Raw genomic sequence first — 57,671 nt, 5'->3', positions numbered from 1 at the left:
TTCTTCTGGATATGGGGAAAATTACACCAGTTGAAGCGGAGCGTGTACTGCGTTTACAGAAAGAGAGTGGTTTGCGTTTTGGTGATGCTGCACTTAAATTAGGTTTAATTACTGAAGCTGATATACAGCTAGTTCTTGCGCAACAATTTGATTACCCCTATTTGTTACCCGGTCAGGGAAATCATTCGCCTGAATTAGTTGTTGCCTATCAGCCTTTTGGTGCTCAGGTAGAAGTTTTCCGTGCAGTACGGAGTCAGTTAATGCTGCGTTGGTTTACTTCTGGTCATAAAGCGCTGGCGATAGTCAGTTATAACCAGGTGGATGGTGTGAGTCTTTTTGCCGCAAATCTCGCTGTAGTGTTTTCACAGCTTGGTGAGCGTACATTATTAATTGATGCAAACTTGCGTTGCCCTCAGCAGCATGAAATTTTTAATTTAAGAAATAGACAAGGTCTATCTGATGTACTGGCTGGCCGCGCGAGTGTTTCTGAAGTAATTGCAAAAATAGATTCATTTATTGATCTTTCCGTATTGCCGGCAGGAACACTTCCGCCAAATCCTTTAGAGCTTCTTAATCGAAACGTATTTGACGAGCTGAACGATCAACTTACTAATCAGTTTGATGTAATTCTTTATGATACTTTGGCTTTTTCAAGTGGTTCTGACGCGCTCGCTATTGCTGCACGTACAGATGGTGCATTGATAGTTGCTCATAAGAATAATACTCGCTTAAGCGATATTAATGAGATTAATGAGCAACTTAAATACAGCGGTACCGAAGTGGTGGGTTCTGTGTTAATTGACTTTTAGAAAAATAGATTATGTCCACTCTTGATTATCAAATGCATAGTTTAAAGTCGACTATTTCTGAATGGTGGCCAGTTCTGCTGGGATTGTTAATCTTATATGTGCCCACTTTCTATGATCTTGCCAATGGAATGTGGTCTCAAGAGGAGCAAGCACATGGACCGATTATCCTATTACTTTCTCTTTGGCTTATTTATCGTAAGTGGGCGGAAATGATAAGTAAGAGTGAAGGAAAATCGGTTTCAATTTTTGGATGGATAGTTTTTTTTGTAGCTCTGATTCTTTATATTATTGGACGTTCGCAACAGATATTAGTGTTTGAAATGGGTTCTTTCATATGGATACTTGCAGCTATTATCCTTATTAAACGAGGTTACGCAGCTTTGAAGGTTATGTGGTTTCCGCTATTCTTTTTGCTATTCATGATTCCATTACCTGGGCAAGTGGTTAGCTTACTTACTATGCCTATGAAGATGGCCGTTTCATTTGCGGCGGAGCATATTTTATTTTGGGCAAATTACCCAATTGCAAGAAATGGCGTTATCTTACAAATAGGTCAATATCAGCTTCTAGTTGCGGATGCCTGCGCTGGTCTTCAAACGTTGCTGACATTGGAGGCGCTTGGATTGTTTTATTTGAACCTTGTACATCATACCTCGGTATTACGCAATGTAACATTAGCTATTTTAATCATACCAATTTCTTTTACTGCTAACGTTATTCGCGTTATCGTGCTTACATTGATCACATATCACTATGGAGATGCGGCTGGACAAGGATTTTTACATGGTTTTGCTGGTATGGTTCTGTTTATTAGTGCATTAGTGCTTATCCTGGGTGTTGATGGAGCATTGCAATATTTTATCAAAGCACAACCTATTAAGATTTCACACTCTGCTATGAGTAACAGTTAATTATTTTGTATTAATCTCAATAAGTTGGTTTAATAAATAGAGAAAAGATAGAATGAAAAAGTCGCTAATTATCAGTATCTTTCTGTGCATATTGATGGTGTCGTCCGGTGCTTTAACTAAGGCATTAACTCCAACCAAAAAGATTGCAGATCAGCAAGAAAAAATTGATCTTGAAATCATGATTCCAATCGAGTTTGGAGATTGGCGCATCGATAGGTCTATTATTCCGCTGCAAGTGGATGCTGAAACTCAGGCTATGCTTGACAAGATATACAATCAAACATTGGCAAGGACTTACGTGAACTCTCGAGGTGAGCGTATTATGCTTTCTGTAGCTTACGGCGGTGATCAAAGTGATAATTTAGCAGTGCATAAACCAGAGGTATGTTATTACGCGCAAGGCTTTGAGATTATGAAGAATTTTACTGATGAACTACTTACGCAATATGGAACGCTTCCAATTAAGCGTTTGATAGCGGTGAAAGGAAATCGTAGTGAACCTATAACTTACTGGGTGACAATTGGTAACAAAGCGGTTTTGCCTGGTATTGAAGAAAAGCTTCAACAGTTGCGATATGGTTTGACTGGAAGCGTACCAGATGGCATGTTGGTTCGTGTATCTACTATTGATACCGATAAGGAAAAGGCCTACCAACTGCAAACTCACTTTATTCAGGATATGCTGTCAGCAATTGATATTAGAAGTCGTGCTAGATTAACAGGGGTTTTTGGTGAGATATGAATTTATAATTTCATCTTTCCGTGAATTTGAGTTGGTCAGAGTAATAAATCACAATTGACTTCTATTGACTTAGCACTATAAGTTCAAAGTCATTTATTTTAGATTCTATTTTTCTGCTATAGACTGAGTTTAATCATTCCTGGTTATATAGCTCGCCGCTCTTGGCGTCGAGCTAATGGATGAAGGCATTTCATCAGAGTCACAATGTTCGGACTTGGTATTTTCTGCAAGGTATAGATGGGTAATTTTTGATGAGCAGATTGATGCTATCTCAAGGAACTTTTCTTGAGGTGGCAAAACGCTATCAAATGAAGTTTCTAGAGATTGGTACCTAGTATAATTGCTAACTTGTAGTACGGATTAACTACATAACTTGCAAGAGAAATTCTCGGGCGACGCCATTGGTTAATAAGAAAGAAGCTCTGGGATGGGGAGTTTGGGGGTGATGGATAATTTGTAAGTACAGTTTGTAAGCATGGAGAAAAATAGATGATCGGCAAATATATACAAAATCAAGGTAAAGTATATTAAATGTTGTACTTGGTTTGTTAGTTTGCATTACTCTGAGAAAAAAATACCTCACTACTTATGGCCGTGCTATTTATTGCAAGTAAGATGTGGTTATGGTGGTTGATAATAGTACAGTGGAGCGGTAGTGATTTTTTGTAGTTAGCTTTGATCATGACAGTGTAATTAACATGTTAGCTTTTACTTTATTTTCATTTGCTGCATTTCTATTTGCAATTTTTTTAGTTGTTGCAATCGCTGTTGTTGCGGCGAGTGCAGTGCGATGGTCGGGTTGGTCATTTAGTTTTCTAATGTCTTTAATGGTAGTTGCAAGTGTAGTGACTATTGTTTTTTCTAGGCGAGTTCTGACTTCAGGAAGTGATGGGTTAACTGTCATATCTGAGGGGGGTATCGAAGGATATTTGCTAGCAAAAGTGCTACTTGCAATTATAGTTGGATGCTCTCTCTCTTTGAGTGTGACTTGGTTCTTTTTCTTGCGAGATAAGATCAAAGAAGCTTGTCGATTTAGAAATAAGCAATTTGAGCCACCCGCTGACATAGTTGTCGCATTCTTGGTATTTCTTTTCGCAGTTAACGTTTTTCCAATTTTTTGGGGGAAGCATTATTATTTTCATATAAATTTAATTTATACATTTTTTGTATATCTTGCATTATTTCTTTGGGCTAGATTGTCGAATATCGATCCTGTCGTGGTTGTTAAGCAATGTCTTGTTTTTATTGTTTTATCTAGCTTGGTTGCTGCTGTTGTTACACCCAATCTTGCCTTGCAGGTTGGCTATGGTGATGGGTTGATTCCGGGATTTAACATACGGCTTTGGGGAGTTACATCACATGCAAATACACTTGGAGCAGCTGCATGTGTTCTTTTTCTACTCGAGGCAGCTGAGCCATCAAAAAAGGTATGGTTCAGAAGGGGTATTTTGATTACCACCGGATTAGCATTGATTATGACCCAATCGAAGACTTCGATTTTAGCTGCACTCATAGGACTTCTGATCATTGTTATCGGACGTACATTAGCAAAAAGTCGTGATCAGTCGAGATATAGCAGTGAGATTATAGTCGGTTTGATCCTTGTTTCTTTTACTTTGCTTGCAGTATCTACAGTTTGGGTAATGTTTTATGACTGGGGAATTTTAACCACACTAAATCATAGCCTAAGTGCAAATGCAATTTATGGTCTGTCAAATGCAACTGGACGAACCGATATCTGGGAAGTTGCGATTGCAGCTGGCTTGGAGAATCCATTATTCGGTCAAGGTGGAGATTTCTGGAATCAACAAGTTCGGTTACGAGCTGGTTTTGGTGGAGCGACAAGTGCTCATAATTTGTTTCTTGAGGTCTTTAGCCGTTCAGGTTTTATGGGGCTAATAGCTCTGTTGATATTTCTATTTTTTCTTGTACGTTACTCGTTACGTGCATCTAAAAATACCCGAGGGGGAAGTATCGCTTTAATGGTGGCATTTTTTGTGCGAGCGATGTTCGAATCAACTATTGATACTGAAACTGTTCTTTCTGGTAGTTTTTTTGGAGTAATAGCCTACTTCATCTACGTGATGGATAGAGGAGCAAAACCGATTAGAAACATAAATAAGTACGAGTTCTCACCGCATGTGAATTTTAATCGGGTAGTGCATAGTAAGTGAGTAATCTATCGGCAGAGGTAAATGAGTGCTTGGTATCAAAAAATAGATCATTTTCATGAGTGTTTCATCACCGTATTCTAGCTTTGCATTTAAGCGAAGTACACTACACTTCCTTATTGGTAAGATTATTTCCGCTCTGCTAAGCCTGAGCATCCTCCTTTTATTGGTGCGTTTTTTACCGACGAAAGAGTACGGAGCTTATGTTGTATTAATAGCTGGAATGGAAATCACACTAGCCATTACAGTATTCGGTCTACCGTGGGTTTCAGCACGCTACTTGCCGGAATTTCGATTGTATGCCAGCGGGAAAATGCTGAGATATTTTGTGTGGCAAATTGTTGCTTGGATTACCCTATTCCTCATTGCAGGTGCATTATTGCTATTGGTGGTAATACCATGGTTACTGCCGTCTGTGCTTGCGCAATATACAGATATAGTTAAGTTATATCTACTGTTATTGATCTTTGAAGGTTTAGGGCGGTACATTCGAGAAAGCATTCTGGGGCCCTTAATGCTGCAAGGCCAGGCGCAAATTGGCCAGGTTTTTCGTAATCTAATCTTTCTGCTGTTGATTGGTATCATAGTGTCTCAAGAGGTGGTTCATCTATACCATATTGTGTTTGCCGAGCTGGTGGCATCTGTGCTCGGCACTATACTGGCATTGTATGGACTAACTCAATACTTGCAAATGTATCGCGACTTGGAAGGAAAAGATGATTGGCAACCACCGGAATGGTCTGAAATGTGGCGTATTGCGCGTTACATGTATCTCAGCAATCTCATCACTCAGACCTATAACCCACAAGTGTTTGTTTTTCTGATTCAACATTATCTTGGCTTGGAGGTCGCAGCTCTGTTTGGCTTTTTACGCAGCTTATATGTACAAATTACCAATTATTTGCCGGCTTTGTTGCTATCGAATTTAATTCGACCTAAGCTGGTGGCTTCTTTTGTTGGTGAGGGGGGGATGACGGAATTGACGCGTAATGCCAATCTCTTGGGTAAGTTAAGCATGTTCGTGCTCATGCCGATATTAATTTTTGTTTGGCTAGCCGGGAGCGAGCTGGCAAGCTTACTTAGTGGAGGCAAATTCAACGAGTCAAATTATTATCTGGCAGGCTTGCTGTTGGCACTAATACCATTGAGTCAGCGCCAGTTATTGGAAATTGTGGCAGTAACTAGCGAGAAAAGCCATCTATGCTCTTGGGGAGCAGCTGTGGGTGTGCTGGTTTTGCCAATGGCCTATTTGCTGCTAGAATTAGGTCAAGGTCTTTGGAGTGTCATTCTCTCTATTGTTTTGAGTCAGGCTTTATCTAGTGGTACACTTATTATTACTTTAACTTATACTACTAATTATATATTTGATATTACTGGATTCTCTAAGATTCTTGTGGCGGCCATGATTGGATTTGCTTTTGCACATCAACTCACATTTTCGCTACAAAACTGGCTGGATTTGTTTCTTATGGCGACTTTCTCTTGTGGCCTTTTCTTATTAATATCTTATTTTATCAAACCTTTCTACAGGGATGAACGGGAAAGGCTGAATCGGTTATTTAATCGTAGGATTTTTTTTTGGTGACAAATCAGAGCGAATAAAGCTATTTCGAGGTGAATTACAAATCCACGATAGCCATATTGTGTGCTCATCAGCACCTTTTTACTTCGGTATTTAAGCCAAAGTATTTGTCTTCTTAGAACCTGTTCAAATTCCCAGTCGGATATGAGAAATTCTGAAGATGAGAAAAAGTTACCCGAGCGATATCAGTCGCGAGCAATTCGAGATCATCAAGTCGTTGCTGGAAAACGCGCGCAAGAGAACCTGTCCTCAGGCGCATAGAACTTTGCGGGGTGCTTTACCTGCTCGGGAGCGGTTGCCAGTGGCACATGCTGCCCGAGGAGTTTTCCAAGTGGCGCACTGCGCACTCTTACTTTATGATCTGGAGCGAGCCGCATGAAGGTTGGCTCAACCCTTCGCGCAGGGCGTGTGCGGTTACGGTAAGCGCAGTGAACTGAACACGTTTAAAGTGATATCCAAACGTTGGATGGCCGAGGAGCGCAGCTTTGCCTGATTGGAGAAGAACCGGTGGCTGTGGAAGAAATGCGAGTGGTTGCTCAACACCAGCTTACAGTCCCTTCACTTGGTATTCTTGGTGTGCCGCTATTCAAAAGACTTTGTGAACAAGCTCTTAGATTATGTGTAAGTCATTGCTGCCAAATTATCGATTTAAATCCTTCTTAATCTGTGTAGTAGAAATTTCCGGCGTGCGAGGCAAGTAAACTACCTCGCAGCCTTCTTCTTTCAGAAAGTCAAATTTTCCTTTCCAGTCATCACCGATCGCGAACACATCGGCATGGTATTTATGTACGTCGCTGCGCTTCTGATCCCAGCTTTCCTCCCGAATAACTAGATCCACATAGCGGACAGCTTCGAGCAACTGTTTACGTTTTTCGTAATCGAAGTAGCACTTTTTATGCTTTTCATTCCAGTTGAATTCGTCAGTGGACAAGCCAACGATCAGATAATCACCTATAGCCTTTACTCGGCGCAGCAGATTGATGTGCCCGTAATGTAGAAGATCAAACGTTCCGTATGTAATCACTCGTTTCATAATTTCCGTAATCCCCTTAACATTTGTTCAGCTCCGTCCGCATTTTTGCAATAATATGTCGTACCGTGTTGCGTGCACTACCGTACGCTTCTTCACTCCAGGTGCCGTTGCGCCATATTTCTTCCTTTTTTGCACGTAACCCTTTCAGAGCTTTCATTGCTTCGGAGCGGTATGGATAGAAATACAATTCCGTAATGCGCTTCAATCCGCCTCTGTCATCATCATACCTGTCACGTTCCAGCAGATTATAACGTTCCTGCGGATCCCACTCCAGATCGTAAAGCTCTTCGCTACGATTACGCTTATTATAAATGTATTTATAGCGCTGCCCGATGACGGCTAGCTTTCGGTCTGGCTGGCAATAATACTGAGAATCTGTCAGCACATAATCATGTTCCGGGATTCTTCCATTCAGAATAATATCCATCAGATCAGTGTGAGAGGTAATCCTCTCCACCTTTTTTAATCCATTGACCCGAGGCGAGATCAGTGGCACACGACATGCTAAATCGTATACATGGAAGCCGTAGGCCATAATGTTCTTGTGTAGGTTCATATGGCCGTGATCCGCTGTGATGTAAATAGATTCATCACCGTATTTCCTTCGTACAAATCCGAGAATCTCATCGAAGACATCTATGTCGTCACCGTAGCTGCACCGACCGCGCAACACATGCGGCAAATGCATCCAGATAAACTGTTTCGAGGCAGGTTGAATGCTGTTTAATTCATCGTAGATCAACTGTTTCGTCTTTTTCATCAGAGCGTCGTCACGCTCCAACGTAAAATCGTGCGGGCGCTGAATGGCGCATGTTTGTTGCATCTCCAGTACATGAATACGAGTTCTGCTCTCGTCGCCAAAGCAGCGCACATATGGCCATGCGCCAATCATATAATCCGGCGACCAGAGAATATGGCAATCATAACCCTCAGCCTGCAGACGGCTGAAAATTGTTTCGAACTGCGTGGGCTGCACGTTCGTGTAAAACTTACGATCCGTAAATTCATGGGGATTTTTGCCGGTCAGCATTGCGCTAAATGCCATAGAGGTAGAGATGGCTGCCGTATAATGGCGGAGGAATTCGGTCCCTTTTTCAGCCATTTCATCAAAATTGGGGGTTTTCCAATAACGATTGCCATAGCGTGGAAAATTTTCTATGCTCATGGCGTCCTTCGAATAAAGCAAAATCATGTTCTGCATTGGCTAAGCAATCTTCTTTCCGAGACAATCAAAAAATTATTATTTCTTCAGCTCTTAGTGGAAAACGGATTCCGATAATCTTTTTCTACAGGATATAACCTGCTTTTCTCAGTGGAAAAACACTACCATAAAGGATAAAAAAGTCAGACAAGCAATCATATCACGTAAATGTTATATCACTAGAAATTAAGGAATGCAAATAGCGAAGTATAAAGGTATTACTAAGAGATTTTTCGGGAATACCGAAGAGTATGCCAATTTGATGCCCGCAAGCGCGATTGGTCTGCACCAATTTCAAACTATCTAAAGAGACTTTATAATATCATTAAAGCCAATATTATTTAGAGAAAATAGAATGAAACTCTCAATTTTAATTAAAGCATTCAATGAAGAAGCATTGATTGGAAACTGCCTTGATATTGCAGTGGCGGAAATACAAAAAATTGGTGGTGAAGTAATTCTGGTAGATTCTCTATCTACTGACAGAACGGTGGAAATCGCAAAACATTACCCTGTTCGAATTATTCAGTTTTCTCATAAAGCAGACTGCGGGTGTGCATCTGCAGTTCAACTTGGTTATCAATATGCTCAAGGCGAGTACATTTATGTGCTTGATGGAGATATGGTATTGCAGGCTGGATTTTTATCAATGGCATTAAATTACCTAGAATCAAATCCGAATGTGGCTGGTGTGGCAGGTAAGTTGCTAGATACAAATATCAGCACCTTGGCTGATAAACGGCGTGCTTCGGAAGCAGAAGCATTACAGCAAATAAAAGAAGTATCAGAACTTGGAGGTGGTGGTCTTTATCGTCGCCGGGCGATTGAGTCAGTCGGTTATCTTGCACATCGATGGTTTCCCGCATGCGAAGAGGCTGAATTGGGTGTTCGATTGCGGGCTAAAGGGTGGCGCCTTATCCGGCTTCCGGAAGTTGCAGTGTCGCATACCGGTCATTCTGAAAGTACTCCGCAGATGTTTCTCCGGTTGTGGCGGGGGCGCCGATTTCATGCATACGGTATGTATCTTAGGACAGCATTTGGGCATCCCTGGTGGTGGTTGAGTATGTGTCAGGTCTGGCAGGTTTTTGCTGCACCTGTATTCCATTTTGTGGCGGTGGTATTGGCACTGGGATTGGCGTATACGGAAACAATGGCGATTCTACCGGCATTGATCGTTGCCGAGTTATTGGTTTGGTCGGGAGCAATTGCAATCCAAGCTGTGAGAAAGGGAAGTATTTCTGATGGAATTCTTTCTGTTTGCGGGTGGAACTTTCTTGCTTTAGGCGCCATACTGGGTGCTATCCATTCGATCTCAGATCCTACAGTTTCAATCGAGGCAAAAGAGCTCACTAATCATCACATTTCGTCATGATGGTAGATGCGATAAGTTTCCTTAAGGAAACGCTGAACAAACACCCGAAGTGTTTGGGATAATAGCATTTCCTGATAACTCCTCTATAGATACGCCATGTCACGCCAATCGAGCTTTGCAGATCTTGACTACAATCACAAGAAACGCCGGACACGCCGGGAGGTTTTCTTAAGCGAGATGGAAGGGGTAATTCCCTGGGCAGCGTTGCTGCCGCAAATTGAACGGCATTATCCAAAGCCAGGGAGGCGTGGCCGCCAGCCGATGGCGCTGGGGAATATGTTTCGTATCTACTGCCTGCAGAATTGGTTCAACCTGTCAGACCGGCAGATGGAAGATACCCTGTACGAGATCGAGAGCATGCGGCGCTTTGCGGGATTCGGCTGGATTACCGATGCCCTGCCGGACGAGACCACGATACTGAATTTCCGTCATCTTTTGGAGAAGTACGAATTGACGGCGGTATTGCTGGAAGCGATCAATACTCACCTTAAGACCCAAGGGCTGTTAGTTTCCAAAGGCACGATGGTAGATGCCACACTTATTCAAGGATCTCTCGGGGAGTCAGAAGAAACGTAACCGGAAGCACTCCTCGATCCGGGCACAGGTGGAACATGTATTCCGGGTGATCAAGCGGCAGTTTGGATTCACCAAGACCCGCTATCGCGGGCTGATGAAGAATGCCGTTCAAGTGAACATGCTGATGGATTTTGCCAACTTGCACCCGCTGCGCAGGCGGCTGATGACGACTTGAGAGGGGAAGTCCGCCCGCCATACCCCCGGCGGCGGGCGATGAAGCAGAAACAGGGGAAAATCCGGCGGAAATGCCGCCAAAAAATAAGTTGCCGGGAATTCGTGTTCAAAAAACTGGCAGTAATACCGGGAAATCTGAAAGCCACTAATTGTTCAGCGCTTCCTTAAGATTTTGATGGATGGTACTGAGTTTTTTAGAATAATTTTGCTGTGATAAGTACTTGGGAAACTTGATGGAATTAGGCTGTGCCTTTATTCTTTGTTTAATTGAATACACAATTCAGCGCTGCGATCATTGCAGGGTGCGGAGTGTCTTCAGACGCAGTAAGTCGAGTTGTTCTCATTCAATTTTTTTCTGTTGCATGCTATATTTGAAGTGAAAAGTAAGGATGGCGTATCAAAGTGACTCTGCTCAGTCCATTCATTTTCTCTAAATTGATCCAGGAAATATCCGTACTTGCTGATTCTAAATGCCTCATATGAACCTGAAAGATGCCAGTGAATTTCTTTGATAAGCGCATTAAGAAAATAAAGAATTTCTAACCTGATTGGTAGATTAATATCTTGGTCTGATAATTTTTTTAAAGTATTGATAGTTCTGTGAACGCTATTCCCCGGGTAATAGAAGATAGGTGCATAGCAAGTTTTGTTGCGCTTCAAGATTTGCAAGCATTGGCTGAAACTATCGGATAGCTTTGTAACAATAAGGAATATTGATCGTATGCATGAAATAGAAGAGCGATTCGTAGTTGAATTGCGCGGTTACCGAATTGATAAGGAATCTCCAGTAGGTATACCCAATTTATAAACTGAGAATAACTTCCGCTTTAATTCGAAAAGGTGTTTTCATGTGCGGTATCGCCGGCTTTATCGGACCTTTCACAAATAATAATGTAATCGATGTTTTGCGCGGTATGTCTGCGGCTATTACCCATCGCGGGCCGGATGATGATGGGTTCTTTTCCGCGGCTACACGGGATGGCCGCTATCGGATTGGTTTGGCTCATCGCCGTCTCTCCATTATCGATCTCTCCACCGGCCATCAGCCCATGGGGAATGAGGATAGTTCGATTCAAGTGATATTCAATGGCGAGATTTATAATTTTCATTCGCTGCGTGATGAATTAATTACACTGGGTCACCATTTCGCAACCAACTCCGATACTGAAACCATTGTTCATGCCTATGAACAATGGGGGGAGCGCTGCGTTGAATATTTCCGTGGTATGTTTGCTTTTGCCATCTGGGATAGTCAAAAAGAACGCTTATTTTTGGCGCGTGATCGTTTCGGCAAGAAGCCGATGTTTTTGTGCGAAACCCGCGGTGTTCTGCTGTTTGCTTCCGAGATCAAATCCATTCTGACTTTTCCTGGAATCAAAGCCGAGGTGGATACATCGGCGGTATGGGATTATTTCGCCTACCGTTATGTTCCTGGCCCCGTTACATTGTTTCGCGGCATTCGCAAGCTCATGCCGGGTTGTTATGCGATTTGGGAAAAAGGGGTATTAAGCGAAAAGAACTATTACCGTACTCCCGATCGAGATGTATTTGCCGGTGCGCCGCTGCCGGTTGATCCCGTGGGCGCTTTTCTTGATAAATTGGATGAGGCGGTCAACATCCGCATGATTGCAGATGTGCCGTTCGGCGCATTTCTATCCGGTGGAATTGATTCTTCCGCTGTAGTCGGCCTAATGTCCCGTCATTCGGTGCAACCGGTAAAAACTTTCTCCGTAGGGTTTGCTGAGGCTCGCTACAGCGAGTTGGGTTATGCTAAGGCCATAGCGGAGCAATTCAAAACAGATCATCACGAACTGGTGGTTTCACAGGAGCATCTCATGCAGCATTTACCGGAATTGGTGCGTTTCCGTGATGCTCCCGTGGCGGAGCCATCGGATATTCCGATTTATCTGCTGGCGAAAGAAGCGCGCAAAACGGTGAAAATGGTACTGACGGGCGAAGGATCGGATGAGTTCCTGGGTGGTTATCCGAAGCATGTCTACGAACGTTACGCCGGGTGGTATCAGGCGTTACCGGGTTTTATCCGCCACGGTTTATTGGAACCCCTGGTTCAGGCGCTGCCGTATCGTTTCCGGCGCGTCAAGACAGCGATCGTTAACTTGGGATTAGAGCGGTTCGAAGAGCGCATGCCGCGTTGGTTTGGCGCTTTGTCGGATGCGGAGCGGATGCGATTAGTGGCAATATCCCCACCCGTAAATCGCGCCAGTGGTTTGCAATTTGACTCACCTTCCGCAAACAGCGCTTTGCGCCGCATTCTGTACTTTGATCAGACCAGCTGGTTACCCGACAATTTGCTGGAACGCGGAGACCGGATGACGATGGCTGCTTCCTTAGAAGCACGCATGCCTTTTATGGATCATGAATTGGCTGCGTTTGTATCCAAATTGCCGGATAAGTACCGGGTGCGCGGCCATACGACGAAGTGGATATTGCGTGAAGCGATGAAACGGTTACTCCCGCCGCCCATTCTACAGCGCCCTAAAGTGGGTTTCCGTGTACCGGTCAACGAGTGGTTCCAGGGTTCCATGCGAGAATATCTTTATGAACATCTGAAGAGCGCCTCATCGCTGACCGGAGAATATTACCAGCCTGCGATGCTTGATAAAATCTTAGCCGATCATGTGGCAGGCCGCCAAAATCACGAAAAACTGCTGTGGAGTATGCTTAATCTTGAGATCTGGCATCGTCAGTATCTGAAATAATTTTGTATTGCTACTTAAAACGTAACTGGACACTATGAAAGAAGTAACCGGTGGTTTTTATATCCCATCGCTGGATGGAATGCGTGCTGTTGCCGCGATGCTGGTTTTTGTGGCGCACGCTGGTTGGTCGCACATTATTCCAGGCGGATTTGGCGTCACGATTTTTTTCTTTCTAAGCGGTTATTTAATAACAACGCTGTTGCGAAGAGAATACGAAAATACGGGATCCATTAATTTCAAGAATTTTTATCTGCGGCGCGCTTACCGCATATTCCCACCGCTATATATTGTGCTATTTTTAATTGCGCTATTCGCTCTGGCAGGATTGATTGAACATCAAATGCATCTGTGGGGGGTCGTTTCGCAGATTTTTTACTGGACAAATTACTATATTATTTTTTATGGTAAGGAATATCTTGTGCCAAGTACTTCCGTTTATTGGTCTCTGGCTATCGAGGAACATTTTTATTTTATTTTCCCGGTTGTTTTCTTGCTGGCGGTCCGCCGGCTCTCTTATGTAAATACCGCGTTATTTTTCTTCGTACTTTGTTTATTGGTGCTGAGTTGGCGTTACTGGTTAATTCTGGAAGCCGGTATGTCACATGAATATACTTACTATGCGACAGACACGCGGTTTGATTCGCTATTGTTTGGATGCATCATGGGGGTATGGAGAAATCCGGTTGCTGATGAAGCATGGGAGCTGCTGGACCAACGGTCTGGTTATATTGTCCTTAGCATCGCGTTGCTGATGCTCTTATTTTGCCTTATTTGGCGAGATGATACTTTCCGCGAAACCTTGCGTTACACCCTGCAAGGGATGGCCTTGTTTCCGGTTTTCTGGTTGGCAATCCGGCACCCTGATTGGCTGGTATTTCGATGGCTTAACTGGCGTCCTGTGCGTTTTCTCGGTGTTATTTCTTACACTTTCTATCTCAGCCACCTTTTTTCGATATTTATGGTGGACCGGTTGATCGATGCAAGCAATCCCATCCGCGCGCTAGTCGCTTTTATTCTGACATTTACATTCTCGGCATTGATGTTCTACGCGATTGAACGGCCCATTGCGGGTTTAAGAAGGCGTTTGCATACCGATGCTGGTTGATAGGCAAAATCACATGGATGCTTCTATTCAATTTCTTTACGAAGTAGCGATAGTGATTGCTGTTATCAACTATGAGTAATCTCGTCTGGAAGTTTAACCGGTTGCGGACAATGGGGTTACCGGAGATCGGTTATCGCATTCGCCAAGCTGTTCAGACCAAAGCGGAATTATTGACTGTCAAATGGATGCGTCAACCTCCCGCACCGGATTGCTCACACTTCGGTAAAGCTTGGTTGAATCCGCTGCCGCGTGGTATGGATTCCGGGCTCTATCGTGCCGCGGCGGATCGGGTGCTTGCCGGATATTACGATGTTTTTGCCTTGCATAATGCTCAATTAGGTTTTCCGCCACAGTGGAACCGCGATCCCAAAACAGGTTCCGAAGCGCTGCTTGTTTTTGGTAAGGCGTTGGATTATCGCGATGAGCGCTTGGTCGGTGATATCAAGTATCTTTGGGAACCCAATCGCCACCTTCATCTGACGACACTTGCGCAGGCTTATCACTTGAGCGGCGACATGCGTTACGCGCAAGGTGTGCAGTTGCTGCTTGAATCGTGGTTTGATCAGTGTCCGTATCCGTTCGGGGTGAATTGGACTAGCTCGCTTGAATTAGCCATTCGGCTTGTCAATTGGTCGTTTACCTGGCATTTGCTGGGTGGCGAGAGTAATCCTCTGTTTGCTTCCGCAAGCGGGCAGCGTTTTAAGCGCCGTTGGTTGGATAGTATTTATCAGCATAGTTATTTTATCGCTGGTTACTTGTCGCGGCATTCGTCGGCGAACAATCATCTGTTCGGCGAACTGATGGGGCTATTTGTAGCGGCAATTACCTGGCCTTGCTGGCAAGAAAGCAGCCGCTGGCAGCAGCAGGCATATGTTGAGCTCGAGCTAGAAGCGCTTAAGCAGAATGCACCCGACGGAGTGAATCGTGAGCAAGCAGTTTACTATCAGCATGAAGTGACCGACATGATGTTAATCTGCTGGTTGATCGGCCGTGTCAACGGTTTCCAGTTTTCCCGGGACTTTACGAGCCGGCTGGAGCGCATGCTGGAGTTTATTGCCGCCATCATGGACGTAGCGGGTACTGTCCCGATGATCGGCGATGCCGATGGCGCCTTGATGGTGAACTGGAGCAAAGAACCTGACTGGCATGTTTATCGTTCGCTGCTGGCTACGGGGGCAGTGTTGTTTAAGCGGCAAGATTTCAAAGCCAAAGCAAAGTGCTTCGATGATAAGAGCCGCTGGTTGCTGGGTGACGATACTCAACACGTTTTCGATTCATTGCTTCCTGGTGAAGATCCACCAGCAACAGCGCGCCAGGAATTTCGCGATGGTGGCTATTTTATTCTCGGCAAAAAACTTGACACTGCCGATGAGGTCCGTATCGTGGCCGACGCCGGGCCGCTTGGGTACCTTTCTATCGCTGCGCATGGTCATGCCGATGCTTTGTCATTTACTTTGTCGGTGGCAGGTCACGCGCTATTGATTGATCCCGGTACTTATGCATTTCATACGCAGAAAAAGTGGCGTGATTATTTCCGCGGTACCTCGGCGCACAATACCGTGCGTGTGGATGGGGTTGATCAATCCGAGGTGGGCGGCAATTTTATGTGGTTGCGTCAGGCGAATGTGCGTTGTGAAAGTTGGGAAAGTGATCAGAAGAGAGATTGTCTGATCGGTAGTCATGACGGTTATACACGCTTACCCGATCCCGTCATCCACCGTCGGAAGATAGAGTTTCTAAAGGATGAAGGAATCATCCGGGTGGAAGATATATTTGAATGCACTCGAGAACACACGATTGAACTTAATTGGCATTTTGCCGAAATGTGCGAAGTGCGGATTGAATCGGACCGAGTGCAAGCGGCGGTAGCCAATGTCAGTGTGCAAATGACGATGCCGGATAGCACTTGCAAACCGGGATTGGTGCGTGGCAGAGATGAGCCGCCATCCGGTTGGATATCCCGCCGATTTGATGAAAAAGTACCGGCGTCGACGATTACGTGGCGGGAAAAAATCACCGGTGCGGCGAAAAAGGTGACAATTTTACGGATTACGGCAGGTTATAATGCTTGAATTATTCCGATGGATTGATAAAAATGTATTCTGATCAATGAACTAAAGGAGTTGCATGAAGATAAGCATATTTGGTTTGGGTTATGTGGGTACTGTTTCTGCCGGATGCCTGGCAACGGACGGGCATTCCGTGATCGGGGTCGATCCGAACAAAACAAAAGTTGATCTGATCAATCAAGGTGTATCGCCGATTGTCGAGAAAGACATCGGAGAAATGATTGCTGCCGCAGTTAAAAATAATTTACTGCGGGCAACTCTGGATGTACGCGATGCGGTGATGAATTCCGATATTTCACTGGTTTGCGTGGGAACGCCTTCGCAACTGAACGGTAATCTGGATCTCAGTCATGTGCGCAAGGTGTGTGAGCAAATTGGCGCGGCGCTCAAAGAAAAAAACGCTTTTCATGTTGTAGTCGCGCGTAGTACGATGCTGCCGGGTTCCATGCGCACCGTTGTGATTCCTGCGTTGGAATCCTATTCCGGCAAAAAAGCGGGGATCGATTTCGGTGTGTGCAACAATCCGGAATTCCTGCGCGAAGGCACGGCCGTGTTCGATTATTACAATCCGCCTAAAACCGTGATCGGCGAAACCGACAACAAAGCCGGTGAGTTGCTGATGCAATTATATGCAAAAATGTCCGCACCATTGATTCGTACCGAAGTGGAAACGGCGGAGATGGTTAAGTATGCCGATAACACTTGGCATGCGGTCAAAGTGGCGTTTGCCAATGAAATCGGCAATCTCTGCAAGGCGGAGGGTATTGATGGTCACAAGGTGATGGAAATCTTTTGTCAGGATACCAAACTGAACCTGTCGCCGTATTACATGAAACCCGGTTTCGCCTTTGGCGGTTCGTGTTTGCCGAAAGACGTGCGTGCTCTGATGTATAAAGGCAAGAGCCTAGATATGGATTTGCCCCTCATCAATGCCATTCTGCCATCAAATCAGCGGCAGATTGAAAAAGGCATCAACATGATCGTCGAAAAAGGAAACAAAAAAATCGGTATTCTGGGATTTTCTTTCAAAGCAGGTACCGATGATTTACGCGAATCACCCCTGGTCGAAGTGATCGAATATCTGATCGGTAAGGGATATGAACTCAAGCTGTATGATAAGAATGTGAACTTGGCGGCGCTGACCGGCGCGAATCAGGATTATATTCTGAACCATATTCCGCATATCTCTAAATTAATGGCTTCTTCACTGGATGAAGTGCTTAAATTCGCGCAAACCATCGTCATCGGTAACGGTGCTGCGGAGTTCCGCAATGTCCCGGACGAAATAAAACCGGAACAAGTGGTAGTGGATTTGGTTCGGATAGCCCCTAAATTGAGTGGAGAGCGATATGACGGAATTTGTTGGTAATCGACAGAATGTGGATTTTTCCGACCCTAAAACGGTCATCCTTGCGGATTTAATGTGTCAGCAACTAAATTCGGTACCGACGAAAATCCTCGTGGTGGGGTGTGGAAAAGGGATAGAAGCAGCTGTTCTGGCACAGTATCTTGGAGCTTCGGTTACCGGTATCGATATTGTTACTGACTTCAATGCGCGAGCTGGTCTTTTTGCGGATTTGCGCCGCGGAGATGCGACTGGGATGGAATTTGCCGATGAGAGTTTTGATTTCGTTTACTCTTTCCATGCTCTTGAGCATATTCCGGATTTTCGTGCGGCTCTGCGCGAAATGCGGCGTGTGCTTCGCCCCGCTGGGGGATGGATGATCGGCACACCCAATAGTAAACGGATTGTTGGATATCTTGGCAGCAAGGACGCTTCTGTGACAGCAAAACTGAAGTGGAATTTTGCCGATTGGAACGCAAAATTGCATGGCCGTTTCCGCAATGAGTTGGGTGCGCATGCCGGATACACTAAAGAAGAATTGCGCGGCGAATTAGCAAACGTATTCAGTACGGTATCAGATATTACGCTCGATTACTATCGTGATGTCTATTCCAGCAAGCGCGGCTTTATTGATGCTATGGCTTTTACAGGCGCTTCCACATGGCTTTTTCCTTGCATTTATTTTTTGGGAAAACGCTGAGTTTATGATGAGTGGAGAGCGGCACTTAAGATCTGATCAGAAACTTTCTTGTCGGATTTCCGGAAAATCCTTCAAGAGACTCAGGAGATAAAAATAGTGAATCAAAAATCATCGTTTATCATTGAAGAATCGGAAAATGCGCTGGCACGATTACGTATTCGATTTCGTAAACATAGAGCTAAAATTTTCCGGGATAGTTTTGATCTTACTGCCGAGACTCGAGTACTCGACTTAGGAGGATGGAATGGCACGTATATTCATGCAGTGCTGGAAAACTCAGCTGTTTCACCCGCGAATGTCTATGTGGCCGATATTGACGAACAAGCGGTCAAGGAAGCCGCGGTGCATTACGGATTCACACCGGTTGTTATACCGGAAGCGGGTCAATTGCCATTTCCAGATAAGTTCTTCGATATTGTATTTTGCTCTTCCGTGATCGAGCATGTCACGGCACCGAAGGACGAAGTATGGACATTGGTTTCAGGTCAACGTTTCAAGGATATAGCGCAGATTCGTCAGAATGAATTTGCCAAAGAGATTCGCCGCTTGGGTAAAGGTTATTTTGTACAGGCACCATACCGCTGGTTCCCGATTGAAACGCACTCCTGGCTTCCATTTGTCAGTTACCTGCCGCGCTGGCTTCAGGTGTCGCTCCTAAGGTTTACCAACCGGTTCTGGATAAAAAAAACCAGCCCTGATTTTTATTTGCCGACTATAAGCGACATGAAAAATTACTTTCCTGATGCCAGTATCCTCAAAGAACATGCATTGGGTATGATCAAATCACTTATTGCATATCGTAAGAACTGATTCAATGTCACTTACTTCTCCACGTCGAGTGCTCATTTTAGTCGAAAATCTTCCTTCCCCCTTTGATCGCCGGGTGTGGCAGGAAGCGACAACACTGCATGACAACGGTTATGTCGTCTCCATCATTTGCCCGACGGGTAAAGGGTATGAAGAAGAATATGAAGTCATTGACGGAATTCATATTTATCGCTATGGTTTGCCGTTCGAAGCCGAAGGTGCAAAAGGCTACTTGATTGAATACTCCGTTGCTTTATTTCATACCTTCCGGCTTGCCTGGAAAGTGCAATTTTCTCAGGGGTTCGATGTCATTCACGCGTGCAATCCACCTGATTTACTATTTCTGATCAGTGGTTTCTTTAAGTTGTTTATGCGCAAGAAATTCCTGTTCGATCATCACGATATCAACCCGGAGCTGTATGAGGCGAAATTCGGATGCCGTGATTTCTTTTATAAGTTACTGGTGCTGTTCGAACGGTGGACATTCAAAACTGCAGATGTTTCGATCGCTACCAACGAATCGTATAAAAAGATTGCGATAGAACGCGGTGGAATGAACCCAGCAAAAGTTTTCGTGGTGCGTAGCGGGCCTAAACTGGATCGCATGCGTATCCTGCTACCCAACGAAGAGCTTAAACACGGGCGGCGCTATTTAGTCGGTTATGTCGGTGTAATGGGGGCGCAGGAAGGGATCGATCTGCTATTGCAGTCCGCGTGTTGCATGATCAAGGATTTGGGACGGACGGACGTGCATTTCGGTCTGGTAGGCGGCGGCACATCGCTTGAAGAGATGAAACAGTTAGCTATTAATCTTGGAATTGGCGATTTTGTGACTTTTACCGGCCGGGTACCGGACCAAGAATTATTAGCGATGCTCAATACCGCGGATATATGTGTGAATCCTGATGTGGCCAATGAAATGAACGATAAGTCTACGATGAATAAGATCATGGAGTATATGGCCTTAGGTAAACCCATTGTGCAGTTCGATCTAACCGAGGGTAGGGTTTCTGCATTGGATGCGTCGTTATATGCGAAGAAAAATGATCCGGTGGATATGGCTTTGAAAATAGTGCAATTACTGGATGATCCGGAATTGCGGCAGCGCATGGGGGAATTTGGTCGCAACCGGGTGAGGAATGAGCTCGAGTGGCGCTATGAAGTACCTAAACTATTAGCGGCTTATGATGCGGTTTTTGCCGAGTAGATTATGCAATGACAAACACTTCGAATGTCGTGTCGTTATTTTACGTTTACGTTGGTGGGAATAGACAGAGGAAATGAGTAGCAACCAGAACTGCATTCATCATAAGCCCCGTCTTACCTTACAAGTTATGGGGATTTCATTTTGGCAATTCTAGTTACGGGTGCGGCCGGTTTTATTGGCTGCAATATGGTGCAGCGTTTGCTTGCGAGTAATCACCGAATTCTTGGAATAGATAATTTAAGTAACGGCTCGAGGAAAAATATTGCGCACAGTTTGCAAGATGCGCGATTTGTATTTGTAGAGGCTGATTTATCGGATTTATCTGCATTTATGCGAGTCGCTCAGCAGTTTTACAGCACGGATCCGATCACTGAAGTGTGGCATTTGGCGGCTAATTCCGACATACCGGCGGGTATAAATGATGCCGGCGTGGATTTGCGTGATACCTTCATGACGACGTTCAACACGCTCGAAGTGATGAAGCGGTTAAAGATCAAGCAGCTTGCATTTGCTTCGACTTCCGCGGTTTATGGTGATCATGAAAATGTAAGACTGCATGAAGATATTGGACCCTTATTGCCGATTTCCAATTATGGCGCCATGAAACTGGCATCCGAAGCTTTGATCAGTGCAGCAGCAGAGGCCTGGCTCGAACGGGCTTGGATTTTCAGATTTCCTAATGTGATTGGTGTGCCTGCTACGCATGGTGCCTTGCTTGATTTCATCCGTAAACTGCGGCAAACCCCAAATAATCTTAATGTGCTCGGCAACGGTACTCAGCAGAAAGGTTATCTGCATGTATCCGAATTAATTGATGCGATGTTGTATATCCGTGAGTTTGCGAAAGAACGGCTGGCTTACTACAACATTGGCTCTGACGATGAAGGAGTGATGGTCCGTTTTATGGCGGAACAAGTGGTTGCGGCTGCTGCACCGGATGCCAAGATCAGTTTTGGTGAGGGTAATAAAGGATGGGTCGGCGATGTTCCTCGTTTTGTTTATTCGATTGAGAAACTGCGCGCATTAGGATGGCAGCCGAAAATAGGATCAGCCGATGCAGTCAAATTAGCTATCCGTGAAATCATTGATCAGGAAATGCATCAGTGAAACAAGTTGTCATTTTGGCTGGCGGTAAAGGGACTCGATTGGCCGAGCGGCTTAATGGACTGCCTAAACCTTTGATCGATATTTGTGGCATGCCTTTACTGGAGCGGCAAATATTGCTGGCAAAACGGTACGGTTTCACCGATGTATTGGTATTGGTGAATCATGCAGCGCAGTTTATTATAGATTTTTGCGCTTCACGAAATAATTGGGGGCTGCGCTTAACGTGTTTGAATGATGGTGTACCGAGAGGAACAGCCGGAGCAACACTCGCCGCATTGGATCACCTTGCTGAAGAATTTTTGGTGATGTACGGCGATACCATGCTGGAAGTCGATCTAAATAGGTTTCAGCAGGCGCACATGGCGCATCCTCGTGCAGCAGCTACGCTTTTTTTGCATCCCAATGATCATCCAAACGATTCGGATTTGGTTGAAGTGAATGACGATGGTGGGATTGCCGCTTTTCATCCTTATCCGCACGATCCATCTTGCTACTATCCCAATTTGGTCAATGCAGCGCTTTATTGGGTGCGTAAGTCCGCATTTCTGCCTTTTCGGGGAAAAGAGGGACAAATAGACTTCGCCAAACACTTATTCCCGGAAATGTTGGTTGCTGGTCAGGAGCTTGCTGGCTATATCAGCCCAGAGTATATAAAAGACAGCGGTACACCCAATAGGCTCGACAAGGTGTGCAAAGATTTTATGTCCGGACGCATTACCCGCTCCAATCTTGATCAGCAGCAAGTTGCTGTATTTCTCGATCGTGACGGCACAATTAACCGTGAAGTAGGGCATCTTGCAAACGCCGATGCGCTGGAATTGCTACCCGGAGTATCGCAAGCGCTACGGCAGCTAAATCAATCCGATTACAGAAGCATCATCGTCACGAATCAACCGGTACTAGCACGAGGAGATTGTTCGATGGCCGAGTTGCGGCGAATTCATGCGCGTATGGAAACATTGCTGGGGCATGAAGGTGCTTATCTTGATCGCATTTATTTTTGTCCGCATCATCCGGATAGCGGCTTTCCCGGTGAAGTTGCGGCACTCAAAATCGATTGCAATTGCCGCAAACCAAAGACTGGATTGATAGAAGCCGCTTGCCGCGAATTTAATATTGATCTTTTCGGTTCGTGGTTCATCGGGGATACTTTGGTTGATGTGGCCACGGCTCATGCTATTGGATTGCGTGCTATTTTGGTTGAAACCGGGTATGCAGGCATGGATTATCGCGCCAAGGCTTGGCCCGATTATACTTTGCCCGATTTGCCGCACGCGGTTGATTTTATTTTGAACGATCATAGGCAGTTACTCGAGTTTGCTGCAATGCAAACAGCGGAAGTTAAAGCTGGTGACTTGGTGTTGGTCGGTGGTTTATCCCGGAGCGGTAAGAGTAATTTTTCTTCCGCTGTGATCGAGAGTCTGCGGTTGCGTGGTTTGACGGCACATCGTTTACCCTTGGATGCCTGGTTGATAGACGATCAGCAGCGCACCGCCGGTGTCAAGGGGCGCTATGATTTACCGGCTGTTTCGCAATTACTCCAAGCACGGACCAGTGGAATGCAGCAGCTCGAATTAGGGGTTTACCATAAATTGCAGCGCCGCCAGATGGAGAGTGGAATACCGATTACGATTAACCCTCAAGATGTGATTATTGTAGATGGAACGATCGCACTTGAACTTGCACATCTTTTCCCGGATGCGCACAGATTCTTCGTTGAAATAGCGGAAGATGAGCGCAAACGCCGGGTTCTTAAAGAATACCGGTTGCGAGGCTGTAATGATGAAGAAGCCGAATTTATCTACAATTCAAGGCAGCAAGATGAGGTGCCGTACATATTTGCTGGTGCAAATGGCGCTAACCGACTAAACATTCAATTAACCAACCAGCACTTTAATACATGATTATTAGCCGTACCCCCTTGCGAATGAGTTTTACCGGCGGCGGAAGCGATTTACCAGCCTTTTACCGGCGTTTTGGTGGCGCAGTACTGAGTTCAGCTATCGATAAGTATGTTTACGTGACAGTGAATCCAAAGTTTGATAACGGTATTCGCATTGCATATTCTAAAAACGAAGAAGTCAACAGTGTTCCAGAGATTAAACATCATTTGGTCAGAGCGACCATGGAATATCTCAATATTTCCGGCGGTATCGAGATTACCACTATTGCCGATATTCCATCGCGTGGAACCGGCTTGGGATCGTCCAGTTCGTTTACTGTCGGCTTGTTGCATGCGCTAAATGCTTTTAAAAGCAGCTATATATCTGCCGAGCATTTGGGGCGTGATGCATGCCATATCGAAATAGATTTGTGCAGGGAACCGATCGGGAAGCAGGATCAATATGCGGCAGCTTACGGTGGTTTCAATCTGATCGAATTTCAACCTGATGATTCAGTGGTGGTCACGCCGGTAATTTGCACCAAGGAAACCATCCATGCTATTCAAAATGACACGATTGTTTTTTATACAGGAATCACGCGAAGCGCCTCAGCACTGTTGAAAAATCAATCCGATGCGATGGTTGAGGACGCGACGAAACAGCGCATTATGCAGCGTATGGTGCGTTTGACTTATACATTGTTCGAGGAATTGCAGAAAAATAATACCCAGGTGTTTGGTGAGATTTTGCACGAGAATTGGATGCTGAAACGTGAAATGACAGCCGGTATCAGTAATAGTGAAATTGATAGCTGGTATGATCGTGCACGTGTAGCTGGCGCGCTGGGTGGGAAAATCCTCGGTGCAGGAGCGGGGGGATTCTTGATGTTATATGCTCCGCAACACTGTCATGCCGCAATTGTGAACGCATTGGCTGATTTGCGAAAAATTCCCATGAAGTTTGAGTCGCTGGGAAGTCGTATTATCTTCTATCATTAATATACCACCTCCCTAGGAGATTTCCATGAACGAAAAATTTTCCATCACCGCAACTTCATATCTCGATAAGCTACAAGCAACACTTGCTGCGCTTGACCGGGATCAAATCGACCACGCGGTTGGTTTAGTCACCGCTGCTTGGGAAAACGGACGTCAGATCATTACGCTAGGAAATGGAGGGAGCTCACTAACGGCACTGCATTTTATCAATGACTGGAATAAAAGCATCTATCTTTCTAGTGGCCGGTCATTTCGAGGGCGAAGCCTGCTCGACAATGTCGGTTTGATCATGTCTTATTCTAACGATATTTCGTTTGAAGATATGTTTGTCGAGCAATTGAAAAATATTATGGAACCGGGTGATCTTGTACTGGCGTTATCAGGTAGTGGAAACTCGGAAAACGTCATTCGTGCTGTCCAGTACGCCAATACTCATGGTGCCGTGACATTGGGGTTGTGCGGATACAGTGGCGGCAAACTCAAAGAAATTGCGCAACATCATGTCTGGGCCGCAGTGAACGATATGCAAATATCGGAAGATGTTCACGCTATCTTTGGGCATATTGTTATGCAAGCACTGTGCTGCAAAGGTCGTAGTTGTTGAAAGTTATTGATCGAATGCTGAACGTTACGATTTTGTATCCGGATACCCGTATTCTGGGAGGGGTGGCGATATTTATTGAAGTCATGCGGCGAGCATTTGATAGCAGCATCAAGACAGAACATTTTTTAGTAGGACGGCGTTCGACGGATGTTGGTCGTATTAAAATACTGTTAAACACGTTTTTTGATGCAGTAAGGTTAATTTGGCATGTAGGTACTGCGAAACCGGATGTAGTGCACATCAATCCGTCATTGAATCTCAAGTCTTTATTTCGTGATGGATTATTCCTGCTGGTATTGCGATTAATGAATAAACGTGAAGTACTGATGTTTATGCATGGATGGGAAGAAGATTTGTCGGCAAAGATTGCGGGAAATCGCTTCTTCCGTCATCTTTTTCGGTACATTTATGACTGGCCGGCAAAGACAATTGTTCTTGCCAGCCATTTTCGTGAGCAGTTGATATCAATGGATTTTAATCCGGATAAAATTAGGGTGGATTCTGCGATGTTCGATGGCGCGATGTTCGATGGCATTGTTAGGCAAGAGCATACTGATTTCCGTCTGGTTTTTATTTCACGTTTGGTCGCTGGTAAAGGGATGCGGGAATTGCTTGATGCCTATGCATCCCTAAAACCTGATTACCCTGATTTGACTCTCTGGTTTGTGGGCGATGGAGAAGAACGTGAAGCGATTGTGCAGTTGGTGGCTGAACGTTCTATTCCGGATGTAACCGTTACTGGGTATGTGAGTACGGCAACTAAAGCGCAAATATTGCTTGATGGCGACCTATTTGTTTTTCCTACTTCTTATGCAGAAGGTTGCCCAGCCTCATTGCTGGAAGCCATGGCAGCTGGATTGCCTTGCATTACTACTTCGGTTGGCGGCATACCTGATGTATTTGTTAACAATTTGAATGGAATACTGTTAGACAACGTCACATCGCAAACTGTAGCGAATGCTATTACTTACCTTCTTTCGGATATAAGTACTTTGATGGTGATTGCGGAGCATAATCGTGCTCAAGCATGGAATAAGTATGAATCGCACCAGGTGTCAGAACGTATTGCAAAAGATTATCAATCACTTGCTGAGTTGGTAGAAAAGGATTTACATTAAAAAAATTGAAGTATTCCATGAAAAGAATTGAGTTATCTAAACTTTTGTGGAGTTTGAAGTTGTCATGGGAACTAAAAGGTGATCACGTTGAATGTGCTAACCGGAACAGTCTTCAAGATCAGGATTTTCATGCCACATTTACAAAGGGTGCGGATAACACACTCGGTTTTAGTGTTGAGCATTGGCTGATAACAGTTCTGCTGAAAATTCCGGCTCACTGTTCCAGATCAGATCAGATCGGGGAAAATATCTGCACGGAATTGGCCGGGAAAAGTTTATTTGAGACGCGATTGGGCTCTGCTGCGAGAAATAAGCTCTTTGAGTTTTATCAGTTACAAACAATGTAGACTTTGAACTTGAAATTTGAAAACTTTCGGCGAGCTGCGGTAACTTCCAACCGCGGGGTTGAAAAAGTTATCACGAATTTTAATAATCAAGTAATGTGTAAGAACTCTCAGGGTTGTTTACAGAGAGGTTGATTGAAATAAGTGTTGAGTATTTCATAAGGGGTTGCGTTATTCAAACTCTTATGGGGTTTGACGGTGTTGTAGAAGTTAATGAAACGGACAAGTTGAATACGGCGGTCAGCGGTGTCTTTAAAACAGAATTTGTTGTGCCACATGTCCATCAGGGTACGGATCACCCGATCAGCTTTTCCGTTGGTTTGCGGACGATTGATGCGCGTAAACTTCTGGCCAATACCGTGTTGCGCGCATGTTTTGACGAAAGAGTGACCGGCAGTCCCCTTAAATTCCTTGCCGTTATCGGATTAGGTATAATCGATCTGATAAGTAATGTTAATCATATATGTTTGTGCATGTTCACTTACCGTTGTTTCCACAATGTGGGTAACAACGCTAGTAATTCTTGCATTTTTCCCAGTATGTTCTGTTAACAGCCGAAGCTGTGGATCAGCTTCAGTTGCATATTTTATATAACTAAAAGGTGAGAAAATATGAGTCTTTATAATCAAGTATGCTTTACTGGTAAAGTATTATTATCATTGATCGCTAAAATTTTTGGGCCAAAACAATGGAACTTGAGCATCATTTCCAAACAAAGCGGGGCTGTCTTATTATTTGTGATTTCTTCGTTGTATACCCTAACGGGTACGGCTGCCGACCTAACTACGAATTCAGTTTCAACGCCGAGCTCTACCGCTAACTTGCTCTTTAGATCGAATCTTGGATCTGGCATCACACTAGGGCCGCTCTATGGCTACAGCACGTATGGCGCATGGCAGGCTATTAACGGCACTGATAAGGAAACCGGTTATATGTGGCCGGTTTCTGCTTTGAATGCAAACTTTTCCGGGATTCAATTAATAACTGTAGATCCAATTACCCCTTCAACGATCGGAAATTATATAACCAATGAGATCAGATCAGTAACTGGTCCTGGTGGAGATCCGGGCAATGAGATTTTCCAGCAAGTGAAAATGAAAGGAGTTATCGGAACGGGAGGGTCACAGGCGCCATTAGTGATTAATAGACCGTGGGACATCGGCGATGTTAATGATTTGTATATTACTTATTGGTTTAAGTATCAGGCCGACTTGGGAACACAATTGGATAATGTCGTTCCTGCGGCGAACTGGCGTACTCACTTTGAATTCAAGACGGGCGGTTACGCAAATACATGGACCGGCGATTACCGAATCACAATTTCTGTCATAAAAGGAACTGATGGAAAGCTTTACTGGGTTACGAAAGGTGATAATGTTGCCAATGGTCCGTTTACACCGGTAGATTACTGGCGCGAAGAAAATCGCGACGTTCCGGTACCTATTGATAAGTGGTCTAAATTTGAAGTCTATTGGCACCGGTCGAATGGTAGCGACGGACGCTATTGGGCAGCGATAGACGGTCAAGTAATTGTCGATCACCGTGGACCGAATATGGGAGATTATAATCTTCCAATAACCCGGATTTTTGTCAGTAATCCCTATAGTGGCGGCCGTGCCACGGTAGACAATCATATAACGAAATTGCAGATATGGGATGGTTTTCCATGTGGAAGTGGAGTGCCTTGTTACAACTATGATACTGCTCCTCCAACAACACCTTCCTCGCTAGCAGCAAAAATATCAAAATATTCAACTGCTACCGGTGTTTCATTATCATGGAATGCATCTGTAGATAACGTAGCGGTAGCAGGATATAACGTATACCGTAATGGCACAAAAATCGCTGCGACTACTTCAAATAAATATAATGATGTGCTCAGTGGTGCGGCAAAAGGCGCACTCTATAGCTACACTGTTAAAGCATTTGATGCCGAAGATAATCTATCGGCTTCGAGTGGTGCAGTTCTCGTGACGCATTAGTTAAACACAAAAAGTACTTCGGTTTTTAGTTCTTCATAATCTTTTGACAATAAAGATAAGCGCATAATAAGAGGTGCAAATTCGTATATTGACTTTTCCATACTACCAATAAGACGAGCTTGCGTTGCTCCGATTGATATTCAGTGATCGTTATGGTCGAGATATGTTTTAAGAAGCAATTTATTACTAGCGTGATTTGCGTATGACGGTAGAAAGTATGTTCTGTCGGACGCGAATAGGCTACCTGTGGTGGCGTAAACTCCCCCCTGTGAGTAGACAAAGGTCAGTAGAATTTCGGAACCTCCTGATAATGGAGATTTCCATGAAGAGAAGTAGATTTGCAGAAAGTCAGATCGTTGCGGTACTGAAAGAAGGCGAGACTGGTATGCCGGTGGTTGAGTTGTGTCGCAAGCACGGTATTAGCAACGCCACGTACTACCAGTGGAAGAGCAAGTACTCAGGCGTATAGGTGTCCGAGCTACAGCGATTACGTGAGCTGGAGGCTGAGAATGCCAAGCTCAAACGCATGTATGCCGATCTGGTGCTGGAGAATGCAGCAATCAGGGACGTTCTAAACCGAAAGTTCTGACGCCGCCGGCCAAGCGCGAAGTAATCAGCAGTTGGTGCAAAGCAAATTGTCGATTATGCGCGCCTGTCAGATTGTCGGCTTGTCGCGGGCGGCGTACTACAAAAGGCCAGTACTGGCATCGGAACGAGATGCCGAAGTGATTGATGCGCTCAATGCCATCGTGACCCGGCATGGGCGCTGGGGATTCTGGAAGTGCTTCGCCAGGCTACGGTTGGATGGTCGCTGCTGGAACAAGGAGCGCGCACGTCGGGTATATTGCGACATGGGTTTGAACATGCCTCGGCGATGCAGGAAGAGATTGCCGGATCGGCCTCGGCAACCGCTGGAGCTGGTCAACGCACCGAATTGCTGCTGGGCATTGGATTTCATGCATGACACCTTGTACTGTGGCAGACGGTTCCGGACGTTGAATGTAATAGATGAAGCAAACGAGATGCCTAGCCATCGAAATCGGCACATCGATTCCTTCAGCGCGGTTGATCCGGGTGTTAAACCGCCTGATCGACTGCTATGGTGTACCCGATGCCATACGGCTGGACAACGGGCCGGAACTGGTCTCGCAAATATTCACCGAATGGGCAGCGGCCAAAAGCATCGCCATCCGATATATTCCGCCAGGAAAGCCAAACCAGAATGCCTTTATCGAACGCTTTAATCGAACTTACCGGACTGAGGTACTTGATGCGTATCTTTTTGCCAATCTTGAACAGGTTCAAACCATCACTGAACAGTGGCTGATTGATTATAATGAATACCGCACGCATGAAGCATTGGGTGACATCCCGCCGGTGCAGTTCATACCACGGTTAACCCGGGTTCCGAATCTCTACCGGACTTTGTCTACTTGACGGGGGAGCTTACGGACAGGCAAGTAAGTCATTTACAATGGTTGTCCGGCATCTCTTGCCACGCCGGATACCTTGCATCCCAAGCTTCTTCATCAACCGCTCAACGGTGCAACGGGCAACGCCAATGCCTTCTCGCAACAATTGCCGCTATACTTTACGAGCACCATAAACCCGGAAGTTGTTTTCCCAAACCCGTTGTATTTCGGTCGCCAGCTTCATGTCCCGCTTAATGCGTTCGGGCAATCGATCCGGATCCCGCTTGCGCCTTTTGTATTCATAATAATTCGACGGAGCAATCCGTATTTGCCTACAGATTGGCTCGACTCCGTATGCCGCTTTGTTTCTATCGACAAATACCATCGTCATTTCGACCGGCGGTCGAGCTCCGCCTGTGCGAAATAAGCCGATGCCTTACGCAGTATTTCGTTAGCACGCTTTAATTCCTGATTTTCCCGTTCCAATTCCTTGAGCCGCTCACGATCCGATGTCGACAGTCCGCCTCGAGTTCCCTGATCCCTCTCCGCTCTTCTTACTCATGTCCGCAATGTTTCCGCCGTGCAGCCAATCTTCGATGCGATCGATTTGATCGCCGACCATTGCGATTCATGCTCCTTTTGCTGCTCGAATACCAATCTTACCGCTCGTTCCCGTACTTCCGGTGACCGGTAGTTTTAACCTTATGATGGACAATAAAACTCTACTTTAGAGTGGATCGAATTCCCGACGTGACTATAAATCTTTGTGAGTTCAATTTTCCGCCACTTGGGATGAAATGAAGAGCGTAGTTAACACTCCGCCGCTTGCAGTGGGGAGCTTTATTTAAGTTTGAGGTTGGCACATTCTGTGCTTTAGTAATTAAGCAGCAATATGAAAAAGGCAAACTCTGCGAAAGCAGAGGACGCAAAGTCACTGATCTAACGGGTAAATACCCTACGATGGCAGGACTGCCAGATAACGCAACCGTCTTAATCACAACTGTGATTCGACAGGTATCGAACAAAATAATGTTGATACATGCGTATCCACGCAGTTCCGTCCTTTTAACTCTAAGGTGTAAGAAATCTCAGGGTTGTTTACAGAGAGGTTGATTGAAATAAGCGTTGAGTATTTCATAAGGGGTTGCGTTATACAAACTCTTATGGGGTTTGACGGTGTTGTAGAAGTTAATGAAACGGACAAGTTGAATACGTCGGTCAGCAGTGTCTTTAAAACAGAATTTGTTGTGCCACATGTCCATGAGCGTGCGGATCACGCGCTCAGCTTTCCCGTTGGTTTGAGGACGATTGACACGAGTAAACTTCTGACCGATACCGTGTTGCCTGCAAGCTTTGACAAAAGCATGATCGTCAGTTCCTTTAAATTCCGTGCCGTTATCGGAATAAGTGCAATCGATTTGATAAGGACATTGGGCAACAGTAGCGATGAGAAAGCAAGCGGCGCTGTATTGAGTTTTATCGGGGAAGATATCGGCATATAATTCCCTGGAGAAATCATCGATGGCCACAAACAGGTACTCGCGAGGTTCATTGGCAGACTGTCCTTTCAATAATGGAAGCCGCTTGGTATCGAGGTGAACGAGCTCGCCCGGATAAGATTTGTTATAGCGCTTCGCTTCACGCTTGAGACGTTCCTGGATGGTTTGCTCTACTTTAGCCAAACGTTTGAGGCCATACTGCAGTGTCTTGAAGCGCTGATTGGTACTGCTACGCGGAGTAAATTCCTGGAGTCTGGCTCGTTTCAGTACGTCATAAATCGTTGGCCGGCTGACGTGAAAGTATTCTGCCAGCTGAACTACCTTCCACAGCCGGGTTTGATACAGCCGCCAGATTTCCTGACGATCCAATAATGTTAAACGAGTGCGTTTGTGTATGTTCATCTACAGTATTCTCCTGAATACTGTAAACAACGCTAGAAATTCTTACATCTAAGGAGGAACCTCACTATGAACACTTATCATCAAGAATCACAAGATATAAGCTTGCTGGAAATGAGTAGTAAGCTGCTATGGAAAAAAATAAATAGCATAAATCACGCTATGTTACCTGGAACAAGAGTAATAATGATTATGTTATTACTCGTTATCATGACAAGTTTTTTTGCCCCTGTGGTTCATGCGGCAAATTTGCTTTTCAGATCAAACTTGGGCTCAGGTATCTCACTTGGACCTCTCTATGGCTACAGTACTTATGGCGCATGGCAAGCGATTAACGGTATCGATAAGGAAACCGGATATATGTGGCCAGTTTCCGCACTGGGTTCGGATTTCTCAGGGGTTCAGTTGATTACTGTTGATCCGATTACTTCCTCAACGATTGGAAATTATGTTACCAATCAGATTAGATCTACTGCCGGACCGGATGGCAGTCCGATTAACGAGCTTTTCCAGCAAGTGAAAATAAAATCGTCAGTAGGAGCAGGTGGTTCCCAGGCTCCGTTATTAATCAACAGACCTTGGAGTAAGGGGGATGTTAAGGATTTGTATATTACTTACTGGTTCAAGTATCAAACAAACTTGGAAACTCAACTGGATAGCACTGTACCTGGCGGCAATTGGCGTACTCATTTCGAGTTTAAAACGGGTGGCTACAATAATAGCTGGTCCGGCGATTACCGTATCACTACTTATGTCTATAAAGGGTCTGATGGAGAGCTTTATTGGGCAACAAAAGGCGATAATGTGGCCAATGGCCCGTTCACACCGGTAGATTACTGGATTGAGACTAATCATGCCGTTCCAGTGCCGGTTGATAAGTGGTCTAAATTTGAAGTTTATTGGCATCGCTCAAGCGGCAGTGATGGTCGTTATTGGGCTGCAATCGATGGTCAAGTGATCGTCGATCGCTACGGGCCGAATATGGGGGATTACAATCTTCCTATAACCCGGATATTTGTTAGTAATCCTTATAGCGGGGGCTATGCTACAGTGGAGAATCATACAACAAAGTTGCAGATATGGGATGGCTTTCCATGCGGAAATGGAGTGTCTTGTTACAACTATGATACTACTCCTCCAACAACACCTTCCTCGCTAGCAGCAAAAATATCAAAATATTCAACTGCTGCAGGTGTTTTATTATCATGGAACGTATCTGCGGATAATATTGCGGTTGCAGGTTATAACGTATACCGGAATGGAACAAAAATCGCTGTGGCTACTACGAATAAATATAATGATGTACTGTCAGGTTCTGCAAGAGGCGCATTGTACAAATATACTGTGCAAGCATTCGATGCCGAAGATAATTTATCGGCTGCAAGCAGTGCGGCGCTTGTGACGTATTAGGGCCTGCTAACACAATCTGAGTGCTTCGACGATGAAGGCGCAGTGAATGAAGGAGATGAAGACGACATCAAGCTTATCGAACCTGGAGAAGACTCGGCGAAATCCCTTGAGCCTTCTGAACAATCGTTCGATCTCGTTGCGCTTTCTATACATGACACGGTTGTATTCCCAAGGCGACAAACGATTTGCCTTGGGCAGGATAACCGGAATGTAACCCAAATCTAGTGCCAGTTGTCGTGTTTGGTTGCCCTCATAAGCGCGATCCATCAGCATATAGGTGAGTGTATTGACGGAGACCGAGGGAAAGCAAAAGTTGCCTACTCTCAGGCGCATTGTGTGTAGTCTCCTCAAATTTTCGATCCAATCAAAAGTAGAGGTTATTGGGGTTTTGCCATAGTAAATTGGATAGGTGGAAGTCTTCCAAGCGATTCATGGGGCCGTGGAGTGGCCTCCATGAACTGTAAAACCTGAGGGCAGAAATTAAGTTCTGATATGGCTAGTTAATCAAGCACAGGCAGCCTGATGAATTGCTTGAAATTGACAATAAACCTCATTGGGAGTTTGATTATCAAGACCTTGATGAAAATGTTCCTGATTGTACCAGCTAAACCACTGAGTCAAACTTTTTCTTTCCTCCTTTAAGTCTCTGAATGATTTAATATGGCTCTAGACTAACAGATTGTCTCTGCTAGTCTAGAGCCTTCATAAATAGAAACAATCTGACCAACAAACAATACCGGTAATTACGATGTGTTTTTCAGCGGAAGCAAGCTTTATCGTCAGTGGAACGCTTTTGGTTGTCGGTGTCGCATCAATCCGGAAGACCGTCTATTCCAAGGATTTTCCGGTTGCGCTGATTCCGCTCATTTTCGCTGTTCAGCAACTGGTAGAGGGATTGCTTTGGGTGACTCTGGCGCACAGCGATACATCGCCATCACAATTTTGGCTGAGTAATATTTATGGCACATTCATCGGCATTATCTGGCCGCTATTTGCGCCATTCGCCGTTTATCGCGCAGAAACTGACAATTTACGTAAGAAAATCATCGCAATGATCGGCTTAGCGGGTATCGGGCTCGCGATCTATACCGTCATCGGCCTGGCGAACGAACCGATTATTGCGGAAATCATCCATCACAGTATCAATTATCAACATCATGTCGGCAGCTATCAGCTGGTTATTGTTTTATATTTGCTGGCAACCTGCGTTCCGTTCATTTTTTCCAGTTACAAGCACTTATATCTCGCCGGCATCATCATCACGATCGGCTTCTTTATCGCCTATTTCACTTACCTGGAAACCTTCGCTTCGGTGTGGTGCTTCTTTGCTGCGGTTGCCAGCACACTCATTTATTTTTATTTCATCCATCGCGTCAAGAAACCGCTCATTCCTCTGTCCTAATCACAATTCTGTTACGAAAAACCGCGGCTTAGCAATATAAAATCATTGCTTCACAGCAATTTCTATCAGTAAAATTCAGATTTAATCCCTATCATCCCAATTATTATGCGTATCTCTCAAACTTATTCAAAAGTTGCGTTTTTAATCTGTTTATTTTTTTCAGCGCCCATGGCACAAGCGAATCCTGTGGCTTGTTTCACCAGCAACATGGGGCAATTTTGTATTGAACTTTTCGAAACACAAACACCGGTCACGACCGCCAATTTTCTTCAATACATCCATAGCGACGCTTATACCAACGGAATTTTCCATCGCAGCATGCCAGGTTTTGTTATTCAAGGCGGCGGTTTCAAGATCGTGAATGGCGCTAGTGAAGACTCACTTGTACCCGTCAATACATTTTCTCCTATCGTCAACGAATTCAAAATTTCCAATACGCGCGGAACCGTGGCTATGGCAAAACTCCCCGACAATCCCAACAGTGCAACCAGTCAATGGTTTGTCAATCTGGCCGATAATTCCGCAAATCTGGATCATCAGAACGGCGGCTTTACGGTATTCGGGCGCGTTATTTTCGATGGTATGGCAGTTTTTGATGCCATTGAAAAACTCCCGGTTAGAAACCTAGGGGGAAATCTTACTAATGCACCGCTCGAAGATTTTGACGGTTCTCACGCAGCGCTAAGCAACTTGGTAAAAATCGATCGCGTCGAGGTAACGGATGCAACCGGTATATTCAGCAGTGGTATTTTAAGTCTCGCCGTCGATATCGGAGGCGGTCAGATGTATACCGTCAATTTGCGGCTGATCAGCGACAAACCGGATTATGTTTTTCAGCTTGACTCGGCCAGCGTGGCGGCACTGCCGGTAAACCCAACCAGTATCGCAACGTTCTCACCCGAAAACGGTCAACTGCACATCCCATCGGTGATGATCGGCGCTTCCACGACGGTAAAAAATGTGTTGATGCGGTTAACCGATCTGGGATCGTATACATTCACGCTAGTCAGTTTTGAATAAGTCTGCATTTGCCAGACTGATTTCCTATCCATCATCCACTATTAGATAAGCTTCGTTCATGAAAAAACCACTCAGCCGGATTTTGATTATCAACGATGAAAAGCTGGTGTTGAAGGAATTCGTCAAAGGACTGAATAGCGCCGCCAAATCGATGGAAAATCCGCTGGGTATGGTTTTCTCCGGTGTCACAACGGCCCAAGAAGCATTGCAGTCAATCGAGCAGGATGGCGACATCCAGGGATTGATCGTAGACGACAAGCTCTACACCTTAAAAACTCAAGGCAGACATGCTCGCGACCTGCAAATGACCGCACTCGAGCTGGTGCAGAAAATCTCTCATTTCCGCCCGGAGTTGAATATCTACATCCTGATCGCTCAGGAGCAAGAAGATGATGTGGTCGATGCCTTGTTTTCCGAAACCGTGGATGGCTATTTTTACCGCGGAGAACGCGATTACCGCGGCATCTACCGTATACTTAACGCTCAATTGCAGGAAAAAGCGCGCACGCCTTTCTACGATCAGCTCAAGCATTATGTGTTGATGGCCAAAGACGCCTGGCATACACCGGGGCACTCATCAGGCGATTCGCTGCGCGATAGTCCCTGGGTCAGCGATTTCTATGAATTCATCGGCGAGCATATCTTTCGTGCCGATTTATCGGTTTCCGTGCCGATGCTCGATTCATTGATGGAGCCCACCGGGGTGATCGCGGAAGCACAGAAAATCGCCGCAAAGGCTTTTGGCGCGCGGCGGACATTTTTTGCCACCAACGGCACTTCAACCGCCAACAAGGTCATTTTTCAAACATTGCTGGCACCCGGCAACAAGTTATTACTGGATCGCAATTGCCACAAATCCGTGCATCACGGCGTTGTGCTATCCGGTGCGCATCCGATTTATCTGGATTCCTCGGTCAATAAAAAATTCAACATTTACGGACCGGTGCCCAAACAAACACTATTTAAAGCCATCGAAGAACATCCCGACGCACAAGCGCTGATTCTGACCAATTGCACCTATGACGGCTTACGCTATGATCTGCCGCCGATTATTCAAGCAGCACATGCGAAAGGCATCAAAGTCATTATCGATGAGGCTTGGTATGGTTTTGCCCGGTTCCACCCGGCTTTCCGCCCCACCGCATTGGAAGCCGGCGCGGATTACGCCACTCAAAGTACGCACAAAGTGCTGTCGGCTTTCTCGCAATCCAGCATGATTCATGTCAACGATCCCTATTTCAACGAACATCTGTTCCGCGAAAATTTCAACATGCATACTTCCACGAGTCCGCAATACAGCATGATTGCAAGCCTCGATGTGGCGCGTAAGCAGATCATGCTGGAAGGATACAAGCTGCTGTCGCGCACGCTGGAGCTGGCCAAAGAATTACGCGCGCAAATCAACGCCACCGGCGCATTTCAGGTATTGGAACTTGCCGATCTTCTGCCGGATGAAATCAAGCAAGACAATATTCGGCTTGATCCCACCAAAGTCACGGTGGATATTTCGCGCTGCGGGTTTACCGTTGAAGAATTAATCCAGGAATTATTCGAGCGTTTCAACATTCAAGTGGAAAAATCCACTTTCAATACACTCACGCTGCTGCTCACGATCGGCACCACCCGCAGCAAGGTATCGAGGCTATACGATGCCTTGATGCGCATCGCGCGTGAGAACCGCGCGCCGCAGCGGCTTTATCAAACCGCCGAGATTCCACGTTTTACCGAGTTGAAATTTCTACCACGCGATGCTTTCTATTGCGGCGGAGAATTGATGCCACTGCTGGACGAGCAAGAAAAAGTCAACCCTCACCTTAACGGCCGGATAAGCGCAGACCAGATTACACCCTACCCGCCGGGAATTCCGGTTCTGGTTCCCGGCCAGGTGATCACTCAGGGTATCACGCAGTATTTGGTCAGTATGTTGCGCTCACAGAAACGTATCGAGGTGCACGGCATCGTCTATGATGGCTACTTGCCGTGCCTGAGATTATTGACTCATATTGAAGAAAAGGCGCTAAAGCAATTGGATAAGTAGAAGAAAACACTCAATCAATGCTCTTTCCGGCCATAAATGTCTTCGAACCGAACAATATCATCTTCTCCTAAATACGAACCGGATTGAATTTCAATCATTTCCAGGGGTACACGGCCCGGATTTTCCAAACGATGACTCGTACCTAATGGAATATAAGTTGACTGATTTTCGGAAACCAGAAAAATTTCTTGATCGCGCGTAACTCGCGCTGTGCCACGCACAACAACCCAGTGTTCCGCGCGGTGATGATGCATTTGCAGGGATAAGGCTGCACCGGGCTTCACTACGATACGCTTTACCTGGAAACGCTCGCCGACATCAATGCCATCGTACCATCCCCAGGGGCGAAACACCTTGCGATGCAGCTTTCCTTCGGAACGTTTCTGCTCTTTCAGCATATCGACAACCTGCTTCACGTCTTGGGTCTTATCCTTATGTACCACCAACACGGCATCAGGAGTCTCGACAACAATCACATTTTCAACACCGACACAAGCTACCAAACGGCTCTCCGAAATGGCCAGCGTATTTCGGCATTCTTTTAATAGTACATCTCCCTTCGCTACATTACCGGCGTCATCTTTAGGCAACACCTGCCATAACGAGCTCCACGCGCCGATATCCGACCATCCCGCAGTAAGCGGGATGACAACACCGGCGGGTAGCTCATTATCACCGCCAACAATTTTTTCCATCACGGCATAATCGATCGAATCATTCGGGCATTGCTCGAACGCTTTTTTATCAATACGGAGAAACTCGCCGTCAACCGATCCTTGCTCCCAAGCTGCCCGGCATGCAGTTAAAACATCCGGCCGGCACTTTGCAATTGCGGACAACCATATCGATGCCCGCATCATAAACAAGCCGCTATTCCAGAGATAATTGCCTTCATCCAAATACGCTTGCGCAGTAACCAGATCTGGTTTCTCCACAAAACGTGCAATGTGACGAACTATGCCATCCTGTCCTATCAAGCCGCCGGATTGAATGTAACCATAACCCGTTTCAGGAGCGTCGGGTGTTATTCCAAACGTGACGATAGAACCATTGACAGCTTGCGACATGCCTGCAAGAACAGCAACCTGAAATGATTCGACATCGATAATCACATGATCGGATGGCATAACCAATAGAACAGGATCGTCACCCTCCCGCATTGCCGCAAGCGCTGCCAATGTCAATGCGGGAGCAGTGTTGCGTCCGAAAGGCTCGAGCAGAATACTCCCCTTTCTATTCATGATACGTAATTGCTCGGCAATGACAAAACGGTATTCTTCATTGCAAACAACCATGGGCGCATTCAATTGCACACCTTTCAAACCATCCATACGCCGGATCGTAGCTTGCAATAATGAATCCTCATTGATCAAAGGCAACAGCTGCTTAGGATATTTTTCTCTCGACAATGGCCACAGGCGTGTACCTGAGCCGCCCGATAAAATGATAGGGATTAATTTGTTCATCAATACCGAACTTCCTGCTCTTTATGCATATCATGAATCCAATAACTCATAACACAATAAATTCCTGTTATTAACAATCATGCAATCAGCACTCTTGGAACAGCAGATTTTGCGACCAGAATTACCAGAAATTATTTATGAAACCAGCTATTTCACATCCGATATATCATATACTGTTTTTATATGATTTAGATGTAAGAAATGGAAGTACAGCGAATAACAAATCATTACCCTGTTGAGAGAAGTTTTATGAAGTGGACGGCGATTCCGTATCTTGAATGTTCTGGATGATTATAACCGGCAGGCGCTGCGCATTAGAATCGACACCAGCCTGCCGGCGCTCCTGCGTTATCCAGATATTGAACAAGCTCATTGAGATTTAGGCAAACCGCAGCGCCTGCGGATCAATAATTGCTCTGAATTCGTCAGTCAATTAATGATAGCTGAATGGGTAATATACCATGGCATCCGTTTTCAATTCACTCAACCCGATAAACCCACACAGGATGCTTGCATTGAAAGTTTTAATCGCACCTACCGCACAAAAATGCTAAGGAAACGCTGAACAAATCCTGAAGTGTTTGGGATAATAGCATTTCCTGACAACTGCTCTATAAATACGCCATGTCACGCCAATCGAGCTTTGCCGATCTTGAGTACAATCACAAGAAACGCCGGACGCGCCGGGAGGTTTTCTTAAGCGAAATGGAAAGGGTAATACCCTGGCCAGTGTTGCTGCCGCAAATTGAACCGTATTACCCCAAGACTGGGAGGCGAGGCCGTCAGCCGATGTCGCTTTGCAGGATTCGGCGGGTTTACCGATATCCTGCCGAAAGAAACCACGATACTGAATTTTCATCATCTTTTGGAGAAGTACGAATTGACGGCGGTATTGCTGGAAGCGATCAATGCTCACCTTAAGGCTCAAGGGCTGCTGGTTTCCAAAGGCACGATGGTAGACGCCACACTCATTCATGCGCCAAGTTCGACCAAGAATCGGGAACAGGCACGTGATCCTGAGATGCACCAGAGGAAGAAGGGAAAGCAATGGTACTTTGGCATGAAGGTGCATGTTGGGGCCGATGTGGATTGCGGGGCGGTGCACACGGTTAAAATTACCGCCGCCAACGAAGCCGATATCAATGTCCTGCCCAAGCTATTGCAGGCGGAAGACGAGGTTATATTTGGCGATGCGGGCTACACCAGCGATGAATACAAACGCAAGCCCGGACAGAATCTCTCGGGGAGTCAGAAGAAACGTAACCGGAAGCACTCTCGATCCGGGCACGGGTGGAACATGTGTTCCGGGTGACCAAGCGGCAATTTGGATTCACCAAGACCCGCTACCGCGGGCTGATGAAGAATGCCGTCCAGGTCAACATGCTGATGGGCTTGGTCAACCTGTACCTGCTGCGCAGGCGACTGATGACGACTTGAGAGGGGAAGTCCGTCCGCCATACCCCCGGCGACGGACGATGAAGCAGAAACAGGGAAAATCCGGCGGCAAAATGCTGCCAAAAAATGAATTGCCGGGAATTCGTGTTCAAAAAACTGGCAGTATTACCGGGAAATCTGAAAGCCGCTAATTGTTCAGCGCTTCCCTAGATTTCATGTTGATTTTTCGCTTCTTCATATTTGTATACCAATCATAATTCATTTGTACAAAAGGATGTTTTGGCATGAATATCACTAGTTATTTATTACCACTTACTAAGTTTTTAGTGCATGGAAGGATACTATTACATACAAAAAGATCCAGTATGAATCGTAGCAGTCAACCTTCAGCAAACTTGACGGTTATCATATCATCGTTATTAATCCTGGTCGGCTTTGTTGCTCCTGCCACTCATGCAGCTAATTTGCTTTTTCGATCAAACTTTGGTCCAGGGATTTCACTTGGACCACTATATAACTTTAGCTCTACTGGAGCGTGGCAAGCTATCAGCGGAACTGACAAAGAAACCGGATATAGTTGGCCAGTCTCCGCCTTAGATTCAGATTTTTCGGGGATTCAATTGATTACTGCTCGTTCCATTACATCTTCAACGATTAGTGATCACATAACCAATGAAATTAGGTCTGTAACTGGACCACAGGGAAAAATCGTTAATGAGCTTTTTCAACGAATTAAAATAAAAGGGACGATTGGAACAGGGGGAGCGCAGGCACCATTATTAATTGATAGATCGTGGAAAATGGGCGATGTCAAGAACTTGTACATTACCTATTGGTTCAAGTATCAAGCCGATTTAGAATCACAATTGGATATTACAGTACCAACAGCTAATTGGCGCACTCAATTTGCTTTTAAGACAGGAGGCTATTTGGATACATGGCGCGGCGATTATCGAATTACAGTCTATGTTATGAAAGGATCTGATAATAAACTTTACTGGACTACAAAAGGGGATAATATTGCCAATGGTCCGTTCACACCGATCGACTACTGGGTAGAGACTAATCATGCCGTTCCAGTGCCGATTGATAAGTGGGCTAAATTTGAAGTCTATTGGCACCGATCGGATGATAATAATGGGCGCTTTTGGGCTGCAGTTAATGGTCAAGTAATTGTCGATCACTATGGATCGAATATAGGAGATTATAATCTTCCTATAACTCGGATTTTTGTTAGTAATCCTTATAGTGGAGGTCGAGTATCAGTGGATAATCATATAACGGCATTGGAGATATGGGACAATTTTCCGTGCGGCGCAGGGGTAACTTGCTATGATAAAAAAACAATCGAATATCCTGGATCAAAGTGACGACTTTACAATCAACAATATTGACCAATTTACAATGGAAACAACTTATTGCAAAAATTCCCTATATACAGCAAAGCCGGAGGCTTATCGCTGGAGCCCTCAAAAGAGCTATCTGTGAGCCACTAAAGTACAGTAATTCAGACTTGATCTGACAGTAAGGCCTTGCCAAGGTGTGGGATTGCCCGGTTTGATAGAGGTGTGAATCTTTATCAACCAAGCGCAAGGGAGTAATCCCATGAGTAGTTTTCAACAGAATGCCATCAAACACAAGATTGAATCGTCCCGGTATTTCCGGAGACTATTTGTCTTGAGTCAAACCGTATTGGTTGGCTCCCTTAGTTGACGATAATATGCCATTTCAAATTCTGCCGGCGGGATATTTTCGATCGGCTCCAGTAACCGGCGATTGTTAAACCAATCGACCCATTCCAAGGTCGCAAACTCCACATCGTCGATATTGCGCCAAGGGCCGCGATGCCGGATAACCTCGGTCTTATATAGTCCGTTAACTGTTTCAGCCAGTGCATTGTCATAAGAATCCCCGACACTACCAACAGAAGCTTCAATATTGGCCTCAATCAGGCGTTCCGTATAGCGAATCGACAAATATTGACAACCGTGGTCGCTATGATGAATTAATCCCTCGATTTTCCGCCGCGCCCACAGTGCCTGTTCCAATGCATCCAGTACTAAATCGGTGCGCAATGACCGGCTGACCCGCCAGCCAACAATGTACCGGGCAGAAACATCAGTTATAAAAGCCACATAAACAAACCCCGTCCACGTTGCAACAAAGGTAATATCCGCGAACCACAGCTGATTCGGACGAGTGGCTACAAATTGCCGATTGACTTTGTCGGCTGGACAGGCAAGTAAGTCATCTGCAACGGTTGTCCGGCACCTCTTACCGCGCCGGATACCTTGCATCCCAAGCTTCTTCATCAACCGCTCAACGGTGCAACGGGCAACGCCAATGCCTTCTCGCAACAATTGCCGCCATACTTTACGAGCACCATAAACCCGGAAGTTGCTTTCCCAAATCCGTTGTATTTCAGTCGCCAGCTTTATATCCCGCTTGATACGTTCGGGCAATCGATCCTGATGCCGCTTTGTCTCTATCGACAAATACCATCGTCATTTCGACCGGCGGTCGAGCTCCGCCTGTGCGAAATATGCCGATGTCGACATACCGCCTCGAATTCCCTGATCCCTCTCCGCTCTTCTTACCCATGTCCGCAACGTTTCCGCCGTGCAGCCAATCTTCGATGCTATTGTTTTGATCGCCGGCCATTGCGATTCATGCTTCTTTTGCTGCTCGAATACCAATCTTACCGCTCGTTCCCGTACTTCCGGTGAATAACTGATTTGATTCTTCATCTTCTCCTCCTCTCAAATCATTTTATCTCCGGAAAATCCGGCATTATGTAGCAGCCGCACAAACGGAAAATCTAACATCAACAAACCAAGCCAACTATTATCATTAGTTAATTATTTTGGAATGATTGATGTCTAATGGATTTATCAGCGATAGTTACTCTTGTTTTTTATCTATTGCCTCTGGCATTGATTGTTTATGAGTTTTCAAGGACTCAGAGAGATCCTGCTTCTGAGATACAGTGGATGAGAAGGTCGATTGCGATGCTTGTGGCTGCGGTTCTGTTTCTGGCGATACGTGCAATTGCTGATAATTCACTTCGTGAAGATTTAGAAGCTCGGATTCAATCTTCTGAGGCAGCCATTGCTGGATTACAGGCCATGCGGCAATCCCAGTAAGCACTGTAGTGATGACTACAAACCAAAATGTAGATGTTAGACTCCAGTGCGGTTTGCTGGCTTTATTGACTGCTCGTGATATTAATTGTGTAGGCTCTAGACTAGCAGAGACAATCTGTTAGTCTAGAAAGATGTTAAGAAATAGTAAATTAAGTAACTATTCAGTTAGAAAAATAATTCAGTGCTTTAGCATTGATATACCAGCCAGTAAAGCAGCGCTGCTGTTAGGCAAAAATCGTAACACGATCAATCGCTGGTATGGCCTATTCAGGCAAGCAATATATCGCCATCAGACTGCCCTTAAAGATAAGTTGTTAGGTAGAGTGGAAGTTGATGAAAGCTATTTTGGCGCGAAACGGTATCGTGGTTATCACGGTAAACTCAAGCGCGGCCGTGGCACATTAAAGCAACCTGTATTTGGTGTATTTGAGCGGGATGGCAGGGTATACACCGAAATAGTACCGGATTGCAACCGCTTGACTTTACAGGCGGTGATACTGGGTAAGGTATCCATTGAAAGTGTCATTTATAGTGACGGCTGGCGTAGTTATAATGGTTTGGTAGACGTAGGATACTCCAAGCATTTTCGAGTATCGCACGGTGACAATGAATTTGCCCGAGATGGGCATTGCCACATTAACGGTATTGAATCGTTTTGGAGCTTTACCAAGCGGCGGCTCGCAAAGTTTAACGGCGTGTCAGTTAATTTTGAGCTGCATTTAAAAGAGTCAGAATGGCGCTGGAAAAAGCGTCCTGATCTAGTCTAGAGCCTTATGAATTATGAAGCTTTGTGGCGCTGGAAATGGACCGACCGGGTATTTTGCCATGGAAAATAAATTTACCGGAATGATTCCGGTGGTGCAGGACAACAGGCGATTATCAGCATCTTTTTCATCGGTTTTGATGATGGCGTTATTAATCTGAATTCTGATAGAATGCGCAATTCTATAAAAGTGTCAAGCAAGGAAGAGTCATGGCTTATGTAGTAACTGAAAATTGCATTAAATGTAAGTATACCGATTGTGTGGACGTATGCCCGGTGGATTGTTTCCGTGAAGGTCCCAATTTTTTGGTAATCGATCCCGATGAGTGCATTGATTGCACGCTATGCGTTGCGGAATGTCCGGTGGAAGCGATTTACGCGGAGGACGATGTGCCTGATGAACAAGTGCATTTCATCGATTTGAACGCGGAATTGTCGAAAAAATGGCGTCCGATCATTGAGAAAAAAGATCCGCTGCCGGACGCCGATGAATGGGCCAGTGTCAAAGATAAGCTGGATCAACTGAAACGCTAAACAGCATAGGCGGTAATCAAGATACCGCATGTCTGACACCCCGCAATTTCTGCAAGTATCCCTTTCCGAGGTTTTTAAGCGCATCGATGCCGGTACGACGGTTGTAACGCCGAACCGGCGGCTTGCCTTGGCGCTTAAAGAAAAATTTGATCGCGAGCAAATCAGCCGGAAAATGATCGCTTGGTATTCGGCTGATATTCTGCCGTTTACCGCGCTGATCGAACGTATTTACCATGATGCATTGTATACGCGGCAATCATCCAAGTTGCCCTTGCTGCTGTCTGTAGCACAGGAGCAGGTGCTGTGGGAATCGATCATTCAATCTTCCCAGGCAGGAAAAACGCTATTCCGCATTTCACAAACGGCGCAAACGGTGCGCGAGGCATGGCAACTGGGGCATGCATGGCAGCTCCTCCACCGTTTGGACGATTACTATCCGAATGAAGACGGCAGGGCTTTTCTTGATTGGATAGCCACTTATCAGGATAGAACGGCTTCAGCACACCGAATAGATCACGCGCGCCTTTGCGATTTGATTACAGAACGTTATTCGTCTCTGGAAGTTAAAAAACCGTCGCTATTGATTTGTTACGGTTTTGACATTTTTACGCCACAGCAAAATGCCTTCCTGAAAAATCTGACAGCCAGCGGTTGCACCGTGATGATTGCTGATTTAGCCGTGCGGCATCGACGATCTCCGCCAGCTGTCAGTCGCATTCAGTACCTCAGCAGCCGTGACGAAATCGAGCAGGCAGCACTGTGGGCGCGAGCCAAATTAGAAACAGCGGGCGACGCAGTTCGAATCGGCATCGTGGTACCGGCATTGACCAATTACCGCGGTGCATTGCTGCGCACTTTTTCTGCAGTCATGTATCCGGATATCCGCTTTGCATTGCCGGGGGGCACACATCCGGCGATGCCGTTTAATATTTCCCTGGGATTGGCGCTGACGTCATATCCGTTGATTGACGCAGCCTTTGTATGTTTGGTGCTGCTGAATCAGCCGATTGAATTCAATCGTGTCAGTCACTGGCTGCGATCGCCCTTTCTAGCGGACGCGGATACCGAGATGGAACGGCGAGCGCTGCTGGATGCGCGCATACGCCGGTTTGCCGAACCGGTGATGACGCTGGAGCGATTGCTTGCGCTGGTGAAACAAGCGGGAGGGCAAGCGAGTTGTCCGGTGTTGTTTCAGCGCTTATCGGCGATGCACGCGTTGCGCCAAACGCAATTACCTCGATCGGGCAGTCATTCCGTTTTTGCCAGAGTCATCACGGAAGTGTTGCGGATTGCCGGTTTTCCCGGTGAGCGCAGTCTGGATTCCATCGAGTATCAAGCGTTCCAAAAATGGCAAATGCTGGTTGCGGATTTTGCTGCACTGGATCATGTGATCGCGGTGACAAGTTATCACGACGCGATTGGCCGGTTGAAAAGAATGGCGGGCGATATGCTGTTTCAGCCGGAAACTCCGCAGGTGCCGATTCAGATTCTGGGTGTGCTGGAAGCGGCGGGAATGGAATTCGACCATCTATGGGTCATGGGGTTATCCGATGAACGATGGCCGTTACGCTCCCAACCCAATCCGTTTTTACCGCTGACGTTGCAACGCAATGCAAAACTACCCTTGAGCTCTGTGCAGGAAGCGCTGGTTTACTGCCAGCGTTTGACACAAGGCTGGTTGTCCGCTGCGCCGGAAGTTGTTCTAAGCTATCCCAAGTTCAGCGACGATCGCGATGGGCATGAATTGAAACCCAGTCCGTTGATTCAGGCAATTGCAGAAACTGAACCGGCCGTACTACCGATGGCGCGGCATCGCGACCGGATCATGCAAGCATGCGAACTGGAGCAAGTCGAAGATAATCAGGCACTGCCACTGGATGGACAAGCGGCTGCGCACGGAATCAAAGGCGGTACGGCGGTCATCAAGGATTTCGCGGCATGTCCGTTTCGCGCTTGGGCGAAACACCGCTTGCGTATCGAGAGCCTGGAGGCGCCGCACACCGGTTTGAATGCAATGGAACGCGGTTTACTGGTGCACCAGGTATTGGCACAGCTGTGGCAGCACTTGAAAACCAAAGAGGCGCTGGATGCCACCGGTGATCGCGAACTTGACCGCCTGTTGACCGGCATCGCCGGTCAAGTGGTTTCCGAGTTGCAGCAAGTGAAACCGGTTGCACTCTCGGGCCGTTTTGCGCAAATTGAGCAGCAGCGTCTGGTGCGTTTGGCGCACGAATGGTTGGATGAGGAAAAGAAACGTGACCATTTCACTGTGATTGCAGTCGAGGAAAAAGAGGCCATTCACATCGGCGATCTGGTTTTAAACGCCCGTTTGGACCGGGTCGATGAATTGGCCGACGGGCAACGGCTCATTATCGATTACAAAACCCGGAAGCAGTCGGTCCAAACGATGACCGGTGAGCGTCCGGACGAGCCGCAATTGCCGCTATATCTGGTGGCAATGGAAGCACAGCAGCAAACCGTGGGTGTGGCGTTCGCCGCCGTGAAGCGGGGCGATATGGGATTCACGGCGATTGCGCGCGATGCGGATCTGTTGCCCGGGATCAAGGCCTTTTCACAAGTCAATGGTTGTAAGCAATACAGTACATGGGAAGATCTGGTTGACGCGTGGCGGCAACATCTGACAAATTTGGCGAAGGGCTTTTGCCAGGGTGACGCTCAAGTTGATCCGAAGAATTTTCCGCAAACGTGTGAATACTGCGATTTGCAATTGTTTTGCCGGATTCATGAACGGCTGAGCGCGCGCGTGATAATGCAGGACACTGAGAATGACTGATTCCAAGCAGATTCCTGACGCCGATGAGCGCCTCCGAGCACTCGATCCCGCGCAATCCTTTATCGTGCAAGCACCGGCTGGGTCGGGTAAGACAGCGCTACTGATTCAGCGCTATCTCAGATTGCTGGCTTATGTCGATGCGCCGGAAGAAATCGTGGCGATTACGTTTACCCGCAAAGCCGCGGCAGAAATGCGCACGCGTGTTTTGGCCGTGCTGGAAATGGGGGGGCAGCTTGCCGATGCTGAAACAGCGCATGAAAAACTCAATCGTGAACTGTCGGCAGCCGTGTTACAGCGCGACCGGAAGGCAGGCTGGCATATCGCCGAGAATCCTGAGCGCTTGCGGATACAGACAATCGACTCATTGTGCGCGGCATTGACGCGGCAGATGCCGGTGCTGTCAAAATTCGGCGCGCAACCCGAAACGATCGAGGATGCCGCGGATTTTTATCGGCAAGCAGCGCAGGCCACGCTGGATTCGATCGAACAGAATCATGCGATGGCGCTGGATATTGTCCGGTTACTCGAGCATCTGGATAACGACAGGGCGCGCATTGAAGCATTGCTGGCCGATATGCTGGCGCGGCGCGATCATTGGTTGCGGCATCTACACGGCAAGGCGCGGGAAGAATTAGAGTCGGCGCTGCAGAATTCCCGTCAAAATGCGCTGCAATTTGTTTTCCGCTTATTTCCGGCAGAGCTCTTTAGCGAGCTGCTGGCGTTGCTGCGCTACGCCGCTGCGAATTTGACTGCTGCCGGAAAATCGTCAGCCATTACGCTTGGCAACGCATTGGATACGCTATCGGCAACGGAGGCCGGGCAGTGGCAGGGTATTGCGGAATTGCTGCTGACGCAAAAGGGTGGCTGGCGCAAAAGAATTTCCGAGAAAGAGGGCTTTCCAACCGGTAGTAGCAAGACTGAGAAGGGTGAAGCAAAAGCGTGGAAAAACCGCTTGGAAAATTTGCTAGAGACACTCGCGCCGCATGATACGCTGCGTCAGGTGCTGCACGATACGCGCCAATTGCCGCCGCCGCATTATTCCGATCAACAATGGGAAATATTAGGGGCGATCACGCGCTTGCTGCCGTACGCGGTAGCGCAACTCAAAGTTATTTTTCAGGCGAGCGGCAAAGTCGATTTCTCGGAAGTGGCGCAACGTGCATTACTCGCACTGGGTGATCCCGAGTCACCGACTGATCTGGCATTAGCATTGGATTACCGCATCAAGCATTTGATGATCGACGAGTTTCAGGATATTTCTATCAGTCAGTTCACATTGATCGAAAAACTGATTACCGGTTGGGAAGCAGGGGACGGGCGCAGTTTTTTTGCCGTCGGCGATCCGATGCAATCGATTTACCGTTTTCGTGAAGCGGAAGTTGGATTGTTTTTGCAAGCGCGCAATGCGGGGATCGGCTCTTTGACATTACAACCGCTAACGCTTCGCGCGAATTTCCGCTCGCAGCGGGGCATTATTGATTGGGTGAATACCACGTTTGCCCGCATCATGCCGGACTGCGAAGACGTTGCAACCGGTGCGGTAGTGTATGCACCCTCGATCGCAACCCATGATCAGCTTGCCGGCGATGCCGTGAAAATCTATCCCTTTCTGGAAAAAGATGAAGCAGCGGAGGCCCGGCAGGTTGTAGAAATTATCGCGCAGACGCGCCGTGATCATGCCACCGGTACGATTGCAATTCTGGTACGCAATCGCAGTCACTTATTAGAAATTATCGAACAAATCAAAAGTGCTGGTTTCCGCTTCCGTGCAATCGATATAGAGTTGCTGCATCACAAACCGGTGGTGCAGGATTTACTGACGTTGACTCGCGCTTTGATTAATCCAGCGGATGCGGTTGCCTGGTTCGCGCTGTTGCGCGCGCCTTGGTGTGGTCTTTTGCTCAAGGATATCACGGCATTGGCGGAAAATAATCCCGGTTTGCTTAATAAAGAAATCACTGTGTGGCGATTGATCAGCGATGAGCATTGCTGGCGGGGAGTTTCAGCCGATGCCATGGTGCGCTTGCGCCGGATCCGGGAAGTATTGAGTGCTTGCATGCGCAACCGGCAGCGCCAGGCATTGCGCGTGACGGTGGAAACCGTTTGGTATGCGCTAGGCGGTCCGGGATGTTTGAGTCCGGTAGCAGAAAACAACGCAGGTGATACAAATCGTCTGGATGATGCGATGATTTATCTGGACTACCTGGAAAGTCAGGAGGAGGCAGGCAATATCCAAGATCCGGTAAGTTTTGAAAATGGGCTGACAGCACTGTACGCCTCTCCTGACCTGGATGCTGATGACACATTGCAAATCATGACAATCCATAAAGCCAAAGGGCTTGAATTTGATACGGTTATCGTGCCAGGATTGGGCCGGGGTTCACGCAATCGTGACAAACAATTGCTTAAATGGATGGAGCAGCCGCATAGCCTAGTTGCCAGTGAAAGCGGCGCAGGACTCCCTGACTTGTTGCTTGCGCCGATTCAGGAAACCGGAGCAGCTTTCGATCCCATTTACACCTGGGTGGAAAAACTCGATTGGGACAAGGCGCAATTTGAAGCGGATCGTTTGCTGTATGTCGCTGCGACGCGTGCAAAAAAATTTTTACATTTGCTGGGTCATATAAACGGAGTTTCGGAAGAAAGTGGACAAGCGGTTCCATCAAAACCGTTATCGGGTTCATTGCTCGATAGGCTCTGGCTGGCCGTGCTGCCGGCTTATAGTGCTGCTGCTGTGAGTCACTTCATGTTGAAGAATAACCAGCTAGAAGGTGGGGCAAAAAAAATAATTGGCAATGATGCCAGTGATCAAAGTATTCATAGGCTGAAAACCGGTTGGGTATTGCCGGGTGCGCCGGAACCGGTTGCATGGCAAGTACTTCATGAACAAAAAACAATTCAAGCGGAAATTGAGTTTTCATGGGCCAGTGAGATGGCGCGGCATGTGGGAAATGTAGTGCATCGCTGGTTGCAGAAAATAGCTGAAGACCAAATGTGTGACTGGAATATCGCACGCATAGAAATGATGCGGGAGCGGTTCACACAGAATTTGATGGCCGGCGGAATGAACGGAAGCCAGAGTGAAATGACATACGCGGTCGAACGCATTGTCTCCGCATTGAACAATGCAATCAGTGATAAACGCGGACAATGGATTCTCGGGCCTCAGCAATCGGCACAGAACGAATTGAAAATTAGCGGTATCGCCAACGGTAGATCCATGAGTTGGATAATCGATAGAACATTTTGTGACTCTAATGGAATTCGTTGGATAATTGATTATAAAACAAGTAGTCATGAAGGTTCTGCGCTAGAGGATTTTCTTGGCAGAGAGCAAAGCCGCTACCAGCATCAACTCAATCATTATGCAAAACTCATGCAGCAGATCGATCCGCGGCCCATAAAATTGGGGATTTATTTTCCATTAATCAATGGCTGGCGCGAGTGGTGAAAATTGATTGCGCCTTACAGCAATCCGAATCAATCGTAGAGAAAATTTTTCAAAAAATCCGAGGAAGGGAGATTATGAATTAACCATTGTAGATAAAGGGGAAATAGTGGGGTATGGTGATAGAAGCCCCTGAGGGATGGAGGGGATTTTATGACAAATGACTTGACTTTGGACCCCAAGGTCGACTAGCCTGAGAGGTGTGGTTAAATTAGGTTGCAGGAGAGGCTAATTTAGCTGCCGAGATCTAGCAGTACTAATTAATTAGTATTAGGAAGTAGAACGAGAAAGAAGAACGAGAAGTAGTTTTGATTAACAGTTAGGAGGTAGAAACATGGCAACAACCTATGGCACGTCAAGTGCATCAAGCGCAAGCTATGACATGTCGCTGTGGTACGACTCGAAGTACTACAAGCTGGGCATGTTAACAATGCTGTTGGTAGCGATATTCTGGATCTGGTACCAAAGGACGTTTGCATACTCACACGGTATGGACTCGATGGAACCGGAATTTGACAAGGTATGGATGGGACTGTGGCGCGTTCACATGACCCTGATGCCGCTGTTTGCGTTGGTAACCTGGGGCTGGATACTGAAGACCCGCGACACCAAAGAACAACTGGACAATCTGGACACCAAACTGGAAATTAAACGTTATTTCTACTGGATGATGTGGCTGGGTGTGTATCTGTTTGGTGTTTACTGGGGCGGTAGCTTCTTCACCGAGCAAGACGCATCGTGGCACCAAGTGATTATTCGTGACACCAGCTTCACACCAAGTCACGTAGTGGTGTTCTACGGCTCATTCCCGATGTACATCGTGTGTGGCGTAGCATCCTACCTGTACGCGATGACCCGTCTGCCGTTATACAGCCGCGGTACATCATTCCCGCTGGTTATGGCGATTGCCGGCCCGCTGATGATTCTGCCGAACGTTGGTTTGAACGAATGGGGTCACGCATTCTGGTTCATGGAAGAACTGTTTAGCGCGCCACTGCACTGGGGCTTTGTAATTCTGGGCTGGGCAGGTTTATTCTCGGGCGGTATTGCAGCACAAATCATCACCCGTTACTCGAACCTGACCGACGTAACCTGGAATGGTCAAAGCAGAGAGATTCTGAACAACAGAATCGTACCTTAATTCTTGAGGTTAATTCTTCCTGCCCGGCTGGGCGGGAAGGATAGAAGAATTTAAGAAAGATTAGCAGCAGTCATGAAAACGGCCGATAGGCTGACGACAAAAAGAAGCAAGGGAATCGTCAAGTTTTCATAATTTAATATCACACGAAATGAAGAAGGGAGGGTCTAGTGAGTAGAACAGACGAAATTTTAGCAGCGGCGAAGATGGTGCCGGAAGCGGTCAAGATGTCCAGATACATAGATGCGGTATATTTTCCGATTCTGTGTATATTGCTGGTAGGAACCTATCACATGCACTTCATGCTGTTAGCAGGAGACTGGGATTTCTGGTTGGATTGGAAAGACCGTCAATGGTGGCCGGTAGTGACACCGATTGTAGGTATCATGTACTGTGCAGCACTGATGTATTACCTGTGGGTAAACTATCGCCTGCCATTTGGCGCGACACTCTGTATCGTATGCCTGTTAGTAGGTGAATGGCTGACCCGTTACTGGGGCTTCTACTGGTGGTCACACTATCCGCTCAACTTTGTACTGCCATCGACCATGATTCCAGGTGCGTTGATGATGGATACGATTTTACTGTTGACGGGTAACTGGCTGATCACAGCCCTGTTAGGCGGCGGCTTCTTTGGTTTATTCTTCTACCCGGGCAACTGGCCGATTTTTGGCCCAACCCACTTACCGGTGGTTGTTGAAGGCGTATTGCTGTCAGTAGCTGACTACACAGGTTTTCTGTACGTACGTACGGGTACACCTGAATACGTTCGCCTGATTGAGCAAGGCTCACTGCGTACCTTTGGTGGTCACACCACAGTGATTGCAGCGTTCTTCGCAGCATTCGTATCCATGCTGATGTTCTGCGTATGGTGGTACTTCGGTAAACTGTACTGCACCGCTTTCTACTATGTTAAAGGCGAAAGAGGACGCATATCAATGAAGAACGACGTAACCGCGTTTGGTGAAAAAGGCTTTGCACAGGGGATTAGATAATGAACATAAGAAGCATATTTAAACTGGGCGTATTAGGCCTGTATGGAGCAGCGATTGGAGCGGCATCGCTGGCGATGACGCTGACGCTAGATGTTAAGACAGCAGCGGCACACGGTGAACGTTCACAAGAACCGTTCCTGCGTATGCGTAGTATTCAATGGTACGATTTGAAATGGCAACCGAAAGTCACCAAAGTCAACGACATTGCGACGATGACTGGTTTCTTTCACTTAGCGGAAGATTGGCCACGTGCGGTAGGTAAACCAACACGCGCCTTCTTTAACGTAGGTAGCCCAAGCCCGGTGTTTGTACGTTTAAGCACCAAACTGAACGGCGAACCGACGTTTATTTCAGGTCCTTTGGAAATTGGCCGTGACTATGCATTTGAAGTCAGACTGAAAGCCCGCATTCCAGGACGTCATCACATGCACGCGATGGTAAACATCAAAGACGCAGGTCCTATTGCAGGTCCAGCCTCATGGATGAACATCTCTGGCAGCTGGGATGACTTTACCAACCCAGTGACCACACTGACCGGTAAAACCATCGACCTGGAAACGTTCAACTTCAGCAACGGCTTATTCTGGCACATCGTATGGCTAGGCTTAGGCTGCTTCTGGATTGGCTACTTTGTAGCGAAACCGATGTTCCTGCCACGTAGCCGTGTACTGCTGGCGTATGGTGACGAATTATTGACCTCACCAACGGACAGAAAAGTAGGCCTTGCAGTAGCGATACTGACCTGCGCGATCGTCTGGGGCGGCTATCGTTACACCGAAAGCGTACACCCCTACACAGTACCGATCCAAGCGGGCGAATCGAAAGTGGCGCCGTTGCCGATTGCACCGAACCCTGTTGCAATCAAAGTAACGCATGCTAACTACGACGTACCAGGTCGTGCACTGCGTGTAACGATGGAAATCACCAACAACGGTGACTCAGCGGTCAACATTGGTGAATTCACGACAGCGGGCGTACGCTTTGTGAACGAACTGGGCCGCAAGCACCTGGATCCTGACTATCCAAGAGAACTGGTAGCGACCGGTTTGACGATGGATGATGACAAAGGCGTCCAACCTGGCGAAACCCGCGAAGTTAAGATGGAAGCTAAAGACGCGCTGTGGGAAGTACAACGTCTGATGGCACTGTTGGGTGACCCTGAGAGCCGTTTTGGCGGGTTGCTGATGACCTGGGATGAAGCAGGCAATCGTTATATCAACAGTATTGCAGGCGCGGTAATTCCAGTCTTTACCAAGCTGTAAGAGAAGTTAAGGTAACAACACCGGTACACCACTGTCGCAAGACAGCCGGTGTACCGGTTTTTTTATCGGTCAAAGAAATAAGTAAAAATTTAAGGCAGTAAAAGAATGCAGACACAAGAACTGGCAACATTAGATGCACTCATCCAAGAGGAGGATTTGTCGTGGTCAGGCAAATAGCACAAACGGGGATTGCGGTCTTGACACTTGTGATGGCGCTGTATACGAACACTGCTGGCGCACATGGCAAAGTAACCATGGAAGAAGACAGCTGTATGCGCCGGATCGGTGAAAACATGATTCACCTCAGCACCTATCAACCACAAGTAGACGAAGAAGGTCATTACTGCACGGAAATACCCAAAGCGGGTAATGCCATACTCGTGATAGATTTGGTAGATCCTGCGCTGCGCGAGATGCCGATAAGCCTGAAAGTTGTGCAAGGCAGCAAAGCAGGTGAAGGAGAAGCGGTCACAAATTTGCGTCCGGCGATGTATCAGGACGGCGTGATCAGCACGCAAAGTCAATTAGCGCAAGGGAAGTATCTGGTACAGATTACAGCGGAAGGCGTACCGCCGTTAAACTATGAATATCACTTGCGGGTAGAGATGATCAACTACGCGGAAGTATTCAGAGCCGCCATAGGACCGGCAGTCGGCCTATTGCTGACCACAATACTTGGGTATAAACTCACCCGCTCAAGACGCTTCAGAGACTGGCTGGCGACGCGTCGGTCGGACAAGAATTGAACAATCCGAAAGCAGAAAGAATATATTAGAGACTAATCATTTATCGACACAGGAAATGCAAACAATGTCAGCAAGACTAATAGATATAAAACAAGCGATACTCACGATAATACTCGCAACGGGCATGATATTCACCTCACAAGTACAAGCGCACGGTGGTTTGGCACTGGCGGATGACATGTGTGTGCTGACGGTAGGGCCATACCGGATGCACTTTACCGGCTATCAACCGCTATCTCAGGAAGAAGAATTCTGCGAAGACATACCGGAAACAGGCAAGACAGTGATAGCGCTGGACTATATACAAGAAGAATTGCGACCGCTGACGACGGAAGTACGGATAATCCGGGATACGGGATCGGAAGCGAATCTGGACGAAATCACGGTATTCCATTTACCGCCCAAAGTATATCCGTCGGCATCGATAGCGGTGGAGCATGTATTTCCGGAGAAGGGCAAGTTTGTAGGATTGGTGACGGTAACGGGCGGGGCGCAGGAATATGTATCGCGTTTTCCGTTCTCGGTAGGTGAAGGCCGTCCGACCCCGAAAGCGGCGATTATTGCACCGGTGGTACTGGTCATCGCCGTTGCTGCTTTCTTCTTCATGCGTAAGCGTAAGTCGACTGATCAAGGTGCAGCTTAATTGATTACGTTGTATAGTGTGGTGAAGCAAGGATGGGTTTTTTGAACTCATCCTTATGAAATGAATCAAAAAATACACTAAATCTGACGAATCGGGGGGGGAACTGTGCAATATAAGAAATCGTTAATTTTTACTATTAGCAAAGCTTTTGCTTTTACTTCTTTGTTAGTGATGCTTTCTTTAGCGTGTCAAGTGAAAGTGGCAATGGCTCACGCAGCACTGGTTAAATCTGATCCACCGAGGAGAGCCACGCTTTCCGCGCCTCCTAAACAAATACAGCTTTGGTTTAACGAAAAAATAGAAGGGGCATATGCATCAGTTACGGTACGTGATTCAAATAAGAATTCAATAACTGAAAATACGCCGGAAAGTGTTGCGGATGATCCAAAATCTGTTGTACTAAGTTTACCTCCGATTGAACCAGGGCGTTACACTGTAAATTATCGTGTAATGTCTGTTGACGGTCATGTCATAGAATCCAGCTTTGATTTCAGTGTAAAAAAATAAATGTAGTAAAAATGATAGATGTCATTGCGGCAATTGCACGTTGGTTCCAACTTGCAGCAAATTTGATTTTGTTAGGCAGTTGTGTATTCTTGGCTCTTGCAAATACTGGGAAACGAACTTACCTGGACGCATGGGTTGAGAAACTGGAGCGCTTGTTTCCGTGGTTAGCTATCAGTATTCCAATTGGTTTGATCGTCATATTGACAACAACCATCACTCAAGTGACCGGAAATTCCTCCAACATCTGGCAACAGGATGTTTGGCTGGGATTCATAAACGACACGCGCGTCGGTCAAATATGGGTTTGGCGTATTTCATTAGCTCTGCTTCTGTTGTTTCTAGTTATTTATCTTCGCAAGTCTCCCAAAGCGCGCTGGCGGTATATATTAGGTGCAGGTATTGCGGCATTACCATTGATTGCCGGCTCACTGACAAGTCATTCTGCGACTGAAGAGTTATCGGTCTCTACAATTACACCTTTTGCTTTGCATCTCATTCTTGCAGGAGTCTGGTTTGGTGCATTGCCGGCTTTTTTGCTGTTGGTGTACGAAAAAAATAGAAGTGACAAAAACAAGCGAACCAATGTTTCAGAATATGAAACCTTAAAGCGTTTTTCCGCTATTGCTTTACCGGCGATGCTGTTGATTATTTTAACCGGCTTTACAGTAGCCGATCGCATGTTCGCCGGTTATTACGCCGCATCCGTGGCAACGTCCTATGGCTGGTTGCTAAGTATAAAAATATTGATTTTGGGTGTGATTCTTCTAATTGCCGCACGAGTGCGCGCCCATTGGCTGCCGTTATTGGCAAACAATGCGAGTGCAGCGGATGATGATACCGGTAGAGCAGGGGTAAGGAAATGGGTGCGTATTGAATTTATTCTGGCTCTGCTATTGCTATTGCTGGCAACGGTAATTGCCAACACGACACCAGTGAAGTATGCATCAATAGAAAACTGGCCTTATCCGTTCCGTTTCTCGATCATTGCAACTTGGAATCAGCCTAATGTCGCAATTCAAGTATGGATAGGCGTTTTTATTCTTATGCTTGCAGCGGGAACGGTTTTGTTCGGCAGAATTCGCAGCTGGGAACTCAAG

46 protein-coding genes, 6 pseudogenes, 1 riboswitch and 1 other annotated feature (2 of these 54 cut by a window edge) are annotated in these 57,671 nt (G+C 46.3%); of the genes and pseudogenes, 42 read left to right on the top strand and 10 right to left on the bottom strand.

Annotated features, from left to right (window positions below; genetic code table 11):
* The 6 genes and pseudogenes from epsG to HRU77_04825 form a co-directional block, all read left to right on the top strand.
* A protein-coding gene (epsG, locus tag HRU77_04850) for a chain length determinant protein tyrosine kinase EpsG (GenBank protein QOJ20080.1) crosses the window boundary here: on the top strand, window positions 1-809 show its 3' portion. The gene continues 97 nt to the left of window position 1, outside the view; only the last 809 of its 906 coding nucleotides appear in the window; the start codon falls outside the window, past its left edge; it ends in the stop codon at window positions 807-809.
* 11 nt (window positions 810-820) lie between these two features.
* On the top strand, window positions 821-1,720 hold the full coding sequence (gene xrtB, locus HRU77_04845) for an exosortase B (GenBank protein ID QOJ20079.1): 900 nt from the start codon (window positions 821-823) through the stop codon (window positions 1,718-1,720).
* Between the two features lie 52 nt (window positions 1,721-1,772).
* Window positions 1,773-2,462: an EpsI family protein gene (epsI, locus tag HRU77_04840; GenBank protein QOJ20078.1), complete on the top strand. Its 690-nt coding sequence runs from the start codon at window positions 1,773-1,775 to the stop codon at window positions 2,460-2,462.
* Window positions 2,463-3,160: 698 nt separating this feature from the next.
* Complete coding sequence (locus HRU77_04835) at window positions 3,161-4,636, top strand: O-antigen ligase family protein (GenBank protein ID QOJ20077.1); 1,476 nt, start codon at window positions 3,161-3,163, stop codon at window positions 4,634-4,636.
* A 55-nt stretch (window positions 4,637-4,691) separates the two neighbouring features.
* Window positions 4,692-6,218 (top strand): hypothetical protein, encoded by a 1,527-nt coding sequence (locus HRU77_04830; GenBank protein ID QOJ20076.1) that lies wholly within the window; start codon window positions 4,692-4,694, stop codon window positions 6,216-6,218.
* 157 nt (window positions 6,219-6,375) lie between these two features.
* A pseudogene (locus tag HRU77_04825) lies at window positions 6,376-6,840 on the top strand (transposase).
* A gap of 15 nt (window positions 6,841-6,855) precedes the next feature.
* Here the strand turns inward: HRU77_04825 and tagD are convergent.
* Both tagD and HRU77_04815 read right to left on the bottom strand, forming a co-directional pair.
* The gene (gene tagD / locus HRU77_04820) at window positions 6,856-7,248 is read right to left on the bottom strand and encodes a glycerol-3-phosphate cytidylyltransferase (GenBank protein QOJ20075.1); all 393 of its coding nucleotides are present in this window, start codon (window positions 7,246-7,248) and stop codon (window positions 6,856-6,858) included.
* Window positions 7,249-7,264: 16 nt separating this feature from the next.
* Complete coding sequence (locus tag HRU77_04815; protein ID QOJ20074.1) at window positions 7,265-8,413, bottom strand: sulfatase-like hydrolase/transferase; 1,149 nt, start codon at window positions 8,411-8,413, stop codon at window positions 7,265-7,267.
* A gap of 391 nt (window positions 8,414-8,804) precedes the next feature.
* Between HRU77_04815 and HRU77_04810 the strand changes: the two genes are divergently transcribed.
* From HRU77_04810 to HRU77_04740, 15 genes and pseudogenes are all read left to right on the top strand, one after another.
* Window positions 8,805-9,821, top strand: a complete 1,017-nt coding sequence (locus tag HRU77_04810) for a glycosyltransferase (GenBank protein ID QOJ20073.1) — start codon at window positions 8,805-8,807, stop codon at window positions 9,819-9,821.
* A 96-nt stretch (window positions 9,822-9,917) separates the two neighbouring features.
* Window positions 9,918-10,572: pseudogene (locus HRU77_04805) on the top strand (transposase).
* 847 nt (window positions 10,573-11,419) lie between these two features.
* A complete protein-coding gene (gene asnB, locus HRU77_04800) occupies window positions 11,420-13,291 on the top strand; it encodes an asparagine synthase (glutamine-hydrolyzing) (protein QOJ20072.1) in 1,872 nt (623 codons plus the stop codon).
* Window positions 13,292-13,388: 97 nt separating this feature from the next.
* Complete coding sequence (locus HRU77_04795) at window positions 13,389-14,396, top strand: acyltransferase (GenBank protein ID QOJ20071.1); 1,008 nt, start codon at window positions 13,389-13,391, stop codon at window positions 14,394-14,396.
* Window positions 14,397-14,506: 110 nt separating this feature from the next.
* Window positions 14,507-16,468, top strand: a complete 1,962-nt coding sequence (locus HRU77_04790) for an alginate lyase family protein (GenBank protein QOJ22064.1) — start codon at window positions 14,507-14,509, stop codon at window positions 16,466-16,468.
* A gap of 55 nt (window positions 16,469-16,523) precedes the next feature.
* A complete protein-coding gene (locus HRU77_04785) occupies window positions 16,524-17,834 on the top strand; it encodes a UDP-glucose/GDP-mannose dehydrogenase family protein (GenBank protein ID QOJ20070.1) in 1,311 nt (436 codons plus the stop codon).
* Window positions 17,815-18,510 carry a methyltransferase domain-containing protein gene (locus HRU77_04780; protein ID QOJ20069.1) on the top strand — a complete coding sequence of 232 codons (696 nt, stop codon included), beginning with the start codon at window positions 17,815-17,817 and terminating at the stop codon, window positions 18,508-18,510. Before HRU77_04785 ends, HRU77_04780 begins: the two co-directional genes overlap by 20 nt.
* Before the next feature lie 96 nt (window positions 18,511-18,606).
* A complete protein-coding gene (locus tag HRU77_04775) occupies window positions 18,607-19,320 on the top strand; it encodes a methyltransferase domain-containing protein (GenBank protein QOJ20068.1) in 714 nt (237 codons plus the stop codon).
* A gap of 4 nt (window positions 19,321-19,324) precedes the next feature.
* Complete coding sequence (locus HRU77_04770) at window positions 19,325-20,524, top strand: glycosyltransferase family 4 protein (GenBank protein QOJ20067.1); 1,200 nt, start codon at window positions 19,325-19,327, stop codon at window positions 20,522-20,524.
* 138 nt (window positions 20,525-20,662) lie between these two features.
* Complete coding sequence (locus tag HRU77_04765) at window positions 20,663-21,631, top strand: NAD-dependent epimerase/dehydratase family protein (protein ID QOJ22063.1); 969 nt, start codon at window positions 20,663-20,665, stop codon at window positions 21,629-21,631.
* On the top strand, window positions 21,628-23,535 hold the full coding sequence (locus tag HRU77_04760) for an HAD-IIIA family hydrolase (GenBank protein ID QOJ20066.1): 1,908 nt from the start codon (window positions 21,628-21,630) through the stop codon (window positions 23,533-23,535). The genes HRU77_04765 and HRU77_04760 overlap by 4 nt, the downstream gene beginning before the upstream one ends.
* Complete coding sequence (locus HRU77_04755; protein QOJ20065.1) at window positions 23,532-24,512, top strand: GHMP kinase; 981 nt, start codon at window positions 23,532-23,534, stop codon at window positions 24,510-24,512. The genes HRU77_04760 and HRU77_04755 overlap by 4 nt, the downstream gene beginning before the upstream one ends.
* Before the next feature lie 25 nt (window positions 24,513-24,537).
* Window positions 24,538-25,116 carry an SIS domain-containing protein gene (locus HRU77_04750; GenBank protein QOJ20064.1) on the top strand — a complete coding sequence of 193 codons (579 nt, stop codon included), beginning with the start codon at window positions 24,538-24,540 and terminating at the stop codon, window positions 25,114-25,116.
* Complete coding sequence (locus HRU77_04745; protein ID QOJ20063.1) at window positions 25,110-26,234, top strand: glycosyltransferase family 4 protein; 1,125 nt, start codon at window positions 25,110-25,112, stop codon at window positions 26,232-26,234. The genes HRU77_04750 and HRU77_04745 overlap by 7 nt, the downstream gene beginning before the upstream one ends.
* A 17-nt stretch (window positions 26,235-26,251) precedes the next feature.
* On the top strand, window positions 26,252-26,581 hold the full coding sequence (locus HRU77_04740; GenBank protein ID QOJ20062.1) for a hypothetical protein: 330 nt from the start codon (window positions 26,252-26,254) through the stop codon (window positions 26,579-26,581).
* 107 nt (window positions 26,582-26,688) lie between these two features.
* Here the strand turns inward: HRU77_04740 and HRU77_04735 are convergent.
* A pseudogene (locus HRU77_04735) lies at window positions 26,689-27,000 on the bottom strand (transposase).
* A 189-nt stretch (window positions 27,001-27,189) separates the two neighbouring features.
* Between HRU77_04735 and HRU77_04730 the strand changes: the two are divergent.
* Both HRU77_04730 and HRU77_04725 read left to right on the top strand, forming a co-directional pair.
* Window positions 27,190-28,560, top strand: coding sequence for a hypothetical protein (locus HRU77_04730; GenBank protein QOJ20061.1), 1,371 nt, complete (start codon window positions 27,190-27,192; stop codon window positions 28,558-28,560).
* A 322-nt stretch (window positions 28,561-28,882) separates the two neighbouring features.
* Window positions 28,883-29,997 (top strand): annotated as a pseudogene (locus HRU77_04725) (IS3 family transposase).
* Window positions 29,998-30,006: 9 nt separating this feature from the next.
* Here the strand turns inward: HRU77_04725 and HRU77_04720 are convergent.
* The 3 genes from HRU77_04720 to HRU77_04710 all read right to left on the bottom strand — a co-directional run bounded on the left by HRU77_04720 (window position 30,007) and on the right by HRU77_04710 (window position 31,873).
* Window positions 30,007-30,135, bottom strand: coding sequence for a hypothetical protein (locus HRU77_04720; GenBank protein QOJ20060.1), 129 nt, complete (start codon window positions 30,133-30,135; stop codon window positions 30,007-30,009).
* A gap of 9 nt (window positions 30,136-30,144) precedes the next feature.
* Window positions 30,145-30,363, bottom strand: coding sequence for a hypothetical protein (locus HRU77_04715; protein ID QOJ20059.1), 219 nt, complete (start codon window positions 30,361-30,363; stop codon window positions 30,145-30,147).
* Window positions 30,286-30,402 (bottom strand) — a sequence feature (AL1L pseudoknot). (Overlaps the previous gene by 78 nt.)
* 460 nt (window positions 30,403-30,862) lie before the next feature.
* A riboswitch (cyclic di-GMP riboswitch) is annotated at window positions 30,863-30,949 on the top strand.
* A 111-nt stretch (window positions 30,950-31,060) separates the two neighbouring features.
* On the bottom strand, window positions 31,061-31,873 hold the full coding sequence (locus tag HRU77_04710; GenBank protein QOJ20058.1) for a transposase family protein: 813 nt from the start codon (window positions 31,871-31,873) through the stop codon (window positions 31,061-31,063).
* 66 nt (window positions 31,874-31,939) lie between these two features.
* Here HRU77_04710 and HRU77_04705 point away from each other — a divergent pair, with 66 nt between their 5' ends.
* Complete coding sequence (locus tag HRU77_04705) at window positions 31,940-33,280, top strand: hypothetical protein (GenBank protein QOJ20057.1); 1,341 nt, start codon at window positions 31,940-31,942, stop codon at window positions 33,278-33,280.
* 6 nt (window positions 33,281-33,286) lie between these two features.
* On the opposite strand, the gene HRU77_04700 is transcribed toward HRU77_04705, so the two are convergent.
* A complete protein-coding gene (locus HRU77_04700) occupies window positions 33,287-33,613 on the bottom strand; it encodes a transposase (protein QOJ20056.1) in 327 nt (108 codons plus the stop codon).
* Between the two features lie 171 nt (window positions 33,614-33,784).
* Entirely contained in the window at window positions 33,785-33,901 is a 117-nt protein-coding gene (locus HRU77_04695) for a hypothetical protein (GenBank protein ID QOJ20055.1), read from the bottom strand.
* Window positions 33,902-34,028: 127 nt separating this feature from the next.
* On the opposite strand from HRU77_04695, the gene HRU77_04690 reads away from it, so the two are divergent.
* The 3 genes from HRU77_04690 to HRU77_04680 all read left to right on the top strand — a co-directional run bounded on the left by HRU77_04690 (window position 34,029) and on the right by HRU77_04680 (window position 37,740).
* Window positions 34,029-34,682 (top strand): hypothetical protein, encoded by a 654-nt coding sequence (locus tag HRU77_04690; GenBank protein ID QOJ20054.1) that lies wholly within the window; start codon window positions 34,029-34,031, stop codon window positions 34,680-34,682.
* Window positions 34,683-34,787: 105 nt separating this feature from the next.
* Entirely contained in the window at window positions 34,788-35,702 is a 915-nt protein-coding gene (locus HRU77_04685) for a peptidylprolyl isomerase (protein QOJ20053.1), read from the top strand.
* A gap of 58 nt (window positions 35,703-35,760) precedes the next feature.
* Window positions 35,761-37,740, top strand: a complete 1,980-nt coding sequence (locus HRU77_04680; protein ID QOJ20052.1) for an aminotransferase class I/II-fold pyridoxal phosphate-dependent enzyme — start codon at window positions 35,761-35,763, stop codon at window positions 37,738-37,740.
* Window positions 37,741-37,754: 14 nt separating this feature from the next.
* Here the strand turns inward: HRU77_04680 and HRU77_04675 are convergent, their stop codons facing one another.
* Window positions 37,755-39,206, bottom strand: coding sequence for a mannose-1-phosphate guanylyltransferase/mannose-6-phosphate isomerase (locus tag HRU77_04675; GenBank protein QOJ20051.1), 1,452 nt, complete (start codon window positions 39,204-39,206; stop codon window positions 37,755-37,757).
* A gap of 397 nt (window positions 39,207-39,603) precedes the next feature.
* Between HRU77_04675 and HRU77_04670 the strand changes: the two genes are divergently transcribed.
* The 3 genes and pseudogenes from HRU77_04670 (at window position 39,604) to HRU77_04660 (ending at window position 41,971) form a co-directional block, all read left to right on the top strand.
* Window positions 39,604-39,771, top strand: a complete 168-nt coding sequence (locus HRU77_04670; protein ID QOJ22062.1) for a transposase — start codon at window positions 39,604-39,606, stop codon at window positions 39,769-39,771.
* Window positions 39,772-39,830: 59 nt separating this feature from the next.
* A pseudogene (locus HRU77_04665) lies at window positions 39,831-40,643 on the top strand (IS5 family transposase).
* A 242-nt stretch (window positions 40,644-40,885) separates the two neighbouring features.
* Window positions 40,886-41,971 carry a hypothetical protein gene (locus HRU77_04660; GenBank protein QOJ20050.1) on the top strand — a complete coding sequence of 362 codons (1,086 nt, stop codon included), beginning with the start codon at window positions 40,886-40,888 and terminating at the stop codon, window positions 41,969-41,971.
* A gap of 312 nt (window positions 41,972-42,283) precedes the next feature.
* Here HRU77_04660 and HRU77_04655 read toward each other — a convergent pair.
* Window positions 42,284-43,348 (bottom strand): annotated as a pseudogene (locus HRU77_04655) (IS3 family transposase).
* A gap of 135 nt (window positions 43,349-43,483) precedes the next feature.
* On the opposite strand from HRU77_04655, the gene HRU77_04650 reads away from it, so the two are divergent.
* From HRU77_04650 to HRU77_04595, 12 genes are all read left to right on the top strand, one after another.
* Entirely contained in the window at window positions 43,484-43,744 is a 261-nt protein-coding gene (locus HRU77_04650) for a hypothetical protein (protein QOJ20049.1), read from the top strand.
* 131 nt (window positions 43,745-43,875) lie between these two features.
* Window positions 43,876-44,511, top strand: coding sequence for an IS1595 family transposase (locus tag HRU77_04645; protein QOJ20048.1), 636 nt, complete (start codon window positions 43,876-43,878; stop codon window positions 44,509-44,511).
* A 206-nt stretch (window positions 44,512-44,717) separates the two neighbouring features.
* Window positions 44,718-45,041: a ferredoxin family protein gene (locus tag HRU77_04640; protein QOJ20047.1), complete on the top strand. Its 324-nt coding sequence runs from the start codon at window positions 44,718-44,720 to the stop codon at window positions 45,039-45,041.
* Between the two features lie 28 nt (window positions 45,042-45,069).
* Window positions 45,070-47,835: a PD-(D/E)XK nuclease family protein gene (locus HRU77_04635; GenBank protein ID QOJ20046.1), complete on the top strand. Its 2,766-nt coding sequence runs from the start codon at window positions 45,070-45,072 to the stop codon at window positions 47,833-47,835.
* The gene (locus HRU77_04630; GenBank protein ID QOJ20045.1) at window positions 47,828-51,286 is read left to right on the top strand and encodes a UvrD-helicase domain-containing protein; all 3,459 of its coding nucleotides are present in this window, start codon (window positions 47,828-47,830) and stop codon (window positions 51,284-51,286) included. Before HRU77_04635 ends, HRU77_04630 begins: the two co-directional genes overlap by 8 nt.
* 331 nt (window positions 51,287-51,617) lie before the next feature.
* Window positions 51,618-52,424, top strand: coding sequence for a methane monooxygenase/ammonia monooxygenase subunit C (locus tag HRU77_04625; protein QOJ20044.1), 807 nt, complete (start codon window positions 51,618-51,620; stop codon window positions 52,422-52,424).
* A gap of 167 nt (window positions 52,425-52,591) precedes the next feature.
* Entirely contained in the window at window positions 52,592-53,416 is an 825-nt protein-coding gene (locus HRU77_04620) for a methane monooxygenase/ammonia monooxygenase subunit A (protein QOJ20043.1), read from the top strand.
* Window positions 53,416-54,678, top strand: coding sequence for a methane monooxygenase/ammonia monooxygenase subunit B (locus HRU77_04615; GenBank protein QOJ20042.1), 1,263 nt, complete (start codon window positions 53,416-53,418; stop codon window positions 54,676-54,678). The genes HRU77_04620 and HRU77_04615 overlap by 1 nt, the downstream gene beginning before the upstream one ends.
* Before the next feature lie 161 nt (window positions 54,679-54,839).
* Window positions 54,840-55,424 (top strand): hypothetical protein, encoded by a 585-nt coding sequence (locus HRU77_04610; GenBank protein QOJ20041.1) that lies wholly within the window; start codon window positions 54,840-54,842, stop codon window positions 55,422-55,424.
* Window positions 55,425-55,488: 64 nt separating this feature from the next.
* A complete protein-coding gene (locus tag HRU77_04605) occupies window positions 55,489-56,067 on the top strand; it encodes a hypothetical protein (protein QOJ20040.1) in 579 nt (192 codons plus the stop codon).
* Between the two features lie 171 nt (window positions 56,068-56,238).
* Window positions 56,239-56,574 carry a copper resistance protein CopC gene (locus HRU77_04600; GenBank protein ID QOJ22061.1) on the top strand — a complete coding sequence of 112 codons (336 nt, stop codon included), beginning with the start codon at window positions 56,239-56,241 and terminating at the stop codon, window positions 56,572-56,574.
* An 11-nt stretch (window positions 56,575-56,585) separates the two neighbouring features.
* Window positions 56,586-57,671, top strand: the 5' portion of a protein-coding gene (locus HRU77_04595; protein ID QOJ20039.1) for a CopD family protein. It continues 942 nt past the right edge of the window; 1,086 of the gene's 2,028 nt are visible here — the first part of the coding sequence; its start codon is at window positions 56,586-56,588; its stop codon lies beyond the right edge, outside the window.

It is taken from the genome of Gammaproteobacteria bacterium (genome assembly GCA_015709615.1).
GTDB lineage: Bacteria > Pseudomonadota > Gammaproteobacteria > Burkholderiales > Nitrosomonadaceae > Nitrosomonas.
This window is presented reverse-complemented; position numbering and strand designations above follow the sequence as displayed.

Bases quoted from the DNA above. Each gene is read 5' to 3' on its own strand.
- asnB (QOJ20072.1), top strand. From the start codon at position 11,420: ATGTGCGGTATCGCCGGCTTTATCGGACCTTTCACAAATAATAATGTA.
- HRU77_04700 (QOJ20056.1), bottom strand. From the start codon at position 33,613: ATGCGCCTGAGAGTAGGCAACTTTTGCTTTCCCTCGGTCTCCGTCAAT.
- HRU77_04600 (QOJ22061.1), top strand. From the start codon at position 56,239: ATGCTTTCTTTAGCGTGTCAAGTGAAAGTGGCAATGGCTCACGCAGCA.
- HRU77_04625 (QOJ20044.1), top strand. From the start codon at position 51,618: ATGGCAACAACCTATGGCACGTCAAGTGCATCAAGCGCAAGCTATGAC.
- HRU77_04680 (QOJ20052.1), top strand. From the start codon at position 35,761: ATGAAAAAACCACTCAGCCGGATTTTGATTATCAACGATGAAAAGCTG.
- HRU77_04710 (QOJ20058.1), bottom strand. From the start codon at position 31,873: ATGAACATACACAAACGCACTCGTTTAACATTATTGGATCGTCAGGAA.
- HRU77_04795 (QOJ20071.1), top strand. From the start codon at position 13,389: ATGCTGGTTTTTGTGGCGCACGCTGGTTGGTCGCACATTATTCCAGGC.
- HRU77_04650 (QOJ20049.1), top strand. From the start codon at position 43,484: ATGGATTTATCAGCGATAGTTACTCTTGTTTTTTATCTATTGCCTCTG.
- HRU77_04810 (QOJ20073.1), top strand. From the start codon at position 8,805: ATGAAACTCTCAATTTTAATTAAAGCATTCAATGAAGAAGCATTGATT.
- epsI (QOJ20078.1), top strand. From the start codon at position 1,773: ATGAAAAAGTCGCTAATTATCAGTATCTTTCTGTGCATATTGATGGTG.
- xrtB (QOJ20079.1), top strand. From the start codon at position 821: ATGTCCACTCTTGATTATCAAATGCATAGTTTAAAGTCGACTATTTCT.
- HRU77_04705 (QOJ20057.1), top strand. From the start codon at position 31,940: ATGAACACTTATCATCAAGAATCACAAGATATAAGCTTGCTGGAAATG.
- HRU77_04770 (QOJ20067.1), top strand. From the start codon at position 19,325: ATGTCACTTACTTCTCCACGTCGAGTGCTCATTTTAGTCGAAAATCTT.
- HRU77_04815 (QOJ20074.1), bottom strand. From the start codon at position 8,413: ATGAGCATAGAAAATTTTCCACGCTATGGCAATCGTTATTGGAAAACC.
- HRU77_04835 (QOJ20077.1), top strand. From the start codon at position 3,161: ATGTTAGCTTTTACTTTATTTTCATTTGCTGCATTTCTATTTGCAATT.
- HRU77_04730 (QOJ20061.1), top strand. From the start codon at position 27,190: ATGAGTCTTTATAATCAAGTATGCTTTACTGGTAAAGTATTATTATCA.
- HRU77_04660 (QOJ20050.1), top strand. From the start codon at position 40,886: ATGAATATCACTAGTTATTTATTACCACTTACTAAGTTTTTAGTGCAT.
- HRU77_04755 (QOJ20065.1), top strand. From the start codon at position 23,532: ATGATTATTAGCCGTACCCCCTTGCGAATGAGTTTTACCGGCGGCGGA.
- HRU77_04690 (QOJ20054.1), top strand. From the start codon at position 34,029: ATGTGTTTTTCAGCGGAAGCAAGCTTTATCGTCAGTGGAACGCTTTTG.
- HRU77_04635 (QOJ20046.1), top strand. From the start codon at position 45,070: ATGTCTGACACCCCGCAATTTCTGCAAGTATCCCTTTCCGAGGTTTTT.
- HRU77_04640 (QOJ20047.1), top strand. From the start codon at position 44,718: ATGGCTTATGTAGTAACTGAAAATTGCATTAAATGTAAGTATACCGAT.
- HRU77_04750 (QOJ20064.1), top strand. From the start codon at position 24,538: ATGAACGAAAAATTTTCCATCACCGCAACTTCATATCTCGATAAGCTA.
- HRU77_04790 (QOJ22064.1), top strand. From the start codon at position 14,507: ATGGGGTTACCGGAGATCGGTTATCGCATTCGCCAAGCTGTTCAGACC.
- HRU77_04615 (QOJ20042.1), top strand. From the start codon at position 53,416: ATGAACATAAGAAGCATATTTAAACTGGGCGTATTAGGCCTGTATGGA.
- tagD (QOJ20075.1), bottom strand. From the start codon at position 7,248: ATGAAACGAGTGATTACATACGGAACGTTTGATCTTCTACATTACGGG.
- HRU77_04630 (QOJ20045.1), top strand. From the start codon at position 47,828: ATGACTGATTCCAAGCAGATTCCTGACGCCGATGAGCGCCTCCGAGCA.
- HRU77_04645 (QOJ20048.1), top strand. From the start codon at position 43,876: ATGTTAAGAAATAGTAAATTAAGTAACTATTCAGTTAGAAAAATAATT.
- HRU77_04830 (QOJ20076.1), top strand. From the start codon at position 4,692: ATGAGTGTTTCATCACCGTATTCTAGCTTTGCATTTAAGCGAAGTACA.
- HRU77_04780 (QOJ20069.1), top strand. From the start codon at position 17,815: ATGACGGAATTTGTTGGTAATCGACAGAATGTGGATTTTTCCGACCCT.
- HRU77_04605 (QOJ20040.1), top strand. From the start codon at position 55,489: ATGTCAGCAAGACTAATAGATATAAAACAAGCGATACTCACGATAATA.
- HRU77_04715 (QOJ20059.1), bottom strand. From the start codon at position 30,363: ATGACGATGGTATTTGTCGATAGAAACAAAGCGGCATACGGAGTCGAG.
- HRU77_04685 (QOJ20053.1), top strand. From the start codon at position 34,788: ATGCGTATCTCTCAAACTTATTCAAAAGTTGCGTTTTTAATCTGTTTA.
- HRU77_04740 (QOJ20062.1), top strand. From the start codon at position 26,252: ATGAAAAGAATTGAGTTATCTAAACTTTTGTGGAGTTTGAAGTTGTCA.
- HRU77_04675 (QOJ20051.1), bottom strand. From the start codon at position 39,206: ATGAACAAATTAATCCCTATCATTTTATCGGGCGGCTCAGGTACACGC.
- HRU77_04785 (QOJ20070.1), top strand. From the start codon at position 16,524: ATGAAGATAAGCATATTTGGTTTGGGTTATGTGGGTACTGTTTCTGCC.